Here is a 54,719-nt window from a genome sequence, read left to right on the forward strand (position 1 = left end):
GGCAACTCGGCGGATGTGGCCGGCAGCATGGCACCGGAAAAGCCCAGCTTTTCAGCTTCCTTCAGTCGCTGCGCCGTCTGCGACACGGGGCGCACCGCACCGGAGAGACTGATTTCGCCGAAGAAAACATGATCGGCCGGAAGAGCGATGCCGGCAAGCGAAGAAACAAGCGCGGAGGCGATCGCCATATCGGCGGCCGGCTCGGAGATGCGATAGCCGCCGGCGACGTTCAAATAGACGTCGTGCTGACCGAGCCGCACGCCGCAATGGGCTTCGAGAACCGCAAGGATCATGGCGAGACGCGAGGAGTCCCAGCCGACCACCGCGCGGCGCGGCGTGCCGAGCGAGGTTGCCGCCACCAGCGCCTGAACCTCGACCAGGACCGGCCGTGTGCCTTCCATACCGGCAAAGACCGCAGCCCCCGGAGATTTGGCATTGCGTTCGCCGAGAAACAGTTCCGACGGGTTGGTGACCTCGCGCAGACCCTTGTCGGACATTTCGAACACGCCGATCTCGTCGGTCGGGCCGAAGCGGTTTTTTACCGTGCGCAGGATGCGGTAATGATGGCCCCGGTCGCCCTCGAAATAAAGCACCGCATCGACCATGTGCTCGACCACGCGCGGACCGGCGATCTGGCCTTCCTTGGTGACATGGCCGACCAGAACCATGGCGGCACCCGTCTGCTTGGCAAAGCGGATCATCGCCTGCACGCCGGTGCGCACCTGGGTGACGGTTCCTGGCGCCGAATCGGCCGTATCGCTCCACAGCGTCTGGATCGAATCGATGATCACGAGATCCGGCCGCTTGCCTTCCGACACCGTGGCGAGAATGTCCTCGACATTGGTTTCGGCCGCCAGAAGCACTTCCGTATCGGCAGCACCCAGCCGCTGGGCCCGAAGGCGAACCTGAGCGACGGCTTCTTCGCCGGATACATAGATGATGCGATGACCGCGACGCGAAAGGGCGGCTGCCGCCTGCATCAGAAGCGTCGACTTGCCGATGCCCGGATCGCCACCGATCAGCACCGCCGACCCGCGCACGAACCCGCCGCCGGTGGCACGGTCGAGTTCGGAAATGCCGGTATGGATGCGCGGTGCTTCCTCGGTTTCACCGGAAAGAGCCGTCAGCGTCACGGCGCGGCCCTTTTTCGGCACCTTGCCGGGACCGGAGCCGATGCCGCCCATCGGATCTTCCTCGACGATCGTATTCCATTCGCCGCAGCCTTCGCACTTGCCAGCCCAGCGGCTATGCACCGTGCCGCAGTTCTGGCACACGAATTGAGTTTTAGGTTTTGCCATGAGATCAGGTTTCGTCAGTCTTGAAGAGGTCGGGATGAAGGTTTTGATGGCCGTGCAGGACCCGGACGATGCGGACAGCCGTTTCCGTTCGGCGGAAATAGATACAGCGCTTGCGGTATGGGAGTGCTTTGAGACCGGGTGTGAGATTATCGCGCGGCGAACCTGGAAAACCGGTGAAGGCAATCCACGCAGCCTTTCGAGTAAGATCTCGGACGAAGTGGCCGGCCGCGACCGGATCGTCGACGGCGATGTACAGGAATATGTCGAGGAGATCCTGATCGGCCAGCGGGGAATAAATCAGCTCTTTCGGTTCAATATGCGCATCCCCCGTTCGATGATCGAATCCGCGTGTGTGTCGGCATTGTCGAAACGCACGAACTCGCCTCTCTCCAGCTGGGCATCCGCCTCGGCGATCATCGTCCTCAAGAGCTCGTCTTCGCTTCCAAGACGGCTTAGTCCCGCCGCGACGACATCCTCAGCGCTTTCATAAGCGCCCGTCTTCACCTGCTCTTCGATAAACGCCAGAGCCTCGTCATTGAGATGGATCTCGGTCATTTCGATCTCCTTTTGTTCCCATTTAGCACGAAGATTTCGCCCGCGAAAGAGGGGATCTCCGCATGCGCTTGCGGTCTCACTCGTCGGCGTAAAGATACCGCCGCTCGTATCGCAGGCCAAGGCTGGTGAGGAGTTCGTAGCCGATCGTGCCGGCCGCGCGCGCGACGTCGTCGAGCGGCATGTTGGGACCGAACAGCTCGATATAATCGCCGGTGCGAACATCGCGTTCCGGCACATCGGTGATGTCGAAGATCGTCAGGTCCATGGTGACGCGCCCGACGACCGGCACGCGGTGGCCGGCGATGAAGCCCAAACCGCCTTCGTGAATGCTGTCGCGGATCGGAACGCCGGAGCCGGACAGCGACCGCTTGTAGCCATCCGCATAGCCCGCCGCGACGATCGCCAGCCGGCTGTCGCGGGTCAGGCGGTGTGTGCCGCCATAGCTGACGGTTTCGTCGGTCTTGGCGCTGCGGATCTGGATGATGCGCGCCTCGGCCTTGGCGACCGGCCGCATCGGATTGCTGACGCCACCGACAGCCTCGCCGCCATAGACGGCAATTCCTGGGCGCGTGAGGTCGAAATGGTATTCGGAGCCGAGCATGATACCGGAAGACGCCGCAAGACTTGCAGGAATGCCTTCATAAGCCGCCGCAACCTTCTGGAATGATTCAAGCTGCTGGCGGTTGAAGGAAGAGGAGGGCGTATCGCCGCTGTGCAGATGCGACAGAACGAGGACGGGCGAGAAACTCGCCGGCCGCGACACGTCGTCGGCAAAGGCGAGCGCGTCCTCCAGCGGAATGCCGAGCCGGTTGAACCCGGTATCGATATGCAGCGCGCAAGGATGATCGCCGTGTTCTGCGGTCACCGCCATCCAGAAGCTGAGTTGCTCTTCTGAAACGAGGACTGGGACCAGTCCATGTTCATAGAACGTCCCTTCCTGACCGGGCCAGACGCCTGACAGCACATAGATGCGGGCATCCGGCGCATAGGTTCGAAGCGTCACACCTTCCTGAACCACGGCCACGAAAAAATCGCGCGCGCCGGCCTCGTAAAGCGCCGTACCGCAATCCTCGAGACCCAGCCCATAGGCATCCGCCTTGACCACGGCCGCAGTCGAGGCATTGCCGGAGAGATCAGCCATCTCCCGCCAGTTGTCGGCAAGCGCTACGAGATCGATGGTCAGCCGGGCAGGGGCGATATCGAATTCGTCGAAAGGCAGGGCGTCGTCGTCGAAATCTGTCATGAGCGCTCAGCAGAATGGATCGGATCGACGCCAATCCTTACCCGTTTCCACGGCCGGAAAAAGACATATGGGCGAGATTTTGCGCGCTGCACGCTTTTTTCCAATATCCCAAGCAATCCAGTAAAAACAGAAATATCGACGATGTATTAATGTAGTGTTCAGTTTGTATTATGTACCAGTTTTACTGTTCGTTTAATTGGGTTTCCCCGCGCCATTGAGTCGCGGAACGGTGGGATTTATATTTGGGGAGACTAATGTGAAAAATGTACTTTCAATCATATTGGCAGCAAGCTTTCTTGCTTCCGGCGCGTCTGCAGCCTTGGCGCAGACGAAGGGCGACTGGGTTCTCGGCAACTATAAGGGCGCTGGTTACTGGTTTCCGGGTGTCATCGAAAAGATCGGCGGTGGCAGCGTTACCATCCGCTACGATGACGGTGACCGGGAAACGGTGGCTTCGAGCGCGGTGCGTCCGTACGACTGGATGATCGGCATGAAGGTCGAATGCAACTACAAGGGCGCCGGCGACTGGTACCCGGGCAAGATCACCGCGCTGGCAGGCGAGAAAATCGGCATTGCCTATGATGACGGCGACAAGGAAAGCACCCGGACCGGACGCTGCCGGACCCAGTAGTCGATCAGCGACCTTAAACTGGTCGATGCCGGCCGCTTTGCGGCGGCGGGCATTGACCATCTTATCACAGAGACTTGTGCCGCAATGAGCTCATCAATGCTCTTCGTATTGCGTGAAGCTCGGCTCCGCGAGATCTGCGAACCGCGTGAATTCCGCCTGGAAGGCGAGCTTGACGGTGCCGGTTGGTCCGTGGCGCTGCTTGGCGATGATGACGTCGGCCGTCCCCTTCACCTTGTCCATCAGCTGTTCCCATTCCGGGTATTTCGGATCGGCCATATCGCGCGGCTCTGAGTTCTTCACGTAATACTCTTCGCGGAACACGAACAGAACCACGTCGGCGTCCTGCTCGATCGAGCCTGATTCGCGAAGGTCTGAAAGCTGCGGGCGCTTGTCCTCGCGGCTTTCCACCTGGCGCGAAAGCTGCGACAGCGCGATGATCGGAACGTTGAGTTCCTTGCCAAGCGCCTTAAGGCCCGTGGTGATCTGCGTGATTTCCTGCACGCGGTTCTCGCCGGATTTGCCCGACCCCGTCATCAGCTGGATATAGTCGACCACGAGGCAGTCGAGGCCACGTTGGCGCTTGAGGCGGCGGGCGCGGGCAGAGAGCTGGGCGATCGAGATACCACCGGTCTGGTCGATGAACAGCGGCACTTTCTGCATCATCTGGCTGCAGGCGACGAGCTTTTCGAAATCGGCCTCGGTAATGTCGCCGCGGCGGATTTTTGACGAGGACACTTCGGTCTGCTCGGAGATGATACGGGTGGCCAGCTGTTCGGACGACATTTCGAGCGAATAGAAACCGACGACGCCGCCATTCTTGGCTTTCATCGATCCGTCCGGCTGGACCTCCGGCTCGTACGATGCTGCGATATTGTAGGCGATGTTGGTGGCAAGAGAGGTCTTGCCCATGCCGGGACGACCGGCAAGCACGATCAAGTCGGACCGCTGCAACCCGCCCATCTTGCCGTCCAGCGACATGATGCCGGTGGAAATGCCGGACAGATGGCCGTCGCGCTCGAAAGCCTGGCCAGCCATGTCGATAGCCAGGGCCACCGCGTCGTTGAACGACTGGAAGCCACCGTCGTAGCGGCCGTTTTCGGCAAGCTCGAACAGGCGACGCTCGGTATCTTCGATCTGGCTCTGCGGCGGCATGTCGAGCGGCGCATCATAGGCAATATTGACGACGTCCTCGCCGATGGTGATCAGCGCCCGGCGCAGCGCCAGATCGTAGATCGCCCGGCCATAGTCCTCGGCATTGATGATCGACACGGCTTCGGCAGCGAGACGGGCGAGATACTGCGCCACCGTCATGTCGCCGACCTTCTCGTCCGCGGGCACGAAATTCTTGATGGTGACCGGGTTGGCGGTCTTGCCCATGCGGATGATGTCGCCCGCCACTTCGAAGATCTTGCGGTGCAGCGGCTCGTAGAGATGGGTGGGCTTCAGAAAGTCCGAAACGCGGTAATAGGCGTCGTTGTTGACGAGGATCGCACCCAGCAGCGCCTGCTCGGCTTCGATGTTGTTGGGAGCCTCACGGTAGTGCGGCGCTGCATCCTTGTTGCTCAGCGATGCGATGTTGCGCGCGACTTCGTTCATGATCTCTGTCCGTCCTGTCCGTCGAAGTTGCCGGTTCTACTGGTAAATGCGCCGTGCTGAAACCGGCCTTTTGCCCCAGCGGCTTTTCCACAGCTATCCACAGCGCCATTTTGCCGGTGCCAGAAAGAACGCAGTGAAACGATGAATCCGGTTGACTGTGTTTCGCTGCGACTCAGTCATTGGTCGCATCAGTATAGCCCAAGAAGACAAAAAAACGCCCGGGCTGATGACCCGGGCGTTTCTCGAACTGGTTAGACGATGACGGCTTATTCGTCGTCTTCAGCGTTGCCGTCTGCGTCCGGATCGAAGAAGTCTTCCGGACGAAGCGCGTCTTCGTCGACGCCGTAGATGGCGTCAGCCGAGGTGAGGCTTTCGCCCTTGGCCTGGCGCTCGGCTTCTTCAGCGGAACGGGCAACGTTAACGGCGATTTCGGTTTCGACTTCCGAATGCAGGTGCAGAACGACCTTGTGCAGGCCGATTGCCTTGATCGGGGTGTTGAGATCGACCTGGTTGCGGCCGACGTTGAAGCCTTCGGCAGCCAGTGCCTCGAGGATGTCGCGGGCAGCGACCGAACCGTAGAGCTGGCCGGTTTCGCCAGCCGAGCGGACGATCACGAAGGTCTTGCCGTCAAGCGCGTCGGCAACGGTCTGGGCTTCGCCCTTGCGCTCCAGGTTACGGGCTTCGAGCGTTGCACGCTCGGATTCGAAGCGCTTCTTGTTGGCTTCGTTGGCGCGCAGCGCCTTGCCCTGCGGCAGAAGGAAGTTACGGGCAAAGCCGTCCTTGACCTTTACCGTTTCGCCCATCTGGCCAAGCTTGGCCACGCGTTCAAGCAGGATGACTTGCATGTTGTGGTTCCTTTCAAGTTTCAATTCGTAGGTGGTTCGTCTCTGCCGTCTGCAGATTTTGCAGGCGTCAGGGCAATGGTGCGGCGTGTGTCGGAAAGACCCAGCACGACAATGGCGATCGCCGGCAGGATAAGCATCGACGACAGGTAGCAGAGGACGAGAACCGGCAGGCGCCAGTCCTTGTCGCGTGTCCGAAAGTGAAGCGAGGCATAGCCCGCCATGAGAAAGCCGGCGCCGAATGTGCCGCAGACGACCGCGCCGATCATCGCCGGAGCGCCGCCGAAGAAAGTCATCACGGTGCCGGCGAGAAAGATAAAGATGGCATTGCGGTTCATGCGCAGCGCCGACGGCATGTCCTCACGCGGGCGAACCGCACGGCCGGAGCGGGACACGACGCGTACCGCGATATAGAAGGCCGCAAACAGCAGCGTTACCCAGATGCCGCCCTGGAACATCGGCAGCATCAGCACCAGCAGCGACTTGGTCTGGGAAAGGCTCGCGACATCGGGGGCGAGGGTGGGCTCCTGCGCCTGGAGCGCTGTCGTCATCGCATCGACCATCTGGTCGATCAGTTCCGGGCCATAGCCGATCGCAAAGCCGAGCGCGATCACGGCAATCGTGACGAGGCCGCAGAGATGCAGCAGAATGTCGGAAATCGGGTACCAGGCCATCAGATTGTCCGGGCCGCCGAGTTCGGAGGCGGGACGGGCAAGATTGGCAAGATGCGACAACCAGCCGGCGGGGATCAGCGTGAACACTGCCATGGCAAGCGCAAACATCGGCGACACGAGAAGTGCACCAAGTACGCCTGCGGTGACGACACCGACGATGGCGGCGCGATTGCCCCAGCCGAGGCCGGCAATCAGGATGGGAAGAGCGGAAGCCGCATAGAGAATGGAGGCAAACGACGACTGTGCGCTCGCACCCATGACAAGCACGGTGGCGATAACACCGGCAAGGATACCGGTCGGCAGCACTGTCTGGAACTTGTTCGTCACTTTGTCTCGCTGTCCTGCCACATCAAGCAGTTAGGGGATAGGCCGGGACGGATGTCGCAATGGCCTTGATCCCCAACATGGGGTTTTGGTTTTGCCGATCCGCGCCCAACGCGGAAGGGGAGATGGACCTGCCGGCTTTGACAGCCGGCAGGTCCGATATCAGATTACGACAGAACGTAAGGCAGCAGGCCGAGGAAGCGGGCGCGCTTGATGGCCTGGGCCAGTTCGCGCTGCTTCTTCTGGGAAACGGCCGTGATACGCGAAGGTACGATCTTGCCGCGCTCGGAAATGTAGCGCTGCAGAAGACGAACGTCCTTGTAGTCGATCCGCGGTGCATTCGCGCCCGAGAACGGGCAGGTCTTGCGACGGCGGTGGAACGGACGGCGTGCCGCGGAGGAGGATGAGTCAGCCATTGGTGTTTTCTCCTTCGAACCGATTAAGCGTCACGTGGCGGGCGCGGTGCGCGCTCGAAACCACCTTCACGCGGGGGACGATCGCCGAAATCGCGGCGCGGGCCACGATCGCCGAAGTCGCGGCGAGGACCACGGTCGTCGCCATCACGGCGCGGACGGTCGTCACGATCGCGCTTCTGCATCATTGCAGACGCACCTTCTTCGTGCTTCTCGACGGCAAGCGTCATGTAGCGAAGAACGTCTTCGTTGATGCGCATCTGGCGTTCCATCTCGTGCACGGCAGCTGCCGGTGCGTCGATGTCCATAAGGGCGTAATGCGCCTTGCGGTTCTTCTTGATGCGGTATGTGAGGGACTTGAGGCCCCAGTTTTCTACGCGCCCGACTTTGCCGCCATTTGCTTCGAGGACACCCTTGTACTGTTCTACGAGGGCATCAACCTGCTGTGCGGACATATCCTGTCGAGCAAGGAATACGTGTTCATAAAGAGCCATGTAAGCTTTGCCTTTCTTGCGGTTGTTTTGTCACCCGGGTTCGGCGGCTAAGCCTCAACGACTGCTCTTGGAATGGGGCAAGCCCAGGCAAGAAAAGCTGTTGTATCGAGACGGTCGAGAGCGGAGACACGGGAGGCCGGAACGCTTTTCGTTCCTACGGCCGCTCACGCGACCTACCCTCCGTTCAGCCACCAGCCAGAAGACCGGGTGTTTCGAACAAGGCGGCTTATACGGATTTTTGACGATAAGGCAAGGGGGAGGGGTTCGACGCTCGCAAAAATAGTTAAATGGACTTCATAGCACCTTGGGTTGTAATTTGGGTTCGGGTCAATTCGACCCTTTGCCAAGAGGAGCAGGAGGCATGGCTAAGCTCGATACTATTTTGAATACTACCATCACCTGGAAAAATTGGACTTCGGATGCGGATCTTCTTTCGCTTTTGTCGGACCTGCAGGCCAATATCCTGAAGGGGCACGGCAGAGATCATACCAAGAATGTCTTTCTCAGTTTCGCTGGCATGAAGTCTGATGCGGTCGCCGGCCTGCTGCGGGATCTTTCGTTCGTGACGACATCCGCGCTGACGCAACTGCGCGAGGCAGAAGCATTCAAGGCAACGAAACTCGGCGGCGAAACGGTCGTCAGCGTCTTCCTCAGCGCAAAAGGGTATGCAGCCCTTAGTTTGCCGGATGCCAACATTCCCGCCGATGCCTCATTCAGGGCCGGGATGCGGAACCGCGGACGGCTCAATCCGATGCCGCTTCCGTTTGCCGGTCCTCCAATCAATGATCCGGAAAAGGAGCACTGGGAAAAGGGTGAGGCTTGGGACAGCGCCAAGGACGACCCCGACGCCATGGTTCTGATTGCAGACGAACAGGCCTCACTTGTGGGCAATTCCTACAGCGCGTTGCAGAAGGTTTTCGCAAAGCACGGCGCAACGGTTCTGGGTTCGGACATCGGCCTGGCGCAGAGGCGCAAGCAGGCGGGCGGCGATGTTCGAGGCGAAGGCATCGAGCATTTCGGCTATGTCGATGGCATCAGCCAGCCATTGTTTCTGACCGAAGACTTCCTCGACAACAATGGAATGCCCAAACCTCGTGGCAAATGGGACGAGGAGTTCAAGGCCTCCCAGTTTGTCGTATCGGATCCGGGCAATCCCACGACATTTTCATGCGGCAGCTATTTCGTCTACCGCAAGCTCGAGCAGAACGTGAAGCTGTCCAAGCAGAGGGAACGTCTGCTTGCGCAGTCGGTGGATCCACAGAACCCCGATGAGGACCGCGCGGGTGCGATGGTTGTCGGTCGCTTCGAGGACGGAACACCGGCACTGCAGAGCGGTCCAGTGGCGGGCGCGCCAACCAATGACTTCGACTACACACTCGACCCGGTCGGGCTGAAATGTCCCGTTCGAGCGCATGTCAGGAAGACCAATCCGCGCACGCCGGGCGACGAATTCGAGCGCTCGCATATCATGGCGCGCCGAGGCATAACCTATGGCGATCGGGCACCCGATTTTTCAGATGAGCCAGACAAGGGAGTCGGTCTTATTTTCATGGCTTACATGGCCGACGTCAATCAGCAGTTCGAGTTCACCCAGAGTGCCTGGGCGAACAATACGTCGTTTCCATTCCAGCCGGCGGTTCCGGCGAAGAAAGGTGTCGATTTCATCATCAGCCAGGTCGCAAACAGTGGCGATCCGTCCGAAAAGGAATGGATCGATGGCCATAGTCAGCCACAAAAGGTCAGCGTGATGGATTTCGTGCAGACGGTGACCTTGATGGGCGGCGAGTACTTCTTCGCTCCATCGATCAGCTTCCTTCAGTCGGCACCATCCTTGATCGCAAACCCGCCGGCTGAGTTGTCGTAAAATAGCCGAGCGATTGAGCGGCGACAGAGATATATCCGGCGGCCGGGACTTATCGTTCCGGCCACCTTTATGCTGACCTACCGCGCCGCCCGGCTTTTCCAGTATCGCACCACTGCAATCACGGCGAGCAGAACGGCGATCGGAAATCCAGCCTCCGCCACGAAGGTCCGGTCCGCCCTGACCTGGTCGCGCATGGCGATCCAGGCGATCGAGCTGACGATGCAGTTCTCGTTCGTGTCGGATATCTCGGTAATCGGCAGCTGACCACATTGCGCGGCTGCGACCAGATAGGCCTCGTGGAACGGGCTTCCGGGCCTTGGAATGTCGATCATGGCTTGTCCTCCGCCGGAAGAAATAGCGCAAGTTTGCGGATGACGACAGCGTGTTTCAGCCGGTCATCCGCAATCTGTCGCGACCTCAGATCGGCATCGGATAGTCGCGATAGACCGCGGCAATCTCTCTCAGAACCTCATCCGACAGCGTCACGTCGGTAGCGGCGATGTTGGTTTTCAACTGGTCCATCGTCGTAGCCCCGATGATGACGGAGGCCATGAAGGGGCGCGTCAGGCAGAAGGCGAGCGCCATCTGAGACGGGTCGAGGCCGTGTTTCTTGGCGATGTCGAGATAGGCCTTGACCGCCGGCTCCTGCCGCGGCTGAAGGCGACCGCCGAGATCCTGGTTGATCGAGCCGCGCGAGCCGTCGGGACGCGCGCCGCCCTGATACTTGCCGGAAAGCAGACCGGCTGCGAGCGGCGAATAGGCGAGGAGGCCGACATCCTCGTGATGGGACATTTCTGCAAGATCCAGATCGAACTGGCGGTAGAGAAGATTGTATTCGTTCTGCAGCGTCGCGACGCGGGGCAGACCCTTCTCCTCTGCCACATCGAGATAGCGCATCGTGCCCCAGGTGCTTTCGTTGGAAAGCCCGATCGCGCGGATCTTGCCCTCCTTCACCAGTTCGCCGAGCGTTTCGAGTTTTTCCAGAAAACTCGTGCGTGCCTGTTCGCGATCCTGTTTCGACGCATCGAACTTCCAGGAATTGCGGAAGTGGAACGTGCCGCGGTTCGGCCAGTGGATCTGGTAGAGGTCGAGGTAATCCGTCTTCAGGCGCAAGAGGCTGGCATCGAGTGCTTCCCGAATCGTCTCGCGGGTAATCGGGCGGCCGTCGCGAATGTAGGAGCGACCGCTGCCGGCGATCTTGGAGGCGAGGATCAGGTCCTGTCTCTTGCCGCTCTTTTGCAGCCAGGTGCCGATGATAGTTTCCGTGTCACCGTAGGTTTCGGCACCCGGAGGCGTCGTCGGGTAGAGTTCGGCCGTATCAAAGAAGTTGATGCCGTTGTCGAAAGCATAGTCCATCTGTTCATGAGCTTCGGCCTCGGAATTCTGCGTTCCCCAGGTCATCGTGCCCAGGCAGATCTCCGAAACGGAGAGGTCGGTGCGGCCCAGTTTATTGTATTTCATGAAGATCGATCCCGTCTGAAAAAGTGGCCGGACTTTAGATCGGATTTGACGCAGTGCAAGAGCAGATCGGTGCCGGTTTCGCGCGTCGGTAGCGTAAAATTTATCAAGAGTTTGCTGGACGGGAGAGAATTTTTTCCAACTTGTTCCCGATACGGCAATTTTGCGGCCGGATTTGCGTCTGGCGCAGAACAAATTTTTGGAGGGCATTTTGAATGGTCGATAACGCGACGCAGCATAAGACGACACAATACGACGACAAGGGGTTTCCTGACGCCGGCGAACCGCCGAAGACGGGTCGATGGAAACTGATCGGTCCCGGTATCGTGGTTGCCGTTACCGGCGTCGGCGCAGGCGATCTGATCGCCACGCTGATTGCCGGCTCGCGTTTCGGCTATGCGCTACTCTGGGCAGCGGTCATTGGCTGTATCGTCAAGATTGCGCTTGCCGAGGGATCGGCCCGCTATCACCTCGCTACCGGTTCGACCATGCTCGACGGCTGGCGGTCGCTCGGCAAATGGACGAGCTGGTACTTTGGCATCTACATCATGATCTGGGGCTTCGTGTACGGCGCTACCGCGATGAGCGCGACGGCGCTGCCGCTGGCGGCTCTCTTCCCGTTCCTGCCGCTCTGGGCCTGGGCCATGATCTCAGGCCTGGTCTGCGCGGCCTTCGTTGCCTTCAACAACTACGAAGTCTTCGAGACCGTGATGAAGGTCTTCATCGCCATCATGTTCACCATCGTCGTCGGTATCGCGATTCTTGTTGTGCCCGATGTCGGCAATGCGCTGACCGGTCTGATCCCGACCATTCCCGAGGGCTCGGCCATCTACACGCTCGGCCTGATCGGTGGCGTCGGCGGTACCATCACCATGGCCTCCTACGGCTACTGGGTGAATGCCAAGGGATGGCGCACCCCGTCCTGGATGGGCGTCATGCGTCTCGACAACCGTGTTGCCTACATCATGACCGGCATTTTCGTGATCGCCATGCTGATCGTCGGTGCCGAGCTTCTCTACACCGCGCAGATCGCGCTCTCGACCGGCGACCGCGGGCTGCTCGATCTCGATGCGGTGCTCCAGGAACGGTTTGGTCCGTTTGTCGCAAAGGCCTTTCTGGTCGGTTTCTTCGCCACCACGATCTCCTCGATCCTCGGCGTCTGGCATGGCGTGTCGCTGTTGTTTGCCGATTTCGTCCGCACCGTGCGCGGCGGAACCAGCGGTTCGCGTCAGGGACTGGAAAAGACGCCGGCCTTCAAGTTCTACCTCTTCTGGCTGACGATCCCGCCGATGTCGCTGTTGTGGTTCGGCCGCCCGTTCACGCTCGTCATCATCTATGGCGCGCTCGGAGCCTTCTTCATGCCTTTCCTGGCGGTCACGTTGATCTGGCTGCTGAACTCTGCCCGCGTCCCGAAGGAATGGCGCAATGGCTGGCTGTCGAATGGCCTGCTCGGCGCTGCAGCGCTGCTATTCGTCGTTCTTTGCGTCAACGAAGTGATCAGCCTGATTTCGGGCTGATAACAGGGGGTAAGCACCGGCCAAAATCGGGGTAAATGCCCGAAACCCTTGACTTGCAAGGCGGGAATGTGAATGGAAAGGGCAAAAATAGGGAAAGGAAACGACCTTATGAGCAGTCCGGCGAGCAGTATCGCATTCACATTCCCGGGTCAGGGAAGCCAGGCCGTCGGCATGGGGAAGGAACTGGCCGACGCCTTTCCCGAAGCCCGTGCCGTGTTCGACGAAGTCGACGAGGCGCTCGGCCAGAAACTGTCCGAAACAATGTGGAACGGGCCGGAAGAAACGTTGACGCTGACCGCCAACGCGCAGCCGGCCCTCATGGCCGTTTCCATCGCGACGATGCGCGTTCTCGAAGCCCGTGGCCTCGTTCTCGCCGAAAAGGTCGGTTTCGTCGCCGGCCATTCGCTCGGCGAATATTCGGCTCTTTGTGCGGCCGGCACGTTCTCTCTCGCAGACACAGCACGGCTGTTGCGCATTCGCGGTGACGCGATGCAGTCCGCCGTTCCGGTCGGTCAGGGCGCGATGGCTGCGATCATCGGCCTCGACCACGCCGATGTCGAAGCGATCTGTTTGGAGGCGAAGTCGGAAGGCGTGTGTCAGATCGCCAACGACAATGGCGGCGGCCAGCTGGTGATTTCCGGCTCGAAGGCTGCTGTCGAGAAAGCAGCGGCTCTGGCGACCGAAAAAGGCGCCAAGCGCGCGATCATGCTGCCGGTCTCTGCACCCTTCCACAGCGACCTGATGGCGCCGGCGGCCGACGCCATGCGCCATGCGCTGGACACCGTCCAGAAAAACGATCCGGTCGTGCCTGTCATCGCCAATGTGCGCGCAACGCCGGTCACCGACGCGAACGAAATCGCGACGTTGCTGGTGGCGCAGGTGACCGGACAGGTGCGCTGGCGCGAAACCGTCGAGTGGTTCGGCGCCAATGGCGTGACGACGCTCTACGAAATTGGTTCCGGCAAGGTGCTGACGGGTCTTGCCCGCCGCATCGACAAGAATATCTCTGGCATAGCCCTCAACACCCCGGCTGATATCGACGCGGCGCTGGCTGCCATCCTCGGCTGAAGAGAAGGAATTCAACATGTTTGACCTGACCGGCCGCAAGGCCCTCGTCACCGGTGCCACCGGCGGCCTCGGCGAAGAAATCGCCCGCATGCTGCATGCGCAGGGTGCAACCGTCGGCCTGCACGGCACCCGCGTCGAGAAGCTGGAAGCACTCGCTGCCGAACTCGGCGATCGCGTCCACATCTTTCCGGCCAATCTCTCCGACCGCGCCGCGGTCAAGGCGCTCGGTGAAAAGGCGGAAGCGGAACTCGGCGGCGTTGACATTCTCGTCAACAATGCGGGCATCACCAAGGACGGCCTGTTCGTGCGCATGAGCGACGAGGACTGGGACGCAGTCCTTGAAGTCAACCTGACCTCCGTGTTCCGCCTGACCCGCGAGCTGACCCATCCGATGATGCGCCGTCGCTTCGGCCGCATTATCAACATCACCTCGATCGTCGGCGTCACCGGCAATCCGGGCCAGGCCAACTATTGCGCCTCCAAGGCCGGCATGATCGGCTTCTCGAAGTCGCTGGCGCAGGAAATCGCCACGCGCAACGTGACGGTCAACTGCGTCGCGCCAGGCTTTATCGAGAGCGCCATGACCGGCAAGCTGAACGACAAGCAGAAAGACGCCATCATGGGGGCCATTCCGATGAAGCGGATGGGCGCCGGATCCGACATTGCCGCCGCTGTTCTTTACCTCGCTTCGAATGAAGCGGGATATGTGACTGGACAGACCTTGCATATCAATGGCGGTATGGCGATGATCTGATCCGGGGCACGGGCGCAGCAAATCCGAGTAAAATCGGCTGTTGGCGGCTGTGCGGCGGAACAGATTCTGGCTTTGCGTAGCACGGAAACCGTGTTAAGCGGGCCTTGACTACACGAAGTCACCCCGAAATTCAGGGCGTCATAATGCGTGAGCATGTGACTGGAACCTGAAGAGGGGCGAAGGGGTTTGCCCGCATCGGCACCATGAAGTGCCGGCGGCAGGTATTAACAGGATACGGATGCCATTCAGGCATTCGAGAAGACAAAAGGTCGAGGAAACCGACATGAGCGATATCGCAGAACGCGTTAAGAAAATTGTTGTTGATCATCTCGGCGTCGACGCCGAAAAGGTTGTCGAAGGCGCTAGCTTCATCGACGACCTCGGCGCGGACTCGCTCGATACGGTCGAACTGGTCATGGCGTTCGAAGAAGAATTCGGCGTAGAAATTCCGGACGATGCAGCTGACTCGATCCTGACGGTCGGCGACGCTGTAAAGTTCATCGAAAAGGCTCAGGCCTGATCGAACCATATTCGGGACGCGCGCCTCGTTGCGAGGCCGCGATCTCTCATGACGGCCCGCTTGTTCGGGCCGTTTCAGCAACTAACTGACAATACTACTACAGGGTGGGGCACTGGCGATGAGGCGTGTCGTTATCACCGGTACCGGCATGGTATCTCCTCTGGGATGCGGAACGGAAGTCAGCTGGCAACGTCTGCTGGCCGGCGACAACGCCGCCCGGGTCGTGACCGAATTTGAAGTCGAAGATCTTCCGGCCAAAATCGCCTGCCGCATTCCGGTCGGCGACGGTTCCAACGGCACATTCAATGCCGACAACTGGATGGAGCCGAAAGAACAGCGCAAGATCGATCCATTTATTCTTTATGGTGTTGCCGCCGCCGACATGGCGCTGGCCGACGCCGGCTGGCACCCGCAGACCGACCAGGACCAGATCGAGACCGGCGTCCTGATCGGCTCCGGCATCGGTGGTCTCGAGGGTATCGTCGAGGCTGGCTACACTTTGCGAGACAAAGGCCCGCGCCGCATTTCGCCGTTCTTCATTCCCGGCCGCCTGATCAACCTTGTCTCCGGACAGGTCTCGATCAAGCACAAGCTGCGCGGCCCGAACCATTCGGTCGTCACCGCCTGTTCCACCGGCGCACACGCGATTGGCGATGCCGCCCGGCTGATCATGCTGGGCGACGCGGAGGTCATGGTGGCCGGTGGTGCCGAATCACCCATCTGCCGGATCGCGCTGGCGGGCTTTGCTGCCTGCAAGGCGCTGTCGACCCTTCGCAACGACGACCCGCAAAGCGCCTCGCGCCCCTACGACCGCGACCGTGACGGTTTCGTGATGGGCGAGGGCGCCGGCATCGTGGTGCTGGAAGAGCTCGAGCACGCCAAGGCGCGCGGCGCCAAGATTTACGCGGAAGTCGTCGGTTACGGCATGTCCGGCGATGCCTTCCACATCACGGCTCCTTCCGAAGACGGCGATGGTGCTTTCCGTTGCATGACGTCGGCCCTGAAGCGCGCTGGTCTTGGCGCATCCGACATCGACTACATCAACGCGCATGGCACATCTACCATGGCCGACACGATCGAACTCGGCGCTGTCGAACGCCTGGTTGGCGATGCGGCCTCCAAGGTCTCCATGTCGTCGACCAAGTCTGCGATCGGTCACCTTCTCGGTGCAGCCGGCGCTGTCGAAGCCATCTTCTCCGCACTGGCGATCCGTGACAATATCGCACCGCCGACGCTCAACCTCGACAACCCTGATGTCGACACTGTGATCGATCTTGTTCCGCATACCGCGCGCAAGCGCGAAATCAACGTGGCGCTGTCGAACTCTTTCGGTTTCGGCGGTACCAACGCGTCTCTGGTGCTCAAGCGCTACGAAGCCTGACGCGCATTCGGCCTTCGCTTCTCGGCTGGACTTCGACAGTCCGGCCGATATCATTTTCCGAACCTGCTTTTTGCCGTATTGCTTGGCCAAACAGCCGGTTGAAAGTCCAGAGTCGAGGGGAAACGGTTGAGCGACATGAATTCATCGAATGATCAGCCGGGTTATGGCAGTGGAAACGGCCATGGCGGCAATGGCAACGGTACGACCCGTGGTCCGATCATTCCGAAATCGCCGAACGAGGCCCTGAAGCCCGAACGGGTGCCGGAACCGCCGCGTCGCTCCAAGAAGGCGCGCAGCCAGCTGGTGATCTTCCTGAACTTCGTCATGACCATGGTCGTGCTCGTCTGCATCGTGGTGATCGGCGGCCTGTATTACATGATCCGGACGTTTCAGGATCCGGGCCCGCTGGAAACGAACGCCCACTTCATGGTCCGTCCCGGCAACGGCCTGGCGGAGATTGCCAACAATCTCGAGCGCAACGGCGTCGTGTCCGACGCGCGCGTGTTCCGCTACGTGACCGCGACCTATCTGCGCGGCGGCGAGACGCTGAAGGCCGGCGAATACGACATCAAGGCGAAGGCTTCGATGAAGGACGTGATGGAGACGCTGATCTCCGGCAAGTCCATCCTCTATTCCGTCGTCTTTCCGGAAGGCCTGACCGTGCGCCAGATGATGCTGCGTCTCAACGAGGATGCGGTTCTGGAAGGCGACATGCCGGCGGAGCTTCCCGCCGAAGGCAGCCTGCGTCCCGATACCTACAAGTTCTCGCGCGGCACCAAGAGGTCGGAAATCCTCTCGCAGATGCATGCCGCTCAGCAGAAGACGATCGACCAGATCTGGGAAAAGCGCGACCCCGACCTGCCGGTCAAGACCAAGGCAGAGTTCGTGGTGCTCGCCTCGATCGTCGAGAAGGAAACCGGCAAGGACGACGAGCGCGCCCATGTCGCCTCGGTCTTCATCAACCGGCTGAACAAGGGCATGCGACTGCAGTCTGACCCGACCATTGTCTACGGCATCTTCGGCGGTGAGGGCAAACCGTCCGATCGGCCGATCTACAAGTCCGATCTGACCAAGCAGACGCCCTACAATACCTATCAGATCAAGGGCCTGCCGCCGACGCCGATCTCCAACCCCGGCCGCGCCGCACTCGAGGCTGTTGCCAATCCGTGGCGCACCAACGATCTCTATTTCGTGGCAGACGGCACAGGCGGGCACGTGTTTGCAGCCACACTGGAAGAGCACAATGCCAACGTACGTCGCTGGCGCCGGATCGAGGCCGAACGGTCAACCGGCAATGCGGCAGCCCGCGGTGAAGAAGTGGTCGATGGCCAGCCGGATGGCGACGACGCCGAAAAGCCACCGAAAAGCAACTGACGCCTTGCCTCTGGGGAAGGCAGTCCGGAGAAGCGTATGAGCCTGCCGTCTAACCCGAAATCCCTGCAGTCGATGACCGGCTTTGCCCGCAGCGAAGGAACAAGCGGCCGCAATCGCTTTGCCTGGGAACTGCGCTCGGTCAACGGCAAGGGGCTCGACATGCGATTGCGGCTGCCCTCCGGCGTTGATCGTCTTGAGCAGGATGTCCGCAAGCGGATTTCCGAACGGTTTTCGCGCGGCAATCTGCAGGTGGCGCTGTCGCTCTCGACCGACGACGCAAAGGTGGAAGCGGTGCTGAACCGCGATGCACTGGCCGCCGTGATGGCGCTCCGTGCTGAACTGGGCGATCTGGTCGATCCGGCACCGCTGCGTCTCGACACGTTGCTTGGCATCCGTGGTCTCGTCGAGATCCGCGAGGCCGAGGATGACGAACAGGCGGTGACGGCGCGCGACGCCGCCATCCTCAACTGTCTCGGCGACGCGCTTTTCAAACTTGAAGAGATGCGCGAGCACGAAGGGTCGGCGCTGCGGGACATTCTCACCCGCCATGTGGACCGCATCGCCGAACTGACGATGCTGGTGGAGAACGACCCGTCCCGCTCGCCGGAAGAGATTGCCAAGAAGCTTTCCACGCAGCTCGCCGCCTTGACGGCAGAGGCGCCGACCCTCGACCGCGACAGGCTTTATGGCGAGGCAGCACTGCTTGCGACCCGCGCCGATCTGCGCGAAGAGATCGACCGGCTGAAGGCCCATGTCGTCGCAGCCCGCGAGCTTCTGCAGACGGGCGGGCCTGCCGGGCGCCGTCTCGACTTCCTTGCACAGGAATTTAACCGGGAATCGAATACGATCTGTTCCAAATCCAACGCCGCTGCTGTAACGGCAGCAGGACTGGAACTGAAAGTCGTGATCGACCAGTTCCGCGAACAGGTTCAGAATCTGGAGTGACACGACCATGAGCCCGGCCCCCTCGACACCGAAAACCTCGTCGCCCTCGAAGATGAAGACGACGATCGCGCGCCGGGGATTGATGCTGGTGCTGTCGTCGCCGTCAGGCGCTGGCAAATCCACCATCGCCGGCAATCTCTTGCGCGGCGACCATAGCCTCGAGATCTCGGTCAGTGTCACCACCCGCGCCAAGCGCCCGAGCGAGATCGCCGACACCCATTACCACTTTATCACCGTGCCGCAGTTCGAGCGCATGCGCGATGCCGACGATCTCCTGGAATGGGCCGAGGTGCACGGTAATTTCTACGGCACGCCGCGCGAGCCGGTCGAAAAGGCGATGGCCGAGGGACGCGACATGCTGTTCGACATCGACTGGCAAGGCGCACTTCAGCTGCAGGAAAAGATGAAGGCGGACGTTGTCTCGATCTTCGTGCTGCCGCCGACCATGACCGAGCTGCAGTCACGTCTGCACCGCCGCGCCGAAGACAGCGAAGACGTGATCCGCACTCGGCTTGCCAATTCCCGCTCGGAAATCGAACGCTGGCGGGAATACGACTACGTCATCGTCAACGACGATCTCGACGAGGCCTTCCACAACGTCAGCTGCATCGTCAACGCCGAACGCGTCCGCCGCGACCGCAGGCACGGCCTGTTCGAGTTCGTGAGCAACCTCCTGACGGAAGAGCCGACACTCTAGGTTCTGGTGTAAAACGGGGCTCTAGCGCTCGCCGCGACCCCTTAAAGCAAGTTCGCCAGTCTTACGAACTCTTCCACCGACAGCGTTTCGGCGCGGCGTTGCGGGTCGATGCCGGCTTTGGCGAGCAGAGCTTCGCCACCGACCGGTTTCAGGCTCTGTCGCAGCATCTTGCGGCGTTGACCGAAGGCGGCGTGGGTGATGCGTTCCAGCTTGGAGACATCGCAGGGCAGGGGATTGGCGCGCGGGATCAGATGCACGACAGTCGATGTCACCTTGGGCGGTGGTGAAAAGGCCTGAGGCGGCACGTCGAACATCATGTGGGGATCGGTGCGCCAGCCCGCGAGGACGCCGAGGCGGCCGTAGTGGTCGTCTTCCTGGTCGGCAACGATGCGCAGACCCACTTCCCTCTGGAACATCAGCGTCAGGCTCTGCCAGAATGGCGGCCAGGTCTTGTCCTCAGGCAGAAGCCAGTTCAGCAGCAGTTGCGTGCCGATATTGTAGGGCAGGTTGGCGATGATCTTGACCGGTCCACCGGCAGCCTTCTCGGCCGCGAGCGCGGCAAAATCGATCTGCAGCGCGTCGCCCTCGATGACCTCAAGCCGTCCCGGATAGTGGTCCGCGATTTCTGCAAGCACAGGAAGCGCGCGGGCGTCGCGCTCGATGGCGATCACCTTCTTGGCGCCGAGCGACAGGATGGCACGGGTAAGGCCGCCGGGACCCGGCCCAACCTCGAATACGGTCACGTCCTCCAGCGGTCCGGCCGCGCGGGCGATCTTCTGGGTGAGGTTGAGATCGAACAGAAAGTTCTGGCCAAGCGATTTCTTGGCGTCCAGTCCATGACGCTGGACGACGTCACGCAGCGGCGGCAGCCCATCGAGCGTCGCCATCAGATGCGCCCCGCAAGGCTCGGTGTCATTGTTCCGGCCATGGCGCCTGCAAGCCGGATTGCCTCGACCAGGCTCGTCTCGCGGGCGACACCCTTGCCGGCGATGCCGAAGGCGGTGCCGTGGTCGGGAGACGTCCGGATGAAGGGCAAGCCGAGCGTGACGTTGACGGATGTGTCAAAACCCAGCGCCTTGGCCGGGATCAGCGCCTGATCGTGATACATGCAGATCGCCACGTCGTAACGGCTGCGGGCTTCGTCATGAAACATCGTATCGGCCGGGAGTGGCCCGAAGGCGTTGATGCCCTCTGCGCGCAGCTTGACGATGGCCGGATGGATGATGTCGCGTTCTTCGGTGCCCATCGTGCCGTCTTCGCCCGCATGCGGATTGAGACCGGCAATCGCGATGCGCGGCTGGTCGATGCCGAACCGGACTTTCAGGTCGTGATGGGTCACGCGGCAGGTTTCAAGGATCAGCGTTTCGGTGAGCGCCGCTGGAATGTCCTTGAGCGGAATGTGGATCGTGACGGGGATGGCCCGCAGCTTCGGTCCGGCCAGCAGCATGACGGGGCGCACGGGGGTGCCCGTATGCTTGTGCGCAAGGTCCGCCAGGAATTCCGTATGGCCGGGAAAGCCGAAGCCTGCCTGGTATAGAACGGACTTGGCAATCGGATTGGTGACGACGCCGAGCGTCTTTCCCGCAAACGACAGCGACACGGCGGTCTCGATCGCCTCGATCGTCCCACGGGCGGTGGCGACATGCGGCTCGCCGGCAGCGACTTCGGCTCCGGCCGGGATCGGCAGAACGGGAAGCGCGTTTTCGAAGATCGAAACGGCGCCGTCCGCGTCGGTTTCACGGATCGCAACGTCGAGGCCAAGCAGGGCCGCGCGCGATGCAAGTACCGCCGGGTCGCCGAGGAAGAGAAACGGCGCAATGCCGTGCTTCCGTCTCGCCGTCCATGCGGCGAGCGTGATGTCTGGACCAATGCCGGCAGGATCGCCCTGGGTCAGCGCGAGCGGACGATCAAAAGGCATGCGGTCTCCGTTCAGGCCCTTTGGGCTTTACGACTTCTGGATGTAATCGATCTGGGCCTTGGCGCGCAGATCGTCCATGTACTTCTTGCTATTCGGGTCTTCACCGGACTTTTCAGCCTTGCCGAGATCCTCGGCGCGGAACACGGCTTCGGCCGCCACGTCGTCCGAAACCTGACGCTGCTCGCAGATCGCCAGGAACTCGACGCCACGCTCGGTAACGCGGGTGCCGGTCGTGTTGCCGGAGGACTTCTCGATCAGCGGCTTCCAGTCTTCCGGCAAATCCGGCGCAAGCACGCGGCCCAGATCACGGATGGAAACGTCCAGCATCGTCGCTGCAAAGGTTTTAGCTTCGGCGCAGCCGGGGAACCGCGACCGCGACGCGTCGGCTTCCGCCTTGCGCTTGTTGAGGATGGCGTTCCGCTTTGCCGCGGGAACAACGAAGATCACCTGTTTCAGGAAATATTCGGTGGTGACGGGCTTTTGCTTGTTTTCCATCATGCGGGTGACAAGCTGGTCGGTCGACATGCGCTGACGACCGCCGCCGTAACGGGCGTTGACCAGGCGCGGCCAGCTCATCTGCACAGCGATATAGGCCTTGAAATGGTCCGGTGTGACGCCGGCCTGATTGAGCACGCTGCTCAACTGCTCGGGCGTCATCTTGTTGCCCTGCGCGAAGCGGGCAAACGAACGATCGACGTCCTCGGTGCTGACGGACATCTTGACACGCGAGATTTCCTGGCGCTTCAGCGTTTCGTCGATCAGCTGATCGAGAGCGACCTTGTTGCTCGGCTTCTGGCGCTGAAGACGCATGAAGGCCGAACGGCGGGCAACGTCGGCGGTGGTGATCGCCGACCGGTTGACGACGGCTGCGACGCCGCTCGTCGACTGTGCCATTGCCACGATTGGTGTCATCACCGGCGTGGCGACCGTGGTCGCGGCGAGCACGGAGACTGCCAGCACGATCTTGCGTGTCGCGGTCATTGCAAACATGAAACCAATCCCTTTTTTCCGCCCGGCACTTGTCGCGCGACTTTGCGCGCTTTCGGCCGCCATACTAGCCGATTGGCGTCCGATTGCACAATCGTTGCGGCAAAACCATGACGATTCTTCCGTTACCGATCTCAGTAACGGAAGGTTTGATCGTAATCCTTGGTCGTGCCGATATTGACGTCGCCAAGCGTGCGGAAACTCAGGCGCGCACTGATCGTCCAGTCGTTCGCATCGGCTTCCGAAGGCTTGTCGGTATAGGCAAGCGTGAAGATCGTGCACTCGTCGGCGTAGCTGATACCGACGCCGCGCCGGATGAGCGAACTGTCTGTCAGGTCCCACGTGGCGGAACCGGCCAGCGACCAGTTTTCGTTGACCCGGAGCGACATGCTGTTCTTCAGCACGTCCGTCGCGTCGCTGTCGCCGTACTCGTCCTGCGCATCGACCTTAGTGTAGATCAGCTTGCCGCTGACCCGCGGTGTGGAATAGCTGAACGCTGTATCGGTGCGACGGATATCGAGCGACTTTTCATCGAGCCGCACGTTGTTGGAAAGCGAGAAGCCCTGCGGCAGGTCGATCGCCGCCATGGCGACGTAATCGGATCGCGATGTTTCGAGGCCCGAATTGGCCCCGGCCTGAACAAGATCGTCGCTGGCAAAGGAATTCTCGCCGGCAATCTGGTAGGACTGGCCGAAGATGCCGCGCACGCCGATGCCGTTGTTGAACGAGCCGGTATAGCGGAAGCCAACATTGGCACGGGTGCCGCCTTCGACACGGTCGTAGCCGGAGAACTTGTCCCGTTCGAACAGCGAAGTGGCATCGAACACGAAGCTCTGCGCATCCTCGTTCGGCAGGCCGCCGGACATCTGTTCGTCCGGACGCGCATAGATCTGCGCGATCGGCTCGATGATGTGGCTGCTGTTTTCGCTGGTGATCAGGAACGGATAGCGGGCCTCGAGGCCAGCCGTCAGCATGTATCGGCCGTTCGTACCGTTCGGCTCCAGATTGCCGTCATAGGCAAAGTTCGGATTGGACACATCGTGGCGGATGCCATCGGCGCGTGCTGCAAACAGCGGCGTCAGCAGCAGGCCGCCCGATGTCGTGTAGGTGCGCTTCCATTCGGCTTCGGTCGTCACGCGGGCGTAATCGCCTTCGAGACCAGGGAAGCGGTATGTGGTGCCCTCGAAGTAGGAATCCTCTTCGCGACGCGACAGGTTGGTCAGGTTGGCGTTGAACGAAAGCTCACCGCCGTACACCGATTCGGGCGCGATATACTGGTAGTCCAACGACGGATAGGCGATCGCCTGCTGGCGCTCGAGCGTGTTCGACGTGCCATTGTCCTGGACGTCGAAATAGTAGGCGTGCAGGTCGAAATAGTTACGCTTGCCAAGGCCGGTCAGGTAGACGTCGTTGGTGAACGTATCCTGGCTGACATCGGTCAGGCTGTAGGTCCGCGAGAAGTTCGCGTCCGTCTGGGCCATGACGTTCCAGCCGAAGGCCCAGCGCGGGTTGATCTGGAACTCGCCCTTGGATGCGGCCATGAAGCGGCTGTTCTGCTCGCGGTCGCTTGTGCCAGCGTCGAACGAGCCGGGATCGCGCTGATCGATGCCGGCAAAACGGAACGTGTGGTCGCCGTTGTCGAACCGGTTGCGCACTTCGCCTTCGACCAGAAGTCCCTGGCTCGAATAGTAGGTCGGGCTGATCGTCGCATCCATGCTTGGCGAGAAGACATGGTAATAGGGGACGGTGACGCCGAACCCGAGGTTGTCGCTGACGATGAACTTCGGAAACAGCACGCCGGACTTGCGCTCGACAGTCTCGTCGGGAACCTCGATCGGGAAGGGCAGTTTTCCAAGCGAAAAGCCGAACAACTCGAACTGTGCATTCTCGAGGCGAATCGTATGCTTCTGTCCGTTGCGAATGACGCGCTGCGCCTTGACTTGCCAAAGAGGCGCCTTGCCGGGTGTGGCGGCGCATGGAAGGCAGGCGGTGTACACGGTGTTGTTGAGCACCATGATATCGCCGGTCTGGCGCTCGGCGCTTTCAGCCGCAAGGCGGGTATTGTCAGTGGTTTCCACGCGCAGGGCATTGATGAAGCCCTGGCCGAAATCGTCGGTCACGTCGAGCTCTTCCGCGTAGACGCGGCTGCCCGACGGTTCAATGAACTCGATATTGCCGGTCGCCATGACGCGGCCGGTGTTCTGATCATATTCAACGCGCTGCGCGACCATGCGGTAACGGTTGTAATAGATCTGGACGCCACCGGTCGCGGTGACGCGCTTGTTGTCCTGATTGTAGGTCAGTTCGTTGGCGCGCAGAAGCATCTTCGCACCGTCTTCAGCAGCCGGCACGAGGCCCTGCGCAGACGCGCCGCCCGTCAATGCAGCGACGCCAGAGACACATACAGACACACCGGTCAGCAGGGCGGCGGCGAGCCGACTGATATTTCCGCGGTTACTTACCGCCACTAGCCATCCTCCTGATGAAGCAAGATCGTAGCGCCCAGGGCAGTCGCGACGACGACTGGAATCCAGACCGCCACGAAAGGAGGAATCGCCCCGCTGCTCCCGAATGCCTTCACAAGCACCGAGACGACATAAAGCACGAAGCCCGAAACTATTCCACCCAGAATCATCGACCTGGACTGTGCGAAGCGACTGAATTTTAACGACACTGTTGCCGCAATCATCGTCATGGCGACGAGCAGCAGCGGCAGTGAAAGCAGGGAGTGAAACTGGGTTTCCAGCGCCTTTGTCGAGATTCCAAAGGATTTGCCTATCTCGATCTTTCGGGAAAGACCAAGAAACGCAACGGTTTCCGGCTGAGCAAGGCTCTCCTGAAGATACTCGCGTCTCAAATTGGTTTTGACCTGTGCCGTCTCGAGACGGGTCGGAATTTCGCCCGGCCGATTCTCCAGAACGTCGTTAAGAAGCCAGTAACCATCTTCCAACTTAGCGGTCTTGGCGTCCTGCCGCATGGTGATGACGTCGTCCTTGTCGAAGTGGAAAACCACCACGTCGAGGAGCTCGGTACCGCTCTCGCGATAGGTCTTGGCGCCGATGATCACGTCTTCGTCGCCGGACAGCTGGCGGATCCACGGCACGAACTTGGACGACTTGGACTTGTTGCTGGCCTGCCGCCACGTGGTCTCGAGCGAGATTGATTCGCGCTGGCCCCAGGCGCCGATCGGGTTGACGACGAACAGCGTGAAGAGACCGAGCAGAAACGATCCGACAATGAAAGGTGCGACGAACTGCCAGACGGAAATTCCGGCTGCACGGGTGACGACCAGTTCGTAGCGACGGTTAAGCGCGATCAGCACCGTCATGCCGATAAACAGGCTCAGCGTCGGGATGGCCTGCTGCAGGATCTGCGGCACGCGCAACGCCGTCATCGCCAGCGCGCCGTAGAGGCTGTAGCCGTTGAGGCCCGAGAGGCGACGGCTCGTTTCGCTGAAATCGGCGAGAAAGATAATGGCGCTGACACCGAGCAGGAACCAGAATGCGGTGCTGATATAGCGCTTGAAGAAATAGCGGCCGAGAGTGGAGAAGATCATTTCACTTCTCCCGTGGTTCCGCGTCCCGTCGGCGACAAGCGCTTCTGCACGACGGTTGTCGCTTTCGTGATGCTGCGGCTGAACAGGCGAGGCATCTGGATCTGCCGGTTGGTGGCCAGCATGAAGCCCGTCACCAGGCAGGTCACCAGCGGAATCGCGTAGACCAGCGGCACGTAGGCCGCGTTGCGTTCCGTCAGATTGGTGGCCGAGAAGCCCAGCCAGCGCAGCAGGAAGGCGAAAAGCAGCACATAGATCATCGGATGCAGCCGTGCCGACCGGTGCGACCGCGTGTTGCCGGCGACAAGCAGAGACACCAGCGCGAAGGTGATCGGGAACAGCCAGTCGGACAGGCGACGATGCAGTTCGCTGCGGAAGCTCTCGGGCTTTTTCTGATAGGCGGGATCGGTCTTGTCGGGGTTGAGCAGGAAGCTCAGCGGCCGGTCACCAGAGTAAAGCGGCAGGCCGCCCTCATCCGATTGGGTCATCGCTGACAGATCGAACGCATAGGACGCGAACTTGACGATCGAGATCCGGCCGTCCGGGCCTTTGCGATGCACTTCGCCATCGCGCATGGTAAGCGATGTGCCGCCAGGATCGACCGATCCTTCGCGGGCATAATAGATCAGGCCGAAATTCGGATCGCGGTAATCGACGATGAAAAGGCCTTTCAGCACCCGGCCTGAATGGCGCTCGGAGATCTGGACGTAAAGCCCGTCCTCGATGCTGCGAAAGGTCTTTTCCTCGATCACGGAAGATAGAAGGTCAGCATAGGCAGCTGCGACCATTTCGCGCGCGCCGAGCCGTGATTTGGGTTCGATGAAATTGGTGATGGTGAAGGAGACGAGGCTGAGCGCGACCGCGAGCAGGATCACCGGCTTGTAGATGATGCTGCGGGCCGCACCGGCCGCGTCGATCACAGGCAGTTCCGAATCATTGTTCATCGCCGTCAGCGTCTGGGTGATGCCGATGACAAAGGCGAAGGGCAGGACAACCGGAATGATGGTCGGCAGGATATAGCTTGCGAGCTGCATGAACGAGCCCATCGACTGGCCGGTGTCGGTGACCAGGTTGATGCGGCCTAGCACCTGAATCGTCCAGATGATCGTGAGCACCGGAACGAGTGCCACCAGGAACATCTGCAGGATTCGGCGCAATATGTAGAGTTCGAGAAGCTTCATTCCCGCATTATGCCTCAGGTCCCAAGGGGCTTTCGTCCCGCATTCGATCGATGGTAGCCGCGCCTATCTAAGCGATTGGGAACGGCATTGCGACAGGGCCCCTGTCACAAAATGTTGGCAACCCCGGTTTTCTTCGGCGTTGTGACATTTGGAAACAGTGGATTGGACATCAATACGGGCTTTAGGAAGGCACGAAGTTCGATCCTGCGCGCTTGCGTTCGCGACCGAAAGGGTGAAGATCGGGCCTTTCTTCCGCACCACAATGCCTGGAGCTGTAATGTCCATGAAATTCGATATCGCCTTTTCCGCCTCCGCCGTCATCGATGGAGGACTTGCGATTCAGCTCAAGCTTTCGGGAGATGCCGTAGCCGCCGGTGTCGCCGAAGTCGATCCGCAGGCTGTTGCGGTAAGGGCGGCGGGCATCGCCAAGTTCAAAGGCAAGGCGTTGTCGACGCTGGATATTCTGGCCCCGGCCGGATCGAAGGCCGATCGGCTTATCGTGCTGGGTCTCGGCAAGGCCGACAAGCTGACAGCCTACGACTGGCTGAAGGCGGGTGGCGTCGCGGCCGCTGCGGTCAAGACGATGGAGAAGGTGACGGTGTTCCTCGATGCACCCGGTGCCGACGTCGGCGCGGCCGAAGCTGCGGATTTCGCGACCGGCATGCTGCTGCGCGCCTACAAGTTCGATACCTACAAGACGAAGAAGAAGGACGACGACGAGGACAAGTCGCCGAAGACGGTGACCGTCACCATCGTCACCGCAAAAGCGGATGCGGCGACTGAGCAATTCGTCTCGGCGAAGGCCATTGCCGAGGGTGTGATTCTTGCCCGCGACCTGGTCAATCTGCCGCCCAACGTGCTTGGCCCGATCGAGTTTGCGCAGAAGGCGAAGGATCTGGAATCGCTTGGCGTTGACGTGGAGATCCTGACCGAGACAGAGATGACGGAACTCGGCATGGGCGCTCTGCTCGGCGTCGCCCAGGGCTCTTCCCGGCCACCGCGGCTGGCGGTCATGACCTGGAACGGCGGCACGCCGGGAGATCAGCCGGTCGCCTTTGTCGGCAAGGGTGTCGTTTTCGATACCGGCGGCATTTCGATCAAGCCGAGCCTCGGCATGGAAGACATGAAGGGCGACATGGGCGGAGCTGCCGCCGTGACCGGCCTGATGCACACGCTCGCCGCTCGCAAGGCCAAGGCGAACGTGATCGGCATTATCGGCCTGGTCGAAAACATGCCTGACGGCAACGCCCAGAGACCCGGCGATATCGTCACCTCGATGTCCGGCCAGACGATCGAGATCGTCAATACCGATGCGGAAGGCCGTCTCGTGCTGGGCGATGCGCTCTGGTACTGCAAGGAGCGCTTCAAGCCGCGCTTCATGATCGATCTCGCGACGCTGACCGGCGCCATCGTCGTCGCACTCGGCAACCTCCATGCCGGACTGTTTTCCAACGATGACGCGCTGGCGGACGAACTGACACAGGCGGGCGAGACAAGCGGCGAAAAGCTCTGGCGCATGCCGCTCTCCAAGGACTACGACAAGATGATCGACAGCCGCTTTGCCGACATGAAGAACAGCGGCGGCAGGCAGGCCGGCTCGATCACCGCGGCGCAGTTCCTCAAGCGTTTCGTCGGCGATACGCCCTGGGCGCATCTCGACATCGCGGCAACGGCGCTCAATTCGCCGCAGAACGAGATCAACCAGTCCTGGGCATCCGGTTACGGCGTACGCCTGCTGGACGAACTTGTCCGCAGGAACTACGAGAACTGATGACCGAAGTACTGTTCTATCACCTGACCGAATCGAAGCTCGAAGATGCGCTGCCGGCGCTTCTCGAAAAGAGCGTCGAGCGCGGCTGGAAGGTGGTCGTTCAGACAGCCGAAGATGTGCGTCGGGATTTTCTCGACGCACATTTGTGGACGTTTCGCGATGACAGTTTTCTGCCGCATGGCACCGATGCAGCGCCGATGCCGCAGGAGCAACCGGTCCTGCTGACGGCGACCCCGGAGAACCAGAATTCCGCAACCGTGCGCTTCGTCGTCGACGGCGCCGAGCCGCCGCCGCTCGACCCCTATGAGCGCGTCGTCTTCATGTTCGACGGCTACGACCAGCTCCAGCTGGAAGGCGCGCGCGCTCAGTGGAAGAAGCTGAAGGGCGATGGACATGCGCTGACCTACTGGCAGCAATCACCCGAGGGACGTTGGGTGAAGAAGGCCTGATCAGGCAAGGTCGGTCCGCGCAAAATCTCCGCCGACGTAGAGAAGCGGCAGTCCGGACTGGCGCGCACCGGCATAGGAAAAGCAATCCCCGAAATTAAGCTTTGCCGGATGGCGGCCCTTGCCGTAGCGGGCGAAGGCGTCGATGGCGATCGAAGCGGCGTCTCTCGTGGCAGACAGAACCTCGACATTCAGTTCTGCAAGAAGATCGTGCACGAGCGCAGCGGCATCCTGAACCGGGATGCTCCTCTTGCTGGCAAGCACGGTAGCGGCCTCAAAAAGCACCGTTGGCGACGTACAGAAGGGCGTTTCCCTCCGATCCAAGGCTCTTGCAACGCGCTCGTAATCGGGGCCGCCGATGAAATATTCAACCAGAGCTGATGTTTCCAGAAACATCAGCTCTCCCACATGTCATCGAGGAATTTCTTTTCGTCGAAATCAGGATTGGGCTTACCCATTGCCAGATAGCGTTTGCGAATGGCCTCAAGTCTTTCCCGACGCGTATTCTCGTCCGGCACGGCAGTTGTCTCTCCTGAAGGCGTTCCCACCACGCGAATCAGCGCCTGCCGGACCGCATCCTCCTTGCTCGGAGCATTCAGAATTTTCTGCGCCCGTTCGGCAAGCGCATCGAGAACCGGGTCGGTGATATGAAGCGTCATGGTCATGCCTCACGGGGTTGCGAACGAACGATAGTGTATCCGCGGATTTGGCACAACCGATGGCTACCGCTCACGCTTTCATGATCGTTTCGCGCAGGAAACTGTAGCCCATCGCCAATCGCGCGGCCTGTTCAAGCGTATCGCCGGCGCCGCCGTGACCGCCGGAGCCGTATTCGTGAAACAGAGGCCTATGCCCGGCATCGATCAGCCGCTTGGCGAAACGGCGGGCATGCGATGGATGCACGCGGTCGTCGTTGGTCGAGCTTTCGATGTAGATCGGCGGATAGGTCACCTCAGCCGCGGGGTCGATATTGTGGAGCGGCGAATAGGTCAGCATCGCGGCAAGCTCTTCCGCGACGTCAGGGTTGCCGTATTCGTCCATCCAGGCCTTGCCGGCTGGGAAGACGTGGAAACGCGACATGTCGATGACGGGGACCGAGGTCCAGATCGCGCCGAAGTCTTCCGGGTAACGGGTTGCCATGACCGCGGTCAGAAGACCGCCATTGCTGCCGCCATGGCAGGCGATGCGCGACGGTTTTGTGATGCCACGTGCGACAAGATCGCGGGAGACTGCGACGAAATCCTCGAACGCCTTGTGACGGCCCTTGCCCTTGGCGACCGTGTGCCAGTCCGGACCGAACTCCGCGCCGCCGCGGATATAGGCCTGCACATAGGCGCCGCCTTGCTCGAGCCAGACGCCGGTATTGCCGGAGTAGTAGGGAGCAAGCGGCCAGCCGAAGCCGCCATAGCCATACATCAGGACCGGCAATTCGCCCCGGTCCCACGTTTTCGGATAGACGATGTGATAGGGAATTTTCGTCCCGTCTTCGGACGTGGCCTGCAGAAGCTCGGACTGCATTCCCTGCGCATCGAAATAGGCGGGTGAGACGCCGGTTGGAACCAGTTCGGGTGCATGCGAGCGATCCGTCAGGTCGAGACGCCATGTCCCGTAAGGCTGCAGGAAGCCCTGGCCGATGACGGTCAGGATTTCCTCGCCGCGCGTGAGGTCGGCATCGAGCGTGCGGAATCCGACGGTCTGCAGAGTGGACGGCAGCTGCAGTTCCTGCGGCTGCGCATCCGGTTTCGTGAGGTCAATCAGGAATAACCGCGGCACCATCACGTCGCTGACGATGATCGCGCCCCAGGTCTTGAACAGCGAGAACTGGGTGACGGTCTGGCCGTGTTCTGGAGCGAAGACGACACGGGCCGCGCCCAGAGGTTCATCCGAAAACGTGATGAATTCCTGCAGGATCAGGCTGCCGGTCGGATAGCGCTCGTCACTCTTGGCGCGCCAGAGCAGATGGCGATGGTTGGCGGTGACATCGATCCTGTCGGGCAGATCGAGACGCCGGAGCGCACCTTGTCTATCGCGGACATGGACGCTCATCCGGTCGATCTCGTGGATGACGGTAAAGAACTCGATCGGCTTCTCGTCCGGTCCGCCGTTCCAGAACAGTGGATCGATGATCCCGCCGGTCGCCTGAACGTCGTCCGGGCCTGCCTCGAACAGGATCGGTGCATCTTTCGGATCCATGCCGCGCTTCAGCCGGCGGCCGACGCGGGGCCAGCCAGAGCGGGTGGCGGAGAATTCGTCGATCGACCCGAAATAGGCAATCTCGTCCGGGCCGATCCAGCTTGCATGGGCTCGCGCCACCGGCGTGTCGAAACCGCCCTCGACGACCGCCTTCGCCTCCGTGTCGAACTCCAGCAATCGCATCTGGTCGGATCCGCCGTCGGACAGGATGACGAGAACGCGGGTCGGCTCGTAAGGGGAGGTGACGGCGCCACTATAGATCCAGCGCTTGCCTTCAGTAACGCAAAAGGCGTCGAAATCGAAAATGGTTTCCCAGGCCGCGTCGTGGCGCGGCTCGTCTGCTGCCGGTAGTCGGCGCCAGAGACCGAGGGGATTGTCCTTGGTGCGATGAAAGTCGAACTGCCAGCGTCCGCGCCGCGCCGGCACGATCAGCCGGTCCTCGCGCTCAAACATCGCCTTCAGCGTGTCGCGGTCCGCTTCGAATTGGGGTGTTTCGAGCGCCTCGGCCGAGATTGCGTTCTGCTCGGCGATAAACGCGAGCGTGCGGGCGTCGTCGTCGGTTTCGAGATAAAGATCCATCGAAGGCCTCCTGTGTCTGCAGCCACTTAGCTAGGCATGCAGCGGGGTAGGGGCAACCGGATTACGAAACTCAGCCGGCCATCGCCTCTTCGTATTCGGAAGACAGCATCAGCCATTGCTCTTCGGCGGCCGAGAGCTTGGCCGCGGCCTCGCCCCGTTCCTTGGCCTTGCTTGCAGCCTTTGCCGGCGTCTTTTCATAGAGCGCCGGGTCTGCAAGCTCTTTATCAAGCGCCTGAATCAGCTTCTCAAGCTTGGCCGTCAAGGCCTCGGCATCGTTGATCTTTTTGCGCAAGGGGGCGAGCGAGGCACGCCTTTCCGCGCTCGCCTTGCGCTGTTCGACCTTCGATGCCGCATCGTCAATCAGCTGCGGTTTTTCTTCTTTTTTTTTACCGGAACTGACAATCAGGTCGCGGTATTCTTCGAGATCTCCCTCGAAGGTTTGCACCGTGCCGTTGTTGACGAGCCAGAGACGGTCGACCGTCGCCTCGATCAGATGCCGGTCATGGGAGATCAGGATGACGGCACCCTGATAGTCGTTGAGCGCCTCGATCAGGGCCCTTCGGCTGTCAATGTCCAGATGGTTGGTCGGCTCGTCGAGGATGAGAAGGTTCGGCGCGTGGAAGGCGGCGAGACCCATCAGCAGGCGAGCCTTTTCGCCGCCCGACAGATCCTTGGCAGGCGTCGACATCTTTTCCGTCGCAAGCCCCATCTGGGCGACGCGGGCGCGTACCTTGCCTTCCGGGACTGATGGCATCAGGCGGCGCACGTGCTCCACGGGAGAATCACCCGGGACGAGGTCGTCGAGCTGGTGCTGTGCGAAGAAGCCGATCTTCAGGCTTGGCGCGAGCTTCAGTTCGCCGCTTTCGGCGGCAAGCCGGCCGGCGATGAACTTGGCGAAGGTCGACTTGCCGTTGCCGTTCGAGCCGAGGAGGGCGATGCGGTCGTCATGGTCGATCCGGAGCGTGATGTTCTTGAGGATCGGCTTGCCCGGCTCGTACCCGACGGCACCGTTCTGCACCGAGATGATCGGCGAGGCGGGTTGCTTTTCGGGCTCGGGGAAGGTGATCGGCTGGACATGATCCTCGATAACAGAGGCGACCGTTCCCATCCGCTCCAGCGCCTTGACGCGGCTCTGCGCCTGCTTGGCCTTGGAGGCCTTGGCCTTGAAGCGGTCGATGAAGGTCTGCAAATGCTTGCGGGCCGCATCGTTCTTCACCTTGGCCTTGGTCTGCAGCTCGTCGTTTTCCGCCTTCTGGCGTTCGAACTGGTCATAGCCGCCGCGATAGAAGGTGAGCTTCTTCTGGTCGAGATGGACAATCGACGTGACCGCATTGTTGAGCATGTCGCGGTCATGGCTGATGACGATCACCGTGTGCGGATAGCGGCGCACGTAATCTTCCAGCCAGAGCGTGCCTTCAAGATCGAGATAGTTGGTCGGCTCGTCGAGCAAAAGCAGGTCCGGCTCGGCAAACAGAACCGAAGCAAGCGCCACACGCATGCGCCAGCCGCCGGAAAATGACGAGGCAGGCCGAAGCTGGGCTTCCTGCGAAAAGCCGAGGCCCGCGAGAATGCTGGCGGCGCGCGCTTCCGCCGAATGGGCGTCGATGTCGACGAGGCGCATCTGGATGTCGGCAATTCTGTCCGGATCGGTGGCCGTTTCCGACTCGGCCATCAGCGCTGCCCGTTCCTTGTCGGCGGCGAGCACGATTTCCAGCAGCGAATCCTCGGTGCCGGGCGCTTCCTGAGCCACCTGTCCGAGCTTGGCGCTCTTCGGATAGGAGACCGAGCCGGTCTCCGAGCTGAGCTCGCCGGTAATCAGCTTGAACAGCGTCGATTTGCCCGCACCGTTGCGGCCCACAAGCCCGGCTTTGGTGCCGGCGGGCAGCGTCACGCTGGCATGGTCGAGGAGAAGGCGCCCGGCAATACGGGCGGAAAGGTCGGTAATGGTAATCATGGCCGCGGTTTTGGCCGAAACCGGGCGTGAAGGCAAGACGGCGGCCGTCGCGATTTGCGGGCATTGTGCGCTGCGAAGGGACAATCTCTCAAGGATCTCCCCCTGTTCCTCCGGGAACAGCCCTCCAGACCTCGCCCATCTAGGTTCGTCCCTGGCCACTCGGCCGAAGCATCCCTGACGGATGTTCGAACAAGGAGGGTTGAGAGATGAAGTTTTGAAAAGCGTCATGCCTGACACTTTTGGTGTCGGTTTCCTTTGCACCGACAGGCGCATTCGCCGATGACCGGTTCACCTGCTGGGCGCCGACCGCGGCGCAGGCGGCCTTTACCGCAGACTACTGGACGGACGAGCGCCGTCGCAATGCAATCCCCGCTCCCGGCCTACTGCCGGAGAGCGGCATGCCAGGTGGCGACGTACATTCCCTCGAAGGGACCGAGGTCAAGCTGGCACCGATCAAAGAGGCTCCGTTCAAGTTCGGTGGCAAGCTGTTCTTTAGCCTGGGCGGAATCGATCAAGCGGCCAGCGCCCAGTTCGTCTCCGACGACAGGATCATTATCGGGGCGGCACACGCCATGTGGCTGAATGGAGACCAGGCCAGCAACGTGGTGTTCTATCCGGGTTATGACGGAGCGCCGGGCGAGGCTTATCCTATCGAAATGGCGTCCGTCCTGACGGCGTGGACGAAGATACCGCAAGTCCCGGGCCTTGCCGCGGCCGCAGTCGATTACGCGGTCATGCGCAGTACCAAGGCATCGACGTCTGGAAAATTCCAGCTGCGTCTCGCTAAGGTGCCTGAGGAAACCGAACTCACCCTGATGGGATATCCCGGACGGCTGGATGGTGGCGAGTACATGTTCATGGAGGACCCGTCGATCAGCGTCAGCGATGCGACGGCTTACGAGGCAAAGCCGCATCCGATGTACGGCGGCGGTGCCAGTGGCGGAGCGTGGTTCCTGCCGGCTGAGAATAAGGCATTCGAAATCTTCAGCGTCGTGTCGAATGGCAGCCCTAGTAACGTCAAGGGGCCGCATTTCACGCATGAGACCGAGGAAATGATCGAGTACGTCAAGGGTGGCTGCAAGTAGCGATCGCAAAAGGGCAGGCGACCTGCGCGACGGAACTCAAAATCCGTCGCGCTAGGCGTCGCGGCTTGGACCACCCTGTCAATTGTCGGTCGCCCCCTCGCGCGACATGATCTTCAGCGATCGGTAGTCGAGGATGATCAGGCGGCCGCGCCGCATGCCGAGCACGCCGTCGCCCTTCCAAGCCTGAAGCTGCGCGTTCACTCGTGGGCGGCTGGCATTGATCAGTTGCCCCATTCTCTCCTGCGATATCGCTCTGTCGATCAGCAGCCCCTCCGGTGTGCTGCGGCCGTGCAGGCGGGCGAGATCGACGAGAAGACGCGCAAGCCTGGTCTGCAGCGTATGCAGTGCCATGCCTTCGGCAAAGGCCATCGTCTTTCTGAGCTTGCGTGCGAATGTCTTCATCAGAAAAGCCGACATCTGGGGCATGCGGGTGATCTCACTGAATGCGCTGCGACGGACCACCATCACGCGGGTCTCACCGGCCGCGACCGCGTTCGCGAAGTGGGTGCAGCCGAGGGTGAGTTCGACATCTCCCAGAACGTCGCCGGCGCCGAGCTCGGCGAAGATCACCTCATGCCCATCCTCCGAGATGAAATAGAGGTGCACGCAACCGGACACGATGATCGACAGCGCGTCGCAGGCCTGACCGCTGAAAAACAGCGTCTGGCCGTCCCTATAGAGCCGGCTCGCCGACCCCGACACGAGACGCGAGTACGTGTCGTCGTCGAGATCGTCGAACCACGCGGAATGTCGGATATCGTTGTTGATCTTGGAGATAAGGTTCGATGTCATAAACCCACTCGGACGCTGAGGTGTCGCTTGCCGTCTGAGCCGTGATACGAATAAATGCAATCAAAAGTTGTTACATGCGTGACATTCTCCAGCGATAAATCATTCTAGGTTGTGCTCACGGCAGGAGTTGCCGTTGGTAGCCGAACGGACCGCTCGGTCCTGCCCGCATGTCGCGGCGGCAAGAATGTGAAAGAGGAGAGGTCAGCATGCGTGTTATGATGGGAAGGGAAGCGATCGAGATCTTCGAGAAACAGGATCTGGGAACGCCCTATACGCTTACGGTCATGAACGAGAACCCGAAGTTCCAGAGTTATGCGTTGTTCCAGACGATACCGGACGTGGTCGGCGCGTCGCAGAGCCCGTTGTCTCTGGCATGGATGATCGGCAACGCGGCCTCGGGCAGCCCGGAAAACCCGAGCACGTCGGTATTCAGCTGGACGATCGACTACTCGATCAGCGCCGGTTACATCCAGGAACTGGGTTCGACACTCAACCCGCGGGCATTTGCTACCGCCAGCAAATGTGACGTGGTTCTCGATGGCCTGAACAACGTCGCCGTAACCTATCAGGGCGCGTTCCCGAACGGTGCTCCGGCGTTCCCGACAAATCCGACCAGCGGCCCCGCAGGTGTGTTTCTCGTGCGGGCGAACAACCTGATCCCGTCGGTTCTGCAGCAGGCCAGTGTCCGGATGTCGCTGAACGTGGGTCTTGCGATGGGCGGCAAACCGGCCGTCGCGGTGCAGCTCGAGCCAAACCTCGACTACACGTTCACACCGAAGCCGAGCTATTTCATCATCGCCGGCTCGTTCATCGAGGGGCAGGTGATCGATACGGCCATCTCGTCCGCAGCGTTTCCGGTCCAGTTCGCGCAGGGCGTGACGAGAAAGACAATCCGCTTCACGCAGGAAAACCAGTTCGTTCCCGCCTGACGCCGACGCGATCGACTTTTTGCTGAAATGCAGGACGCGGCGCCCGGATGGCCGCCGCGTCACTGTCGTATGGGGGATCGGTCGATGCGTTCAGGAAACGCGACGGCTTGGATCGCCGAAGATCGCCACGGTGTCGGTTCCGGCGCCTGAACCCTGGGCACGTAGACTTTCGAGTGCCGTTGCCGCATGCAGCTTGATCTGCTGCGGCGAGAATGCCTCGGTCGAGAGCGCCACGCCGATCGACAGCCGCATGTGGGGGTAATGCCCTTCACCGGAACCTGCAAACACGAGGCTGTCGGCGATTGAAGCCACGAGCCGATCGGCGATCGCTTTTGCACCGCTCCGATCGACATCCTCGAACAGAAACGCAAAGCTGTCGGTCGCGGTCCGGGCCAGAAAGTCGTTCTTCTTGATCGCCTTGCGGAAAATCGCGGCGGCGCGCTTGACGATCCGGCCGGCAGTCACCTGGCCATAGGTCTGCGCCATCTCGCCGAGATCGACGAGGCGGACGACAAACAGCGCGGCCGGGCGGTGCTCGGCGGAAGGCGCGTAGAGGAGGTCCAGCTTTTCCGCCAGCGCCACATGGTTGGGAAGCCCGGTCAGCCGGTCGGACAGAGAATTGGTTCGGGCCGCTTCCGCCAGATTGCTCGACATCAGCAGCCGGTCGGCGGCAAGCTCCAGAGATTTGGTGAGACCGATCTCGGCGGAAAGCGTTTCGCTGAGGTTCGCCTGAAGATGATCGAGCTCGGCCTGGATGTCGGCGAGACCGCTGGCACTTCCGCTCCGAAGGCTTTCGGCCGCCGTTTCCAGCGCACGTACGAAATTCTGCTTCTTCAGCGTGGCCTGGGCAATCGTGCCGACGAGATCGAGAACGCGTCTCGTTTCCTCGTCCCGGTTGGCGATCGATAGAACGACGAAGCCGGGAAGCTGGTAGCGCAGGCCGATCTCGTCGATCTGGGCCTGGGTAGCGCCGGCCGGAAGGGTGGCGACGTCGCGGGTAAGCGCCGGATCGGACCCCGACAGCGCTTCGTGGAACAGCGTGTAGTTGCGTGGAAGACCGGCAACGTCCTGCTTTGCCATCTGCTGCGCCACGACAGCCAGGCTCCTGTCACGCGATACCCGTGCATTGTCCGCCGACATGATCCACCTATTCCTCAGGGTCTCGTTACTGTCTCGTTTCAGGAAAACAGTACGCGAGACCGAGGGTTAAGAACGCCTGAAACGTTGGCTTTTGTCAGGCGTTTGAAGACGTCTCGTTGCGAATACGGTTAAGGCTGAGTTCACAACCCCTGTTTGTCCTAAAGCCCTAATACGTCAAACCTGCATCCACTGTTTTCCATGCCCGCGTAGGAAGGCGATCATATCGAGCACTACAGAGGGCTTGCCGAGCGAGGTGAGGATGGCGTGCACCTGTCCCCGGTGGTGGGTCTGGTGGTTGAAGAGATGGGCGAGAACAGGCGCCACTGGTTCGGTGACCTCCGTCGGAACGGTCACGGGCGTATAGGTGATCGTGGCACTGAGTGCGCCGTCGCTCAGCGACGTGAGATAGTCGGTGATACGCACATCTTCTGCGTCACGCGCCGTGCGCAGGTCAGAGAAATCCTCGAACAGAACGGCCCCCAGATCCGTCGGCGCCGTGCCGTCTCCGGTCAGGCGGCGCATCCAGATGCGGTCGGCAACGAGAATGTGGTTGAGCGTGCGGTGGATTGATCCGAAGAAGGCGCCGCGATCTTCGCGGTATTCGGCGTCCGTCAGCGCCGCACAGGCATCGTAGACCTGTGAGTTTGCCCAGAAATTGTAAGCGGCAAGCATCTGGAAATGGCGCAGCATTCAAAGCGTCTCCGGTTGTTCACGTGTAATCATACCGGATTTGTCGGCCAACCCGAGGGGCAGGGGTTGATACCACCCATGAAATTTCCTGACTGGATTTGTGGGGCTTCCCATCCCATCATGTGCGGTGAGTGACAGATCAGGAGCCCATGATGACACGCATTCTCTATTCCCTCTGCGGCGCTGACGCGCACCGGCCATTTTCGCCGCATGCTTGGAAAGTGGTGATGGCGCTCAAGCACAAGGGGCTCGAATACACGGAGCAGCCGACACCGTTTACGCAGATCCCCAACCTGGAGAACGGGTTTTCCAAGACCGTGCCAATCCTGCGGGACGGAAACGAATTGATCCGTGACAGTTTCGACATCGCAGTCTATCTGGACGAGCGCTATCCCGACCGTCCGACCCTGTTCGGCGGGGAAGGCGGCAAGGCGCTCTCCCGGTTTGTCGAGGGTTTTTCGCAGACGGTGGTACACGGCGCAATCGCGAGGATCGCAATCAAGAGCGTACACGATACGCTGGGGCCGGCCGACCAGGCCTATTTCCGCAGCAGCCGCGAGGCCATATTCGGCCGGTCGCTGGAAGAGGTCGCCGCCGACCGGCAGAGGGAAATCGACACCTTCGCCGAGAAACTGAAGCCGGTTACGCACACGCTGAAATTCCAGCCTTTCCTTGGCGGCGAGGCGCCGCTCTTTGCAGACTACATTCTGTTCGGCGCGCTGCAGTGGCTGCGGGTGACGGATGGTGCCGACGTGCTGGGCAAGGACGGCCTGCTGGCTTCGTGGTTCGAGCGTCTGCTCGACCTTCATGACAGCGCAGGACGCGTTGTGACGGCTGCGTGAAATTAGGCCCATCCCCCTTGTTTCCGGCGAAAGGGGCGGTTAAACACCGCCCACTTTCCGTGGAAACAAAGGATGAGACCAATGGCGATTGAACGCACGTTTTCGATGATCAAGCCGGACGCAACGAAGCGCAACCTGACCGGTGCCATCACCAAGGTATTTGAAGACAACGGCCTGCGCATCATCGCATCCAAGCGCGTCTGGATGAGCAAGCGCGAAGCTGAAGGCTTCTACGCGGTTCACAAGGAACGTCCTTTCTTCGGCGAACTCGTCGACGGCATGACGTCTGGTCCGACCATCGTTCAGGTTCTCGAAGGCGAAGGCGCCATCCTGAAGAACCGCGAAATCATGGGCGCGACCAACCCGGCCAACGCCGACGAAGGCACGATCCGCAAGCAGTTCGCCCTGTCGATCGGCGAAAATTCGGTTCACGGCTCCGATGCCCCTGAAACCGCCGCCCAGGAAATCGCCTACTGGTTCGCCGAAACCGAAATCGTCGGCTGATTGCTGCACGGATCGGTTCGATCTTCAAAAGGCCGGGGCATTCGCTCCGGCCTTTTTTGCTGTCTGCAGCAAAGTCATGGTGTCACCGGGCAGCCGGTTCGCCCGGAGAAGTCGGTCGAGCCATCGGCCTTGAACATGTCGGGGTTGGGTGTGTAGGCCGGGCCGACGACCAGCGGTGCCGCCGGTATCACAGACTGATCGACATCCGACGTCACGGTGGTTTCGATCACCTGCAGCACCTCGCCGGACGCGCCTGTCAGCGTGATGGCCACGCGGTAGGGCCTGTCCTTCCGGACGCACTGGACGAACGGGCTGGCAAGCGTGAGCCCATCGTCGACATCGAGAACTTTCTCTTCGGTGAAAAGCGCCGGTCCGCCCTGCGGATCTTCGAATTCCGCTCTGGCGCGGCTTTCCTTAGGGATGGCAGCGACCCTTCGCAGCGTAACGAGGTAGTTAGCGGTGGCCACCCGGTAGTTGAAGACGAAAATCCGGCCGGACAGTTCGAAATACACGCCTTCCGACGGTCGCTGGCAGCCAGTCACAATCAGGCCCATCACGCAGAGCCCGGCTGATATCGCTGCCCTCCACCTCATGTTGCGTCTCCAGCCGAAGGTCCGCCATCGCGGCTGCGGCGATAGTGGCGGTTCGCCTTTACGCGGTTGCCGCAGACGGTCATGTCGCACCAGCTTCTGCTGCGGTTGCGGCTTCGGTCGATAAACAGCCAGCCGCAATTGCCGCAGGTCTTCAGGCGGGAAATCTGATCGTCGCCGAGAAGCCGCAAGGCCGAGCGGGCGGTGGCGGCCTCAAGTGAGCCGGTGCCGGTTCCGCGCAACGCCACAGCCGTCGCGCCAAGCAGATCGGCCAGTTTGTGCGGGTCATCCTCGCCATCCGCTCGAGCACGGAAATACCGGTCGATCGCTTCCCGAAGCACGAGGAAATCGGCGCGTCTTTCCGCGGCGACTGGCGTCACTTCTCCAAACAACGCCCGCTCCGCCGAGAATTCTCCGGCCGCCTCGGGAAAGGCATCCATCTGCTGCGGAGAGGCGAAGCGATCAATGCGGCGTGACGGATCGATGCGCAGTATGACGCTGTTGGCGACATCGAGCGCCAAGGCGCCACCGACGAAACGATGCGGGGTCCAGGTGAAATCCATCCCAGAATTATAACTGGTGTAACGCGGTTTACCAGTTATATTCGTGTCATCCTTTTGGGGTTTGCCGATGGCCTATCTGCTCCAGCAATTGGCGAATGCTGTGCCGCTGTCGGTACTCTACGCAACGCTTGCCTTCGGCTACGTGATCGGCTTTGCGCTGACGAAGCGCGCAGACATCGCCTATGGCGCCATCTTTGCTTTTTCCGGCCATCTCTACGTGTTGTTCGCGCAGCTCGGCTGGGACGAGTTCTGGCTTGTCCTACCGGCGGCACTGGCGATGGGGGCGGGCGCGGCGATCGTCGGCGGCGTCGCGACCGGGATCGTGGTCGGCGGGCTGACCCTGCGGTTGATCGAAAGGCATGCGCGCAACGCGCCGATCGTCGCCGCGCTGGGCGTGCTGCTGGTGCTGATAGAGGGCGCTCGGCTTGCCTCCGGCTCCCGGGAGATCTGGCTGTCGCCGTTTCTGAACCGTGCCGTTCCGCTCTGGGCGGGTCACAGTTTCGCAATAACCCTGACGCTGATCCAGTTGCTTAATACCGGCCTGATGCTGGCAATGATCGCGGCCGGCTGGCTGGTAATTGATCATACAAGCCTCGGGCGCATCTGGCGGGCGGTGGCCGACGACAAGATTGTGGCCCAACTCTGCGGCATCAGTTCCCGTCTGGTATTCGTCCTCGCCTACGCGGCAGCATCTCTGTACGCCTCCGTCGCAGGCGTGTTGGCGACCTCGTATTACGGAACGATGGACTTCGGCGCCGGGTTGCTGATCAGCATCAAGATCGTCCTGATTGCTGCAGCCGGAGGCCATTCGCATCCGCTGCGGTCGGCAGCCGGTGCCGCCGCTGTCGGTTTCGCCGAAACACTGTGGAGCGGTTACGGTCCGATCCTGTGGCGGGACTTCGCCATCGGCCTTGTGCTGGTTGCGGTTCTCGTCATGAGCCGGCGGGAAAGGGTGGTTCTGTAAACCTCAGCGCCAACGGTCGCGTGCGGTATCGTCGGCGTCTTTGGCATCGACCCAGGACCGGGGCGAACCGTCGGCCGCATGTTCCTTTTTCCAGAACGGCGCCGATGTCTTCAGAAAATCCATCACGAAATTGGCGCCGTCGAAGGCTGCCTGGCGATGCGAGGCGACGGCAATGACCAGGACGATGTTGGCCCCGGGGGCAATCTTGCCGTAGCGGTGGATGGCGGTCAGTCCGAGAAGCGAAAAGCGGTCGATGGCAAGAAGGGCGATGCGGTTCATCTCGGCTTCCGCCATGCCCGGATAATGCTCGAGCTCCAGCGCCGAGAGCGCTCCCTGCTCGTCACGGCAGAGACCGCAGAAGCTGACCACCGCGCCGATATCCATGCGGCCCGCCGTCAGGAGATCGATCTCCGATTGCAGATCGAAATCGTCAGCCTGTACGCGGATCGTGGGCATAGTCATCAGAATGGTTCCGTTTACCCGCCTGTCATCGGGGGGAAAATGCCGATCTCGCGTGCTCCGGCGATCTTTTCAAAATGCTCCACATGCTCCTGGTCAATCGCGACGCGAATGACCTCGGGATATTGCAGCGCGTTCTCGTATTCCTCGCCGAGCGTCTTCAGGTGATTGAGGAGATCACGCGCGGTAACGACCTCAGGCGGCAGGTCGAGATCCTCCTCGGTCTTGCCGATTCTCTCGCGCACCCAGGCGAAATAGACGAGTTTTGTCATCCCTCGTCATCCACGAGATGCTTGAGACCGGCGCGGAAATAGTCGTAGCCGCTGTAGAAGGTGAGGGCCGCTGCGACCCAGAGAAGGCCGATGCCGATCTGCGTCGTGAACGGCAGGAACTTGTCGCCGGCAGGTCCGGCCAGCAGGAACGCGATCGACACCATCTGGATCGTCGTCTTCCACTTGGCGATGCGGGTCACCGGCACCGATACCTTGAGCGCCGCCAGATATTCACGCAGGCCCGAGACGAGAATTTCGCGGCAGAGAATCGTGATTGCAGCCCACAGCGACCAGCCGGCAATCGTCTGGTCGGCAGCAAGCAGCAGAAGCACGGCGGCAACCAGAAGCTTGTCGGCGATCGGATCCAGCATGCGGCCGATATTCGACGTCTGGTTCCAGATTCTTGCCAGATAGCCATCCAGATAGTCGGTCAGCGACGCCACAACGAAGATCCAGAAACCGGCCCAGCGGGCAAAATCCGAGCTTTCCAGCTTTCCTTCGATGAAGAAGCACAGAACGATCACCGGTACGGCAAGGATGCGCGCATAGGTCAGAAGATTGGGAATGTTGTACGCGCGGGAAGCCATGATGGACCTGTGCTTGAGGGTTGCCTCTAGTTGAGGTTTCGAGACGCCAGCGTCAACAGTTTTCGCGGCTTTTTTACAGTTGGTTGAGATGCATACGCTGTTTTGATGACCCATGCATGTCGTTCATCGTCATCCACTTCGGCTCTCGTGGAAGTGATTATAGACCTGTTTGGCCACCGCTTCGGAAATTCCTTCGACCGCCATCAGATCGTTGAGACCTGCGCGGGACACGGCCTTTGCGGTGCCGAAATGCTGCAGCAGCTTGCGCTTTCGGCCCGGCCCGATGCCCGCGATTTCGTCGAGCGGGTTCTTGATCATTTCCTTTTTGCGCCGGGCCCGGTGCGAGCCGATCGCGAACCGGTGCGCTTCGTCGCGCATGCGCTGGACGAAGTAGAGGACGGGATCGCGTGGCGGCAGAGAAAAATCGCTGCGGCCATCGGCAAAGAAGCGTTCGCGGCCGGCATCGCGGTCGACACCTTTGGCCACCCCGATCGCCGTCACCACGTCTCGGATGCCAAGTTCGTCGAGGATGGTGCGCACAGCCGTCATCTGGCCCTGGCCGCCATCAATCAGGATGACATCGGGCCAGGCCGGAAACGCGGCATCGTTGATGTCATCGCTGGTCGCCTCGACGGGTTTCGGCGTCGAGATGCTGCGATCAGGAATGCCTTCTTCCTTGATCAGTCGCGAGAAGCGCCGGGTCATGACCTCTCGCATCATGCCGAAGTCGTCGCCGGGGGTGATGTCGGTCGATTTGATGTTGAACTTGCGGTACTGGCCCTTCACAAATCCTTCCGGACCCGCGACGACCATGCCGCCGACGGCATTGGTGCCCATCATATGCGAGTTATCGTAGATCTCGATGCGCCGGGGCTGGTAGGGCAGGCTGAAGGTTTCGGCGAGACCCTTGAGAAGGCGCGCCTGCGACGATGTTTCGGCCAGCTTGCGGCCATGTGCTTCGCGCGCATTGGCAGCGACGTGATCGACAAGATCGCGCTTTTCGCCACGCTGCGGCACCAGGATCGAGACCTTGTGTCCCGCCTTTTCGGAAAACGCGAGCGCCAGCAGTTCCTGCTCCTCGACTGTTTCCGACAGCAGGATCTGCTTCGGCACGGGCTTGTCGTCATAGAACTGCGCGAGAAACGCGTTGAGGACTTCCGCTCCCGCCATCTGCGGATCGGCCTTCGGGAAATAGGCGCGGTTGCCCCAGTTCTGGCCGGTGCGGAAGAAGAACACCTGGATGCAGGTAAGCCCACCTTCATGTTGAATGGCGAAAATATCCGCCTCTTCAACGCCGGCCGGATTGATGCCCTGGTGGCTCTGGACGTGGCTGAGCGCCGCCAGCCGGTCGCGATAGATTGCGGCGCGCTCGAAATCCATGTCTTCGGAGGCTTCCGACATCTGCCTGGCGATGACGGTCTTCACGTTCTGGCTCTGGCCCGAAAGAAAGTCCGAGGCTTCCTTGACGAGCTCGGCATAGCCCTCGTCGCTGACTTCATGGGTGCAGGGGCCGGAACAGCGTTTGATCTGATAAAGAAGACAGGGACGCGTGCGGCTCTCGAACACGCTGTCTGTGCAGGTGCGCAGCAGGAACGCACGCTGTAGCGAGTTGATCGTGCGGCCGACGGCAGAGGCCGATGCGAACGGTCCGAAATACTGACCTTTGCGGGCGCGGGCGCCTCTGTGTTTCATCAGGGCAGGGGCACGGTGATCGCCGCTGATGAGAATATATGGAAACGACTTGTCGTCGCGCAGCAGAACGTTGAACCGCGGACGTAGCCGCTTGATGAGGTTCGCTTCAAGCAGCAGCGCTTCGGTCTCCGTCCGCGTCGTGACGAATTCCATATGCGTGGTTTCCCGCACCATGCGGGTGAGGCGGTTGGAATGCAGTCGGCCCTGCGCATAATTGCTGACCCGTTTCTTGAGGCTCTTCGCCTTGCCGACATACATCACGTCGCCGGCCTCGTTGAACATCCGGTAGACGCCCGGCGCGTTCGGAAGGTGCTTGACGAACTCGGCGATCAGGTCGGCGCCCTTGAGGCCCGTGTCGTGGCGGACAGCCTCGTTCCAGTCGATGGACGTGGTGATAGCCGCAGCGACCGCTTCCGGTTCCAGGGCATCGTCGTCGTCTTCGTTTCCGTCATAAAGAACGCCGCCATCGGGCACATTCTTCGCGTTCATCGCATGTCTCCGCCGGCAGAATCAGTTCAGACGACTATTTCTGCGGGCTCATCTCGTCTTTGTGATCATCCAACCCGAAGAAATCGGCGACTCGGGGCTGAAGCTGTTCGCCAACAGATAGTGTTTTGCCGGCAGCTTTGGAAGCGTGCCACCACGCCTGCATTTCTCGCTCAGCAAACGTGCTCGCGGGGTCCTGGAAGCGAATACGGCAGGAATTCGGCCTCGTTTCGACCGGAAATGACGATTTGCAAGTAGGAGTTCTGCAGGATGCTGTGATGGCGTTGATGCGTTGCTCGGCTAAATTTGAGTTAAACTCGAATAAAGGAGGCTAAATCTCGCGCCTCTCGGAGTCGTGATATGTATCGAGGCTGTTTGACAGCGTTTGTTCGCAATGTTAAGAAACGGTCAAGAAATGTAAAATGCTCTATAGTGCGATTAACGTCTCATTATCCTTAACGATATACCTGTGGCGATGAAGCAACATCGAAATTTAGCCGTCTAGCTGCCACAAACAATTCACATTTCGGCTCTTTCAATTCCTCAATTGCCCCCCAAATTCGTCCTCAGCCAGCAGGGAACAAAGCTGTCGTCAACTCTGTTGATGTGACACTTGCCCGGCAGCCTACAGCGCCGATACCCGAAAGGGTGCGCAGGGACGTTGTAGCAATTAGGAATACTCGTGTCGGACCTTCCGAAACCCGAAGTGGTTTTTGAGCCGATGCGCCAAACGGAGAAAAAGGTATGCGTATTCTCGTCGCGACTCTGATGGCCTCGGCTGCCAGCTTTATTGCAATTTCCTCGGCCAGCGCTGCTGACGCCGTCGACCAGATCCCTGCAGCTCCTATGGCTGTTGAAGAAGTCGCACCGGCCGCTACGTGGCAGGGCTTCTACCTCGGCGCCACCGGTTCCTACGACTGGGGCCGTTTCGGCGGTGGCGACTACAATGCCAAGGGTGCAGGCGGCGGTGCTTATACCGGTTACAACTGGCAGAGCGGCCAGGTTGTGTACGGTATCGAAGCTGACGTCGGCTACAACGGCCAGGACGGCAGAACGTCCGGCGGTTACCGTGGCGAAGCTGGCTGGGACGGTTCGGTCCGCGGCCGCGTCGGTTACGACCTCAACCCCTTCCTGATCTACGGTACGGCTGGTGTCGCGCTGCAGAACAACGAACTCAAGGATGCAACGTCGTCTGACGACAAGACATCCGTTGGTTACACGGTCGGCGTCGGTGCTGAAGCATTCGTCACCAGCAACATCACGACCCGTATCGAATATCGCTACACGGACTTCGCAGCCAAGGACTACAGCCTCGACAGCGGCAACGTCTCCAAGGGCTTCGACGACCACAGCGTTAAGGTCGGTATCGGCGTAAAGTTCTAATAAGAACAACAAAAAGCCGGGAGCGTTTCCCGGCTTCTCATCTAAAAGCCCGTTGTCACCAACGGGCTTTTTTCATGCGTGGTTTTCGGTCGGTATAACGGTCAGTCCATCTGGATATTGGCGTTCTTGACGACCGGGGTCCATTTTGCGAGTTCGGCTGTCACGTGTTTGCCGAGCTCCTCCGGGGTAGACCCGACGATCTTGGCGCTGAAATCCTTCATCCTCGCGACAACTGCCGGGTCCTGTAAGGCCTTGTTGGCGGCATCGTTCAGTTTCGCGACCACTTCAGGCGGCGTGCCGGCCGGTGCGAACAGGGCGTTCCAGGTGTAGGTCTCGTAACCCGGTACCGTCTCGGCAATCGTCGGCACGTCCGGGAACGAAGCTGCCCGCTCGGCAGTGGTGACGCCCAGTGCCTTCAGAGTTCCCGCCTTGATATGCGGAGACGAGGAGGGCAGGTTGTCGAACATGATCGAGATCTGGTTGCCGATCAGGTCGTTGAGGGCAGGACCCGCGCCCTTGTAAGGAACATGCTCCATCTTGACGCCGGTCATCGCCTTGAACAATTCGCCCGAGAGATGCAGGGGCGTGCCGTTGCCCGACGACGCGTAAGAATACTTCTCCGGCTCCTTCTTGAGGAGCTCCACCAGTTCCGCCACCGTGTTGACCGGCAGTTTCGGATTGATGACCAGAACGTTCGGCACGATGACCAGTAGCGAGACAGGCGCAAAATCCTTCTCGGGGTCGTAGGGCTTCTGCTTCAGGATCAGCGGGTTGAGCGCGTGGGTCGCAACCGTGCCCATCAGGATTGTGTAACCGTCCGGCTCCGCACGCGCGACGCGGTCAGCCCCGAGATTGCCGCCGGCACCGGCGACGTTTTCAACCACGATCTGCTGGCCGAGGATATCGCCCATCTTCTGCGCCACGACTCGACCGACAACATCCGTCGATCCGCCGGCTGCAAACGGCACGACGAGGGTGATCGTCTGGTCGGGAAACGACTGGGCCGCAGCCCCGGTGGCTGAAAGTCCCAGTGACATCAGGGACAGGGCCGAGCCTGCAAGGACTACGGAAAGGCGCAGGGCGGTTCGCCGCGTCAACGCTGATCGCTTCATGAAATTCCTCCGAATTGCTTCAAACGGCCTCCCGCCGTTCTCGTCATAGTAGCGGAGGAAAACCGGAGGGCAAGCGTTTCAATTGCTTGTGCAAATGGGAGAAGGTCTCGAACGACCGGCAGGTTGTGCCGGGATCCGCGGCAACCCAAGAGTTCTAGGGCGGCCGCGGACCTCATTCGGTTCAGGCGTAGGGCTTCATTTCCATATAGGCCGGAAAGCGCTTGGAGAACGTGTCAGGCCAGGAGGCTAGTTCCGGACGACCTTCGGCCCACTGGCCGTTAAAGCGCAGGTCGAGATAACCGATCATAGCGGCAAGCGCGAAGTGGCCACCATGCAGCTTCTTGCCCGTCTTCGGCAGGTTCTTTTCCAGATAGTCCAGCCCGCGCACCACCTTGCCCCACTGCTTGTCGATCCAGGGCTGGTGGACCTTTTCCTCCTCGCGCGAGCGACGCTCGTAGACGATCGCGAGAAGGCTATCGGTAATGCCGTCGCAGAGCGCTTCGAGCACTTCGGCCTCGGTCCGCTTCACGTCCTTCTTCGGGTAAAGCTTGCCGCCGGAGTGACGATCGAGGAAGTGCATGATCGCGACGCTGTCATAGACCGGCGGCTCGTTCTTGCGGATCAGAACCGGGATCTTCCCGAGCGGATTGTTGTCGACGAGTTCGGGAGGCGCCGCATTCGTGTCGGTCTTTTCTTCGGTCACGTCGAGACCGAGATGGCGGGCGGCCATGCGAACCTTGACGGAGTAGGGCGAGGCCGGGGAGTGGAGGATCTTCATCGGTATGTCCTTGTTCTGATATCGAGGGCCGCTGGTGTCATCTTGAGCAAGCGGATGTCAGCGGGCCGGAGGAAGCGTAACCTGGCCAATCCGGCAGCCGCGGCGGTCGACCTCCGCACAATCGCGAAACTGCAGATCCTTGCTAAGGCAGATACGAATTTCATCGAGCTTTTCACCTTCGCAGCTCGCAGCGATACCGCGGCGGGAAAGACCCGGGTTGGCGGACATGAAGGCCTGCTCGATGGCATCAGGGGAAAGCTTGAGCGAGCTTTGCCCGCCAGCAAGGTCCGCCGGAAGTTTGACGTGCTCAAAAGCCTTGCGGACAGTGTCGAAATAGGTTGCCTGGTCGAGCCCGGTGCAGCTTCCATGCTTGCGCCACTGATGACCGATCAGGCCCATCGACGGCATGATGTCGAACAGTTTCTCACCAAGCTGGCGCGGCACGCGATCGGGTTCCGACGATCGGCAGAAATCCGGAAAACCGGTTTCGTATTGCGGCCAGAGCCCGTGTACGACGAAGCGGAAACGTTTGTCGGTGCCGCATTGCTGCCGGTTGCGGCCTCCGTCATCGGATGCGCAGAAGGTCGGCGACCAGGACAGGGAGAGGACGTAGAAATCGAAAGCGCCCGCACGGTCCTCGGAGCCTTGCTGGCTCCGGTTGCGCTGCCGATCCTGCGCCGTCGACGCAGTAGTGAAGGCGAGAAGGACGACGAGGCCCGCTAGGGCGGCGAACAAGCGTTTCATGGTGGGCGGCCTCCAGTCGCGCCGCACCATGAAAGGGATGCGCCGACGGGTCAAGCCTCGGCGTCGGTGTGTTCACCTCTTATCCAGAAGCATCGCTGCGAGGCGTAACGATCCTGTGCCAGCGCCGTCTTTATCGGGGGCAGGATCGTATGCAGCTCATCCTTAAGCGTGAAAGGCGGGTTGACGATGACGAGGCCCGAGCCGTTCAGGCCGACAAGATCGCGGTCGCTTTTCACGGTCAGCTCGACGCAGAGCATTTTGGGGATATCCAGCGCGTTCAGCTGCTCGTGGAAGTCCTTGATCGGCGCGCCCTTCTTCATCGGGTACCAGAGGCAATAGGTACCGCCTGAAAACTTGCGATAGGCATTGGCGAGACCCCTGACCATCCGGTCGTACTCGCCTTCCTCCTCGAAGGGCGGATCGATCAGCACGATGCCGCGCTTTTCCTTCGGCGGCAGATGCGCCCCGAGCGCCAGCCAGCCGTCGAGTTCGGTCACACGTGCCTGGTAGTCGCCTTCGAACAGGCGCGACAGGCGGGCAAAGTCTTCCGGATGCAGCTCCATTGCCGAGAGACGGTCCTGCGGGCGAAACAGCATGCGCGCGAGTTTCGGCGAGCCGGGATAGAACTTGACGCCACCCTTCGGGTTCAGTTCCTTCACGGCACCGAGATAGGGCGCAAGGATTTCGGCCACTTCGGGAGGAAACTCGGCATCGACCAGCTTGCCGATGCCGTCGAGCCATTCGCCGGTCTTCTGCGCTTCTTCGGAGGATAAGTCGTAAAGCCCGATGCCCGCATGCGTATCGAGGAAGCGGAACGCCTTGTCCTTGTTCTGTGCATAAAGAACGAGCCGCGACAGGACGGCGTGCTTGAGGACGTCGGCGAAATTGCCTGCGTGGTAGATGTGCCGATAGTTCATCTCAGCTTGTGTCTCGCTTGAATAAAATTGATGCGCTGCAAATGGCCCTTTTTGCAGCCGTCGCCATGCCATATAGAAAAGCCATGAACGTTGCGACCCCCATTCCCGAAAGCCCCGTCGTCGGTCACACTTCCGTCGGCCATACCGTCTGTCCTCATGACTGTCCGAGCGCCTGCGCGCTGGATGTCGATCTGACCGCGGATGGCAGGATCGGTCGTGTCCGCGGCTCGTCCGACAATACCTATACGGCTGGCGTCATCTGCGCCAAGGTCGCGCGCTATACCGAGCGCATTTATCATCCCGGCCGCCTGATGGTGCCACAGCGCCGCATGGGTGCCAAGGGCGAAGGGCTCTGGCAGGAAATCTCCTGGGAAGTGGCGCTGGACGAGATCGCCGATGCGTTCGTCAAGGCTGAAGCAAAGCACGGGTCCGAAGCGGTGTGGCCCTATTTCTATGCGGGAACCATGGGTCAGGTGCAGCGCGATTCGATCGAGCGCCTGCGCCACGCCAAGAAATATTCCGGCTTCATGGGCACGATCTGCACCAACATGGCCTGGACCGGCTATGTGATGGGCACAGGCGCCCTGCGCGGCCCCGATCCGCGCGAGATCGCGAAATCCGATTGCGTCGTGATCTGGGGCACCAATGCGGTCTCCACCCAGGTCAATGTGATGACCCATGCGATCAAGGCCCGCAAACAGCGCGGCGCCAAGATCGTCGTCATCGACATCTACGACAATCCGACAATGAAACAGGCCGACGTCAAGCTGGTGTTGCGCCCCGGCACCGATGCCGCACTCGCCTGCGCCGTGATGCATGTCGCCTTCCGTGACGGCTATGCCGACCGCGCCTATATGGCGAAATATGCCGATGATCCGGCAGGCCTCGAAGCGCATCTGAAAAGCCGCACGCCGGAATGGGCGTCGGCGATCACAGGCCTCACCGTCGAGGAAATCGAGGGGTTCGCCAGGCTCGTCGGCACCACGCCGAAGAGTTTCTTCCGGTTGGGCTACGGCTTTTCCCGTCAGCGCAACGGCACGGCGGCGATGCACGCGGCGCTGTCGATCGCGACCGTGCTCGGCTCCTGGCGACACGAAGGCGGCGGCGCCTTCCACAACAACGGCGAGATTTATCGGTTCAACAAAGCCGAGCTGATGGGCACGGCCTACAAGGATCCGGACATCCGCATGCTCGACCAGTCGCAGATCGGCCGTGTGCTGACCGGCGACGCGGAAGCGCTGCGTCATCGCGGACCGGTGACGGCGCTGTTGATCCAGAACACCAATCCGATGAATATTGCGCCGGAACAGCGCCTCGTGCGCGAAGGTTTTTTGCGCGACGATCTTTTCACCGCCGTCCACGAGCAGTTCATGACCGATACGGCAAAGGTTGCCGATATCGTTCTGCCCGCGACCATGTTCCTTGAGCATGACGACCTTTATCGCGGCGGCGGGCATCAGCATATCCTGCTCGGCCCGAAACTGGTCGAACCACCGGCAACGGTGCGCACCAACCTTTTCGTCATCGAGGAACTGGCAAAGCGTCTCGGCGTCGACGGGTTTGCCGGCTTCGGCATGGACGAACGCACCCATATCGACCGTATCCTGACTGCCAGCGGTTGGGGTTCCTATGACGCGCTGAAGGCCGACAAGTGGATCGATGCGCAACCGGATTTCGACACCGCGCACTACATCAACGGTTTCGGCTATCCGGACGGCAAATTCCGCTTCAGCCCCGATTGGGTCAACGGCCCATCGCCGGATCGGACGCCCGACAGCGTCGGCCCGCTCGGGCCACACGCGCAGTTGCCGCGTTTTCCCGATCATGTCGATGTGATTGAGACAGCCGACGCCGAGCATCCGTTCCGCCTCGCGACCTCGCCGTCGCGCAGCTTCCTCAATTCATCCTTTGCCGAGACCAAAAGCTCGGTGGAGAAGGAAGGGCGGCCGGACGTGATGATCGATCCGACGGACGCCGCACGTCTCGGCATCGTTGACGGCGATATAGTCACGCTCGGCAACCGTCGGGGCGAGATCCGTCTGCATGCGAAACTCGTGACTGGTGCAAAACCCGGCGTGCTGATCGCCGAGGGATTGTGGCCCAACGACGCGCATCTCGACGGCGAAGGGATCAACGTCCTCACCGGCGCCGATCCGGTGGCGCCTTTCGGAGGTGCTGCCGTGCACGACAACAAGGTCTGGCTACGCAAGGGAATCGCATGAGCGACGTGAATGACCGGGTGAAGATCGTCAGCGATACGACGCTGTCGCAGGGCTGGACGCGGCTTTCCGATTATCAACTCGACTATACCGATCGCAACGGCGAGACGCAGCGCATCAAGCGCGAGGTTTTCCATCGCACGCCGGCCGCCTGCATCCTGCTGCACGACCGCGAACGCGATATCGTCGTCCTCGTCAAACAATTCCGACTGCCGGCTTATCTGACGGGCGAACCGGCCTTCATGATCGAAGTGCCGGCCGGACTTCTCGATGGCGAAGACGGCGAAGACGCGATCCGCCGCGAGGCGATGGAGGAGACCGGCTACCGGATCCGCGACGTGCGTTTCGTCTTCAAGGCACTGACGTCGCCGGGCTCCGTGACGGAGGTCATCCACTTCTTCCACGCCTCGATCGATCTTTCCGACCGGATCAACGAGGGTGGCGGGCTCGCCGACGAGCACGAGGATATAGAAGTGCTGGAGTTTCCGCTCGACAAGGCCGTCACGATGATCGCCGACGGCGAGATCATCGATGCCAAGACAATCATGCTGCTGCAGTGGGCCGTGCTTAACCGGGCGGCGCTTTAGGCCCGCACGAGGCTGCACCCGGCCGACGGGGCTGCCGCGATCAACTGCTTGTCGAGCGTTGCGAGTTCGAGGTTTTCCTCGAGCGACAGCGCAAGATAGGCGGCGTCGTAGGCGGATAGCTGGTAACGGGCTATCAGCTCGAGGATACGCCCGTCCTCTTGCCCTGTGACGGTCGTGATTTCCAGCTCTCGCAAGCGTGTCATCGATGTAGCAACATCTTCCAAGACGATCCGCTTCCTTCGGGCGGCGATAGTCAGCAGGCTGCGCATTTCGTGCCAGAAAAGGTCAGGCACAACTGCGCCCAACGCCATTGAGGCTTTCAAGACATGGTTCGAATATGGATTGGCCTCATCAGCTATGAACCAGCCGGCTGCAACCGAGGCATCAACCACGAAAGTCTGCACTAACGCCGACCTTCTTTTTTCCATTCGTCGATTTCTTCGGCAGTGGCGGACATTCGAGCGTCGCGCTCAGATATGATCGTCTCAATAAGGGCCCGCCGCCGTGCGAGTTGTTCTTCGGTGAACTCAGCATTCATACCCGGCGTGGCCGCGATCGGGCTGAGCCGCGCGACGGGTGTTTCGCCACGCGCAATCACCACCTCCTGGCCGGCTTCGACGAGGGGCAGGAGCTCGGAAAGTTCGGTTTTCGCATCACCCAGCTTGACCGTGATCGTCATCTCTACACCTCCGGTTCAATCCAAGGTAGTCCGCGCCAAGCCGGTCGTCAAATGGCTGGTCGTTGGGAGGGATGCATCGCTTCCATGTCGGGGAACAATTGCCAGAGACCTCCCGTTAGACTGGTTCCATTGCCAGAAGAAGGGATGCAAAGATGACCATGATCACCACCCGCGACGGAACGCAGCTTTATGTCAAGGACTGGGGTCCGAAGACCGGCCGTCCCGTTATCATGATGCACGGTTGGCCGCTGACATCCGACACCTGGGACGACTTCGCGGTGGTGGCAGCAGACGCCGGGTTCCGCGCCATTTCCTATGACCGACGCGGGTTCGGCCGCTCCGAGCAGCCGTGGGACGGTTATGAGTACGATACGCTGGCCGACGATCTTGCCGATGTCATCGAGGCGACCGGCGCGCAGGATGCAGCACTGTTCGGCTTTTCCATGGGCGGTGGCGAGGTTGCCCGCTATATGTC

The 54,719-nt window shown here is 60.8% G+C and carries 57 protein-coding genes (2 of these 57 only partly in view); 21 read left to right on the forward strand and 36 right to left on the reverse strand.

The features are described 5' to 3' along the window. The 4 genes from radA to alr all read right to left on the reverse strand — a co-directional run. A protein-coding gene (gene radA / locus ACQY1P_RS10555; RefSeq protein WP_062453352.1) for a DNA repair protein RadA crosses the window boundary here: on the reverse strand, positions 1–1,298 show its 5' portion. 106 nt of this gene lie to the left of the window's left edge; 1,298 of the gene's 1,404 nt are visible here — the first part of the coding sequence; its start codon is at positions 1,296–1,298; the stop codon falls past the left edge of the window. A gap of 4 nt (positions 1,299–1,302) precedes the next feature. Continuing rightward, entirely contained in the window at positions 1,303–1,614 is a 312-nt protein-coding gene (locus ACQY1P_RS10560; RefSeq protein ID WP_430256695.1) for a type II toxin-antitoxin system RelE/ParE family toxin, read from the reverse strand. Continuing rightward, a complete protein-coding gene (locus ACQY1P_RS10565; protein ID WP_062453351.1) occupies positions 1,596–1,853 on the reverse strand; it encodes a ribbon-helix-helix domain-containing protein in 258 nt (85 codons plus the stop codon). The genes ACQY1P_RS10560 and ACQY1P_RS10565 overlap by 19 nt, the downstream gene beginning before the upstream one ends. A gap of 76 nt (positions 1,854–1,929) precedes the next feature. Next, entirely contained in the window at positions 1,930–3,096 is a 1,167-nt protein-coding gene (gene alr / locus ACQY1P_RS10570) for an alanine racemase (RefSeq protein WP_430256368.1), read from the reverse strand. 256 nt (positions 3,097–3,352) lie between these two features. On the opposite strand from alr, the gene ACQY1P_RS10575 reads away from it, so the two are divergent. After that, positions 3,353–3,727 carry a tudor domain-containing protein gene (locus tag ACQY1P_RS10575; protein WP_062579845.1) on the forward strand — a complete coding sequence of 125 codons (375 nt, stop codon included), beginning with the start codon at positions 3,353–3,355 and terminating at the stop codon, positions 3,725–3,727. 93 nt (positions 3,728–3,820) lie between these two features. Here ACQY1P_RS10575 and ACQY1P_RS10580 read toward each other — a convergent pair whose 3' ends face one another. The 5 genes from ACQY1P_RS10580 to rpsF all read right to left on the reverse strand — a co-directional run bounded on the left by ACQY1P_RS10580 (position 3,821) and on the right by rpsF (position 8,070). Further along, positions 3,821–5,323, reverse strand: a complete 1,503-nt coding sequence (locus ACQY1P_RS10580) for a replicative DNA helicase (protein WP_062579847.1) — start codon at positions 5,321–5,323, stop codon at positions 3,821–3,823. Between the two features lie 266 nt (positions 5,324–5,589). Beyond that, on the reverse strand, positions 5,590–6,168 hold the full coding sequence (gene rplI, locus ACQY1P_RS10585) for a 50S ribosomal protein L9 (RefSeq protein WP_062579849.1): 579 nt from the start codon (positions 6,166–6,168) through the stop codon (positions 5,590–5,592). Between the two features lie 20 nt (positions 6,169–6,188). Continuing rightward, positions 6,189–7,166, reverse strand: coding sequence for a DUF2232 domain-containing protein (locus ACQY1P_RS10590; protein ID WP_113111099.1), 978 nt, complete (start codon positions 7,164–7,166; stop codon positions 6,189–6,191). Between the two features lie 164 nt (positions 7,167–7,330). After that, positions 7,331–7,579, reverse strand: coding sequence for a 30S ribosomal protein S18 (gene rpsR, locus ACQY1P_RS10595; RefSeq protein WP_062453345.1), 249 nt, complete (start codon positions 7,577–7,579; stop codon positions 7,331–7,333). Positions 7,580–7,602: 23 nt separating this feature from the next. After that, entirely contained in the window at positions 7,603–8,070 is a 468-nt protein-coding gene (rpsF, locus tag ACQY1P_RS10600; RefSeq protein ID WP_062453344.1) for a 30S ribosomal protein S6, read from the reverse strand. 361 nt (positions 8,071–8,431) lie between these two features. Between rpsF and ACQY1P_RS10605 the strand changes: the two genes are divergently transcribed. Continuing rightward, the gene (locus ACQY1P_RS10605; protein WP_430256369.1) at positions 8,432–9,934 is read left to right on the forward strand and encodes a Dyp-type peroxidase; all 1,503 of its coding nucleotides are present in this window, start codon (positions 8,432–8,434) and stop codon (positions 9,932–9,934) included. Positions 9,935–10,011: 77 nt separating this feature from the next. Here the strand turns inward: ACQY1P_RS10605 and ACQY1P_RS10610 are convergent, their stop codons facing one another. Beyond that, positions 10,012–10,266, reverse strand: coding sequence for a hypothetical protein (locus ACQY1P_RS10610; protein ID WP_430256370.1), 255 nt, complete (start codon positions 10,264–10,266; stop codon positions 10,012–10,014). 85 nt (positions 10,267–10,351) lie between these two features. Then, complete coding sequence (locus ACQY1P_RS10615) at positions 10,352–11,395, reverse strand: aldo/keto reductase (protein ID WP_430256371.1); 1,044 nt, start codon at positions 11,393–11,395, stop codon at positions 10,352–10,354. A 212-nt stretch (positions 11,396–11,607) separates the two neighbouring features. Here ACQY1P_RS10615 and ACQY1P_RS10620 point away from each other — a divergent pair, with 212 nt between their 5' ends. The 8 genes from ACQY1P_RS10620 (at position 11,608) to gmk (ending at position 19,648) form a co-directional block, all read left to right on the forward strand. Continuing rightward, positions 11,608–12,909: an Nramp family divalent metal transporter gene (locus tag ACQY1P_RS10620; protein WP_430250228.1), complete on the forward strand. Its 1,302-nt coding sequence runs from the start codon at positions 11,608–11,610 to the stop codon at positions 12,907–12,909. A 108-nt stretch (positions 12,910–13,017) separates the two neighbouring features. After that, positions 13,018–13,977, forward strand: a complete 960-nt coding sequence (gene fabD / locus ACQY1P_RS10625; protein ID WP_113111094.1) for an ACP S-malonyltransferase — start codon at positions 13,018–13,020, stop codon at positions 13,975–13,977. A 16-nt stretch (positions 13,978–13,993) separates the two neighbouring features. Then, positions 13,994–14,731, forward strand: coding sequence for a 3-oxoacyl-[acyl-carrier-protein] reductase (gene fabG / locus ACQY1P_RS10630; RefSeq protein WP_062453338.1), 738 nt, complete (start codon positions 13,994–13,996; stop codon positions 14,729–14,731). Between the two features lie 283 nt (positions 14,732–15,014). Continuing rightward, positions 15,015–15,251, forward strand: a complete 237-nt coding sequence (locus tag ACQY1P_RS10635) for an acyl carrier protein (RefSeq protein ID WP_006727438.1) — start codon at positions 15,015–15,017, stop codon at positions 15,249–15,251. A gap of 118 nt (positions 15,252–15,369) precedes the next feature. Further along, positions 15,370–16,632, forward strand: coding sequence for a beta-ketoacyl-ACP synthase II (gene fabF, locus ACQY1P_RS10640; RefSeq protein ID WP_062453337.1), 1,263 nt, complete (start codon positions 15,370–15,372; stop codon positions 16,630–16,632). A gap of 135 nt (positions 16,633–16,767) precedes the next feature. Beyond that, a complete protein-coding gene (gene mltG / locus ACQY1P_RS10645; protein WP_113111093.1) occupies positions 16,768–18,006 on the forward strand; it encodes an endolytic transglycosylase MltG in 1,239 nt (412 codons plus the stop codon). Between the two features lie 36 nt (positions 18,007–18,042). Further along, entirely contained in the window at positions 18,043–18,951 is a 909-nt protein-coding gene (locus ACQY1P_RS10650) for a YicC/YloC family endoribonuclease (RefSeq protein WP_430256372.1), read from the forward strand. Between the two features lie 7 nt (positions 18,952–18,958). Continuing rightward, positions 18,959–19,648 carry a guanylate kinase gene (gene gmk / locus ACQY1P_RS10655; protein ID WP_062453334.1) on the forward strand — a complete coding sequence of 230 codons (690 nt, stop codon included), beginning with the start codon at positions 18,959–18,961 and terminating at the stop codon, positions 19,646–19,648. Between the two features lie 41 nt (positions 19,649–19,689). Here gmk and rsmA read toward each other — a convergent pair whose 3' ends face one another. The 6 genes from rsmA to ACQY1P_RS10685 form a co-directional block, all read right to left on the reverse strand. Next, positions 19,690–20,535: a 16S rRNA (adenine(1518)-N(6)/adenine(1519)-N(6))-dimethyltransferase RsmA gene (gene rsmA, locus ACQY1P_RS10660; RefSeq protein ID WP_430256373.1), complete on the reverse strand. Its 846-nt coding sequence runs from the start codon at positions 20,533–20,535 to the stop codon at positions 19,690–19,692. Further along, positions 20,535–21,566 (reverse strand): 4-hydroxythreonine-4-phosphate dehydrogenase PdxA, encoded by a 1,032-nt coding sequence (gene pdxA / locus ACQY1P_RS10665; RefSeq protein WP_209900480.1) that lies wholly within the window; start codon positions 21,564–21,566, stop codon positions 20,535–20,537. The genes rsmA and pdxA overlap by 1 nt, the downstream gene beginning before the upstream one ends. 27 nt (positions 21,567–21,593) lie before the next feature. After that, on the reverse strand, positions 21,594–22,547 hold the full coding sequence (locus ACQY1P_RS10670; protein ID WP_062580243.1) for a peptidylprolyl isomerase: 954 nt from the start codon (positions 22,545–22,547) through the stop codon (positions 21,594–21,596). 140 nt (positions 22,548–22,687) lie between these two features. Continuing rightward, complete coding sequence (locus tag ACQY1P_RS10675) at positions 22,688–25,021, reverse strand: LPS-assembly protein LptD (protein ID WP_430256374.1); 2,334 nt, start codon at positions 25,019–25,021, stop codon at positions 22,688–22,690. Further along, positions 25,021–26,109, reverse strand: a complete 1,089-nt coding sequence (lptG, locus tag ACQY1P_RS10680) for an LPS export ABC transporter permease LptG (RefSeq protein WP_062453330.1) — start codon at positions 26,107–26,109, stop codon at positions 25,021–25,023. Before lptG ends, ACQY1P_RS10675 begins: the two co-directional genes overlap by 1 nt. Continuing rightward, positions 26,106–27,287 (reverse strand): LptF/LptG family permease, encoded by a 1,182-nt coding sequence (locus ACQY1P_RS10685; RefSeq protein WP_062453329.1) that lies wholly within the window; start codon positions 27,285–27,287, stop codon positions 26,106–26,108. Before ACQY1P_RS10685 ends, lptG begins: the two co-directional genes overlap by 4 nt. Before the next feature lie 277 nt (positions 27,288–27,564). Between ACQY1P_RS10685 and ACQY1P_RS10690 the strand changes: the two genes are divergently transcribed. After that, positions 27,565–29,058: a leucyl aminopeptidase gene (locus ACQY1P_RS10690; protein ID WP_325261193.1), complete on the forward strand. Its 1,494-nt coding sequence runs from the start codon at positions 27,565–27,567 to the stop codon at positions 29,056–29,058. Beyond that, entirely contained in the window at positions 29,058–29,507 is a 450-nt protein-coding gene (locus ACQY1P_RS10695) for a DNA polymerase III subunit chi (protein ID WP_092661882.1), read from the forward strand. The genes ACQY1P_RS10690 and ACQY1P_RS10695 overlap by 1 nt, the downstream gene beginning before the upstream one ends. Here the strand turns inward: ACQY1P_RS10695 and ACQY1P_RS10700 are convergent, their stop codons facing one another. The 4 genes from ACQY1P_RS10700 to ACQY1P_RS10715 all read right to left on the reverse strand — a co-directional run bounded on the left by ACQY1P_RS10700 (position 29,508) and on the right by ACQY1P_RS10715 (position 34,230). Further along, a complete protein-coding gene (locus ACQY1P_RS10700; protein WP_325261190.1) occupies positions 29,508–29,900 on the reverse strand; it encodes a type II toxin-antitoxin system VapC family toxin in 393 nt (130 codons plus the stop codon). Continuing rightward, positions 29,900–30,163, reverse strand: a complete 264-nt coding sequence (locus ACQY1P_RS10705; protein WP_092661886.1) for a type II toxin-antitoxin system VapB family antitoxin — start codon at positions 30,161–30,163, stop codon at positions 29,900–29,902. Before ACQY1P_RS10705 ends, ACQY1P_RS10700 begins: the two co-directional genes overlap by 1 nt. Before the next feature lie 70 nt (positions 30,164–30,233). Continuing rightward, complete coding sequence (locus tag ACQY1P_RS10710) at positions 30,234–32,276, reverse strand: prolyl oligopeptidase family serine peptidase (RefSeq protein ID WP_430256375.1); 2,043 nt, start codon at positions 32,274–32,276, stop codon at positions 30,234–30,236. A gap of 70 nt (positions 32,277–32,346) precedes the next feature. Continuing rightward, positions 32,347–34,230 (reverse strand): ABC-F family ATP-binding cassette domain-containing protein, encoded by a 1,884-nt coding sequence (locus ACQY1P_RS10715; RefSeq protein ID WP_325261188.1) that lies wholly within the window; start codon positions 34,228–34,230, stop codon positions 32,347–32,349. Between the two features lie 242 nt (positions 34,231–34,472). Here ACQY1P_RS10715 and ACQY1P_RS10720 point away from each other — a divergent pair, with 242 nt between their 5' ends. After that, positions 34,473–35,315: a trypsin-like serine peptidase gene (locus ACQY1P_RS10720; protein ID WP_430256376.1), complete on the forward strand. Its 843-nt coding sequence runs from the start codon at positions 34,473–34,475 to the stop codon at positions 35,313–35,315. Between the two features lie 78 nt (positions 35,316–35,393). Here the strand turns inward: ACQY1P_RS10720 and ACQY1P_RS10725 are convergent, their stop codons facing one another. Further along, positions 35,394–36,107, reverse strand: a complete 714-nt coding sequence (locus ACQY1P_RS10725; RefSeq protein WP_113111084.1) for a Crp/Fnr family transcriptional regulator — start codon at positions 36,105–36,107, stop codon at positions 35,394–35,396. 206 nt (positions 36,108–36,313) lie between these two features. Here ACQY1P_RS10725 and ACQY1P_RS10730 point away from each other — a divergent pair, with 206 nt between their 5' ends. After that, the gene (locus ACQY1P_RS10730) at positions 36,314–37,036 is read left to right on the forward strand and encodes a hypothetical protein (protein ID WP_113111083.1); all 723 of its coding nucleotides are present in this window, start codon (positions 36,314–36,316) and stop codon (positions 37,034–37,036) included. Positions 37,037–37,126: 90 nt separating this feature from the next. Here ACQY1P_RS10730 and ACQY1P_RS10735 read toward each other — a convergent pair whose 3' ends face one another. Together ACQY1P_RS10735 and ACQY1P_RS10740 are read right to left on the reverse strand one after the other, a co-directional pair. Beyond that, complete coding sequence (locus tag ACQY1P_RS10735; protein WP_430256377.1) at positions 37,127–38,176, reverse strand: GGDEF domain-containing protein; 1,050 nt, start codon at positions 38,174–38,176, stop codon at positions 37,127–37,129. Positions 38,177–38,350: 174 nt separating this feature from the next. Next, positions 38,351–38,866: a DinB family protein gene (locus ACQY1P_RS10740; RefSeq protein ID WP_430256378.1), complete on the reverse strand. Its 516-nt coding sequence runs from the start codon at positions 38,864–38,866 to the stop codon at positions 38,351–38,353. A 152-nt stretch (positions 38,867–39,018) separates the two neighbouring features. On the opposite strand from ACQY1P_RS10740, the gene ACQY1P_RS10745 reads away from it, so the two are divergent. Both ACQY1P_RS10745 and ndk read left to right on the forward strand, forming a co-directional pair. Beyond that, on the forward strand, positions 39,019–39,708 hold the full coding sequence (locus ACQY1P_RS10745; RefSeq protein ID WP_062454742.1) for a glutathione S-transferase family protein: 690 nt from the start codon (positions 39,019–39,021) through the stop codon (positions 39,706–39,708). Positions 39,709–39,789: 81 nt separating this feature from the next. Beyond that, complete coding sequence (ndk, locus tag ACQY1P_RS10750) at positions 39,790–40,212, forward strand: nucleoside-diphosphate kinase (protein ID WP_062453319.1); 423 nt, start codon at positions 39,790–39,792, stop codon at positions 40,210–40,212. A 74-nt stretch (positions 40,213–40,286) separates the two neighbouring features. Here ndk and ACQY1P_RS10755 read toward each other — a convergent pair whose 3' ends face one another. Next, positions 40,287–40,805 carry a hypothetical protein gene (locus ACQY1P_RS10755; RefSeq protein WP_430256379.1) on the reverse strand — a complete coding sequence of 173 codons (519 nt, stop codon included), beginning with the start codon at positions 40,803–40,805 and terminating at the stop codon, positions 40,287–40,289. Next, positions 40,802–41,365 carry a CGNR zinc finger domain-containing protein gene (locus ACQY1P_RS10760; protein WP_062453317.1) on the reverse strand — a complete coding sequence of 188 codons (564 nt, stop codon included), beginning with the start codon at positions 41,363–41,365 and terminating at the stop codon, positions 40,802–40,804. Before ACQY1P_RS10760 ends, ACQY1P_RS10755 begins: the two co-directional genes overlap by 4 nt. A gap of 67 nt (positions 41,366–41,432) precedes the next feature. On the opposite strand from ACQY1P_RS10760, the gene ACQY1P_RS10765 reads away from it, so the two are divergent. After that, entirely contained in the window at positions 41,433–42,329 is an 897-nt protein-coding gene (locus tag ACQY1P_RS10765) for an ABC transporter permease subunit (protein WP_430256380.1), read from the forward strand. Positions 42,330–42,332: 3 nt separating this feature from the next. Here the strand turns inward: ACQY1P_RS10765 and ACQY1P_RS10770 are convergent, their stop codons facing one another. From ACQY1P_RS10770 to uvrC, 4 genes are all read right to left on the reverse strand, one after another. Then, the gene (locus tag ACQY1P_RS10770) at positions 42,333–42,791 is read right to left on the reverse strand and encodes a molybdenum cofactor biosynthesis protein MoaE (RefSeq protein WP_209900505.1); all 459 of its coding nucleotides are present in this window, start codon (positions 42,789–42,791) and stop codon (positions 42,333–42,335) included. A 14-nt stretch (positions 42,792–42,805) separates the two neighbouring features. Then, positions 42,806–43,060 carry a molybdopterin converting factor subunit 1 gene (moaD, locus tag ACQY1P_RS10775; RefSeq protein ID WP_062453314.1) on the reverse strand — a complete coding sequence of 85 codons (255 nt, stop codon included), beginning with the start codon at positions 43,058–43,060 and terminating at the stop codon, positions 42,806–42,808. Further along, positions 43,057–43,647, reverse strand: a complete 591-nt coding sequence (gene pgsA, locus ACQY1P_RS10780; RefSeq protein WP_062453313.1) for a CDP-diacylglycerol--glycerol-3-phosphate 3-phosphatidyltransferase — start codon at positions 43,645–43,647, stop codon at positions 43,057–43,059. The genes moaD and pgsA overlap by 4 nt, the downstream gene beginning before the upstream one ends. Positions 43,648–43,776: 129 nt before the next feature. Then, entirely contained in the window at positions 43,777–45,828 is a 2,052-nt protein-coding gene (uvrC, locus tag ACQY1P_RS10785; protein WP_430256381.1) for an excinuclease ABC subunit UvrC, read from the reverse strand. 741 nt (positions 45,829–46,569) lie between these two features. Between uvrC and ACQY1P_RS10790 the strand changes: the two genes are divergently transcribed. Then, on the forward strand, positions 46,570–47,208 hold the full coding sequence (locus ACQY1P_RS10790) for an outer membrane protein (RefSeq protein WP_062453311.1): 639 nt from the start codon (positions 46,570–46,572) through the stop codon (positions 47,206–47,208). Positions 47,209–47,309: 101 nt separating this feature from the next. Here ACQY1P_RS10790 and ACQY1P_RS10795 read toward each other — a convergent pair whose 3' ends face one another. The 4 genes from ACQY1P_RS10795 to ACQY1P_RS10810 all read right to left on the reverse strand — a co-directional run bounded on the left by ACQY1P_RS10795 (position 47,310) and on the right by ACQY1P_RS10810 (position 50,759). After that, positions 47,310–48,320 carry a Bug family tripartite tricarboxylate transporter substrate binding protein gene (locus ACQY1P_RS10795; protein WP_062579906.1) on the reverse strand — a complete coding sequence of 337 codons (1,011 nt, stop codon included), beginning with the start codon at positions 48,318–48,320 and terminating at the stop codon, positions 47,310–47,312. A gap of 181 nt (positions 48,321–48,501) precedes the next feature. Next, a complete protein-coding gene (locus tag ACQY1P_RS10800) occupies positions 48,502–49,098 on the reverse strand; it encodes a glutathione S-transferase family protein (RefSeq protein WP_430256382.1) in 597 nt (198 codons plus the stop codon). Between the two features lie 57 nt (positions 49,099–49,155). Further along, positions 49,156–49,842, reverse strand: coding sequence for a ribonuclease T2 family protein (locus tag ACQY1P_RS10805; RefSeq protein ID WP_430256383.1), 687 nt, complete (start codon positions 49,840–49,842; stop codon positions 49,156–49,158). Between the two features lie 50 nt (positions 49,843–49,892). Further along, complete coding sequence (locus ACQY1P_RS10810; protein ID WP_430256384.1) at positions 49,893–50,759, reverse strand: 23S rRNA (adenine(2030)-N(6))-methyltransferase RlmJ; 867 nt, start codon at positions 50,757–50,759, stop codon at positions 49,893–49,895. A gap of 83 nt (positions 50,760–50,842) precedes the next feature. Here ACQY1P_RS10810 and ACQY1P_RS10815 point away from each other — a divergent pair, with 83 nt between their 5' ends. Together ACQY1P_RS10815 and ACQY1P_RS10820 are read left to right on the forward strand one after the other, a co-directional pair. Next, positions 50,843–52,981, forward strand: a complete 2,139-nt coding sequence (locus tag ACQY1P_RS10815; protein WP_430256385.1) for a molybdopterin-containing oxidoreductase family protein — start codon at positions 50,843–50,845, stop codon at positions 52,979–52,981. Further along, entirely contained in the window at positions 52,978–53,565 is a 588-nt protein-coding gene (locus ACQY1P_RS10820; protein ID WP_430256386.1) for an NUDIX domain-containing protein, read from the forward strand. The genes ACQY1P_RS10815 and ACQY1P_RS10820 overlap by 4 nt, the downstream gene beginning before the upstream one ends. Here the strand turns inward: ACQY1P_RS10820 and ACQY1P_RS10825 are convergent. Both ACQY1P_RS10825 and ACQY1P_RS10830 read right to left on the reverse strand, forming a co-directional pair. Further along, positions 53,562–53,993 carry a type II toxin-antitoxin system VapC family toxin gene (locus tag ACQY1P_RS10825; protein WP_113167311.1) on the reverse strand — a complete coding sequence of 144 codons (432 nt, stop codon included), beginning with the start codon at positions 53,991–53,993 and terminating at the stop codon, positions 53,562–53,564. The genes ACQY1P_RS10820 and ACQY1P_RS10825 overlap by 4 nt on opposite strands. Next, positions 53,969–54,244, reverse strand: coding sequence for a type II toxin-antitoxin system Phd/YefM family antitoxin (locus tag ACQY1P_RS10830; protein ID WP_113167310.1), 276 nt, complete (start codon positions 54,242–54,244; stop codon positions 53,969–53,971). The genes ACQY1P_RS10825 and ACQY1P_RS10830 overlap by 25 nt, the downstream gene beginning before the upstream one ends. Before the next feature lie 152 nt (positions 54,245–54,396). On the opposite strand from ACQY1P_RS10830, the gene ACQY1P_RS10835 reads away from it, so the two are divergent. Beyond that, positions 54,397–54,719: the beginning of an alpha/beta fold hydrolase gene (locus ACQY1P_RS10835; protein WP_192076726.1), read on the forward strand. It continues 505 nt past the right edge of the window; only the first 323 of its 828 coding nucleotides appear in the window; its start codon is at positions 54,397–54,399; the stop codon falls past the right edge of the window.

Source organism: Neorhizobium sp. DAR64872/K0K18 (genome assembly GCF_050500175.1).
GTDB classification, from domain to species: domain Bacteria; phylum Pseudomonadota; class Alphaproteobacteria; order Rhizobiales; family Rhizobiaceae; genus Neorhizobium; species Neorhizobium soli.

What these genes read in the sequence shown, in the direction of transcription:
- pdxA (WP_209900480.1), bottom strand. Translation starts at nt 21,566, where the DNA reads ATGCCTTTTGATCGTCCGCTCGCGCTGACCCAGGGCGATCCTGCCGGC.
- ACQY1P_RS10610 (WP_430256370.1), bottom strand. Translation starts at nt 10,266, where the DNA reads ATGATCGACATTCCAAGGCCCGGAAGCCCGTTCCACGAGGCCTATCTG.
- ACQY1P_RS10795 (WP_062579906.1), bottom strand. Translation starts at nt 48,320, where the DNA reads ATGAAGCGATCAGCGTTGACGCGGCGAACCGCCCTGCGCCTTTCCGTA.
- ACQY1P_RS10650 (WP_430256372.1), top strand. Translation starts at nt 18,043, where the DNA reads ATGAGCCTGCCGTCTAACCCGAAATCCCTGCAGTCGATGACCGGCTTT.
- ACQY1P_RS10790 (WP_062453311.1), top strand. Translation starts at nt 46,570, where the DNA reads ATGCGTATTCTCGTCGCGACTCTGATGGCCTCGGCTGCCAGCTTTATT.
- lptG (WP_062453330.1), bottom strand. Translation starts at nt 26,109, where the DNA reads ATGATCTTCTCCACTCTCGGCCGCTATTTCTTCAAGCGCTATATCAGC.
- ACQY1P_RS10810 (WP_430256384.1), bottom strand. Translation starts at nt 50,759, where the DNA reads ATGAACTATCGGCACATCTACCACGCAGGCAATTTCGCCGACGTCCTC.
- fabG (WP_062453338.1), top strand. Translation starts at nt 13,994, where the DNA reads ATGTTTGACCTGACCGGCCGCAAGGCCCTCGTCACCGGTGCCACCGGC.
- ACQY1P_RS10830 (WP_113167310.1), bottom strand. Translation starts at nt 54,244, where the DNA reads ATGACGATCACGGTCAAGCTGGGTGATGCGAAAACCGAACTTTCCGAG.
- ACQY1P_RS10770 (WP_209900505.1), bottom strand. Translation starts at nt 42,791, where the DNA reads ATGACTATGCCCACGATCCGCGTACAGGCTGACGATTTCGATCTGCAA.
- moaD (WP_062453314.1), bottom strand. Translation starts at nt 43,060, where the DNA reads ATGACAAAACTCGTCTATTTCGCCTGGGTGCGCGAGAGAATCGGCAAG.
- ACQY1P_RS10670 (WP_062580243.1), bottom strand. Translation starts at nt 22,547, where the DNA reads ATGACCGCGACACGCAAGATCGTGCTGGCAGTCTCCGTGCTCGCCGCG.
- ACQY1P_RS10760 (WP_062453317.1), bottom strand. Translation starts at nt 41,365, where the DNA reads ATGGATTTCACCTGGACCCCGCATCGTTTCGTCGGTGGCGCCTTGGCG.
- ACQY1P_RS10820 (WP_430256386.1), top strand. Translation starts at nt 52,978, where the DNA reads ATGAGCGACGTGAATGACCGGGTGAAGATCGTCAGCGATACGACGCTG.
- rpsR (WP_062453345.1), bottom strand. Translation starts at nt 7,579, where the DNA reads ATGGCTGACTCATCCTCCTCCGCGGCACGCCGTCCGTTCCACCGCCGT.
- ACQY1P_RS10690 (WP_325261193.1), top strand. Translation starts at nt 27,565, where the DNA reads ATGTCCATGAAATTCGATATCGCCTTTTCCGCCTCCGCCGTCATCGAT.
- rpsF (WP_062453344.1), bottom strand. Translation starts at nt 8,070, where the DNA reads ATGGCTCTTTATGAACACGTATTCCTTGCTCGACAGGATATGTCCGCA.
- ACQY1P_RS10740 (WP_430256378.1), bottom strand. Translation starts at nt 38,866, where the DNA reads ATGCTGCGCCATTTCCAGATGCTTGCCGCTTACAATTTCTGGGCAAAC.
- ACQY1P_RS10580 (WP_062579847.1), bottom strand. Translation starts at nt 5,323, where the DNA reads ATGAACGAAGTCGCGCGCAACATCGCATCGCTGAGCAACAAGGATGCA.
- rsmA (WP_430256373.1), bottom strand. Translation starts at nt 20,535, where the DNA reads ATGGCGACGCTCGATGGGCTGCCGCCGCTGCGTGACGTCGTCCAGCGT.
- ACQY1P_RS10615 (WP_430256371.1), bottom strand. Translation starts at nt 11,395, where the DNA reads ATGAAATACAATAAACTGGGCCGCACCGACCTCTCCGTTTCGGAGATC.
- rplI (WP_062579849.1), bottom strand. Translation starts at nt 6,168, where the DNA reads ATGCAAGTCATCCTGCTTGAACGCGTGGCCAAGCTTGGCCAGATGGGC.
- ACQY1P_RS10685 (WP_062453329.1), bottom strand. Translation starts at nt 27,287, where the DNA reads ATGAAGCTTCTCGAACTCTACATATTGCGCCGAATCCTGCAGATGTTC.
- ACQY1P_RS10565 (WP_062453351.1), bottom strand. Translation starts at nt 1,853, where the DNA reads ATGACCGAGATCCATCTCAATGACGAGGCTCTGGCGTTTATCGAAGAG.
- ACQY1P_RS10710 (WP_430256375.1), bottom strand. Translation starts at nt 32,276, where the DNA reads ATGGATCTTTATCTCGAAACCGACGACGACGCCCGCACGCTCGCGTTT.
- mltG (WP_113111093.1), top strand. Translation starts at nt 16,768, where the DNA reads ATGAATTCATCGAATGATCAGCCGGGTTATGGCAGTGGAAACGGCCAT.
- ACQY1P_RS10715 (WP_325261188.1), bottom strand. Translation starts at nt 34,230, where the DNA reads ATGATTACCATTACCGACCTTTCCGCCCGTATTGCCGGGCGCCTTCTC.
- uvrC (WP_430256381.1), bottom strand. Translation starts at nt 45,828, where the DNA reads ATGAACGCGAAGAATGTGCCCGATGGCGGCGTTCTTTATGACGGAAAC.
- gmk (WP_062453334.1), top strand. Translation starts at nt 18,959, where the DNA reads ATGAGCCCGGCCCCCTCGACACCGAAAACCTCGTCGCCCTCGAAGATG.
- pgsA (WP_062453313.1), bottom strand. Translation starts at nt 43,647, where the DNA reads ATGGCTTCCCGCGCGTACAACATTCCCAATCTTCTGACCTATGCGCGC.
- ACQY1P_RS10765 (WP_430256380.1), top strand. Translation starts at nt 41,433, where the DNA reads ATGGCCTATCTGCTCCAGCAATTGGCGAATGCTGTGCCGCTGTCGGTA.
- ndk (WP_062453319.1), top strand. Translation starts at nt 39,790, where the DNA reads ATGGCGATTGAACGCACGTTTTCGATGATCAAGCCGGACGCAACGAAG.
- ACQY1P_RS10635 (WP_006727438.1), top strand. Translation starts at nt 15,015, where the DNA reads ATGAGCGATATCGCAGAACGCGTTAAGAAAATTGTTGTTGATCATCTC.
- ACQY1P_RS10605 (WP_430256369.1), top strand. Translation starts at nt 8,432, where the DNA reads ATGGCTAAGCTCGATACTATTTTGAATACTACCATCACCTGGAAAAAT.
- ACQY1P_RS10725 (WP_113111084.1), bottom strand. Translation starts at nt 36,107, where the DNA reads ATGACATCGAACCTTATCTCCAAGATCAACAACGATATCCGACATTCC.
- ACQY1P_RS10620 (WP_430250228.1), top strand. Translation starts at nt 11,608, where the DNA reads ATGGTCGATAACGCGACGCAGCATAAGACGACACAATACGACGACAAG.
- ACQY1P_RS10755 (WP_430256379.1), bottom strand. Translation starts at nt 40,805, where the DNA reads ATGAGGTGGAGGGCAGCGATATCAGCCGGGCTCTGCGTGATGGGCCTG.
- alr (WP_430256368.1), bottom strand. Translation starts at nt 3,096, where the DNA reads ATGACAGATTTCGACGACGACGCCCTGCCTTTCGACGAATTCGATATC.
- fabF (WP_062453337.1), top strand. Translation starts at nt 15,370, where the DNA reads ATGAGGCGTGTCGTTATCACCGGTACCGGCATGGTATCTCCTCTGGGA.
- fabD (WP_113111094.1), top strand. Translation starts at nt 13,018, where the DNA reads ATGAGCAGTCCGGCGAGCAGTATCGCATTCACATTCCCGGGTCAGGGA.
- ACQY1P_RS10800 (WP_430256382.1), bottom strand. Translation starts at nt 49,098, where the DNA reads ATGAAGATCCTCCACTCCCCGGCCTCGCCCTACTCCGTCAAGGTTCGC.
- ACQY1P_RS10815 (WP_430256385.1), top strand. Translation starts at nt 50,843, where the DNA reads ATGAACGTTGCGACCCCCATTCCCGAAAGCCCCGTCGTCGGTCACACT.
- ACQY1P_RS10825 (WP_113167311.1), bottom strand. Translation starts at nt 53,993, where the DNA reads ATGGAAAAAAGAAGGTCGGCGTTAGTGCAGACTTTCGTGGTTGATGCC.
- ACQY1P_RS10700 (WP_325261190.1), bottom strand. Translation starts at nt 29,900, where the DNA reads ATGTTTCTGGAAACATCAGCTCTGGTTGAATATTTCATCGGCGGCCCC.
- ACQY1P_RS10705 (WP_092661886.1), bottom strand. Translation starts at nt 30,163, where the DNA reads ATGACGCTTCATATCACCGACCCGGTTCTCGATGCGCTTGCCGAACGG.
- ACQY1P_RS10730 (WP_113111083.1), top strand. Translation starts at nt 36,314, where the DNA reads ATGCGTGTTATGATGGGAAGGGAAGCGATCGAGATCTTCGAGAAACAG.
- ACQY1P_RS10735 (WP_430256377.1), bottom strand. Translation starts at nt 38,176, where the DNA reads ATGTCGGCGGACAATGCACGGGTATCGCGTGACAGGAGCCTGGCTGTC.
- ACQY1P_RS10745 (WP_062454742.1), top strand. Translation starts at nt 39,019, where the DNA reads ATGACACGCATTCTCTATTCCCTCTGCGGCGCTGACGCGCACCGGCCA.
- ACQY1P_RS10805 (WP_430256383.1), bottom strand. Translation starts at nt 49,842, where the DNA reads ATGAAACGCTTGTTCGCCGCCCTAGCGGGCCTCGTCGTCCTTCTCGCC.
- ACQY1P_RS10695 (WP_092661882.1), top strand. Translation starts at nt 29,058, where the DNA reads ATGACCGAAGTACTGTTCTATCACCTGACCGAATCGAAGCTCGAAGAT.